Below are 56,975 nucleotides of genomic sequence, written 5' to 3'. Positions count from 1 at the left end.
GGCTCGCGGTCCGCCGCCATCCGAGGGTTCCCGGCCGGGAATCACGGCCGGGGATTCATAGCGTGCCGGGGATTCACAGCGTGCCGGGGAACGGGTCCTCCACGCCGTGCGGCCAGTCGAGCGTGCCGGTCTCCACGCCGTACAGCTGCAGGAGCGCGGCGGCCACGCCGGCGGTGCCGTCGCTGTAGCCGATGCGCGTGCCGATGTTCTCCGGGTGCAGGCGCTCCCACGCCACGGGCCAGTCGGAGGAGCCGTCCTCGTGGCGGTACTCCCAGCCGAGCAGCACGGCCGCGGCGCGTTCGGCCAGCTTCTTCCAGCGTGCGCGGTGCCCGTTCACGTCCGCCGCGTACAGGTCGACGAACAGCTGGAGCAGGCCGGCCGTGCCGCAGCACTGGTTCGGCGTGTTCCACAGGCCCTTGGACATGTGTTCCGGGGCGCCCCAGGATTCGAGCCCGTCGACCATGTCCTCGATGACCTTGAGGTGCCGTTCCTCGCCGGTCTTCTCGTACAGCTTGTAGTAGAACGAGCTCGTACCGGCCGGCCCGTGGCAGTGGCCCAGATAGTAGAACGGCTTGCGCGTGCCCAGCAGGTAGGGCAGCAGCGCGCCCTTCTCCTGCGGGACGAACTGCGTGGCGAGGTAGCGTTCGCATGCCTTCGCCGCCTCGAGGTAGCGTTCGTCGCCGAGCACGTCGTTGAGGAGCAGCAGCAGGTATCCGGCTCCCGCGGTGCCGTAGGAGAAGTTCAATGGCTCGTAGGGCATGATGCCTTTGAAGCCGTCGTATTTGAGCCCCTGCGGCCCCGGCATGCCGTCCGCGAGCGCCGGCCCGGGCACGGGCTCGCCCTGGGCGAGGAACCATGCGGCCCCTTCGGCGATGAGGTCGCGCACCCAGTCCTCGGGGACGCTTTCGTACAGGCGGATGAGGTACAGGAGGATGCCGCCATCGAACGAGAGCGCCGTGTTGCCGGTCCAGTGCGCGCCCGCGCCGTCATGCACGGCGGTGTCGCGGTAGTATTCGCCCACGGCCCGCGCGGCGTCGGCGAATTCCTGTACGCGGTAGTGTTCCGCGAGGTACAGGAGGATGGCGCCCGCGCCGCCGACGCCGGAGCCGTAGCCCTCCTCGTAGGAGGGGAAGTTCGAGGTGTCGTGCGTGAGCGTGAGTGTGCGTTTGTCGATGATGTCGCGCCAGTGCAGCGCCAGATAGTGGCCTGCCTTGATGGCGATGCGGTCGTATTCGCCCTGCGAGGTGATTCGCGCGAGTTGGCTGTAGAGGAAGGCGAGGCCCGCGACGCCGGCGTACAGGGTCAGGCTCGGGTTGTCGCCTGGCGTGTCCGGCGACCAGTGGATGCCGTCGGCGTCCTCCACCTGGCGCGTGGCGATGAACCGTTCGGCGCGCAGCGCGGCCTCGAGATAGTCCTTCGGCGACGTGGCCTCGCGCGTGGGATACGCCTTGCCTCGCGCGAATTCGTAGCGCGGGTCCGCGTATTCGCCCGGCAGGGTGGCCGTGCTTTCGGCGGGGTTCGCCGCGGCCTCCCGCGGGGCGGCGGGCGCGATGGTCGTTGCTGTCATGTGTTCCCCTTCATGAGATGGGTGGCCGGCGGGCGCAGGCTCACCAGAGCTTGTATTCCTCGGCCTGTGCGGCGAGTTCGTCACGGAAATCGGGGTGGGCGATGGCGATGAGGCCGCGCACGCGGTCCGCCACGGACTTGCCCTTGAGCTTGGCGATGCCGTATTCGGTGACGACGTAGTCGATTTCGTTGCGGCCCACCGTCACGATGGAGCCCGGCGTGAGGATCGACTTGATCTTCGAGACGGTGCCGTGCTTCGCCGTGGATTTGATGGCGATGATCGACTTGCCGCCGCGCGAGTGGTTCGCGCCGATGGCGAAGTCGGCGGCGCCGCCGGAGCCCGAATACTGCAGCGTGCCGATGCTCTCCGAGCAGACCTGCCCGGTGAGGTCCACCTCGATGGCGGAGTTCACGGAGATCATGTTGTCGTTCCTGGCGATGATCTGCGGGTCGTTGGTGAAGCTGCCGGGCATGATCCACACGGCCGGGTTCTCGTCCACGAACTCGAACAGCTCCTGCGTGCCCACCACGGAGGTGGCCACGATCTTGCGCGGCAGAAGGGTCTTGCGGCGTCCGTTGATGACCCCGTCCTTGGCGAGCTGGGCGATGGCGGTGGTGACCACCTCGGTGTGCACGCCCAGGTCGTTCTTGTCGCCGAGGAAGTGCGCGGCGGTGTCCGGGATCTTGCCGACGCCCAGCTGGATGGTGTCGCCGTCGTGGATGAGCGAGGCCACGTTGCGTCCGATGGAGATGTCCGCCTCGTCCGGCGTCTGCTCGGGGATCATGTCCACCGGGGTGGTGTCTTCGGTGATGAAGTCGACCTCGGAGATGTGGATCTCCGTGTAGCCGAGCGTGCGCGGCAGTGTGGGGTTGACCTCGACGACCACCTTGTCCGCGTGGGCCATGGCCTCGCGTTCGAAGCCGCCGGCCACCAGATGGAAGTAGCCGTGCTCGTCCATCGCGGAGACGAGTGCCACGTACAGGTCGATGTGTTCGGCCTTCTCGTCGCGCCCGTAGCCGTTGTGCACGTTTGCGGGCACGAAGTCGGTGATCTTCGCGTCGTGGATCTTGATGCTCGGGAAGTCGGTGAACGTGGTGCGCGCCTGGATGTGGCCCTTGTACCGGTCGGTCTCGAGGAACGGGTAGGAGTGGGCGAACTGGCAGTGCAGGAGCGTCACGTCCTTCACGTCGTCGCCGATGGTGTGCAGCTTGCGCAGGAATCCCGGCGGCTCCTTGATGCCGGTGTACAGCACGTCATGGTCCTTGATGGTGCGCAGCACCTCTTCGACGGCGACGTGTTTGCGGGCGTATTCGGCTTCGTACGAGGTCATGGATCGGTGTTCCTTGTTGGGTCGGTGTCCGGTGTCCGGAACGGGTTTCGGTTGGTTTCCTGCCGGTTTCGGCCGGGGATGCGAGGGATGGCCCGCGGGCCGTGGGGCGTCAGTGGATGCCGGGGATGGAGTCGACGAGGCGGCGCGTGTACGCGTGCTTCGGGTCGCCGAGCACCTCGGCCACCGTGCCCTGCTCCACCAGGTTCCCCTTCTCGATGACGGCGACGTGGTCGGCGATCTGCGCCACGACGGCCAGATCGTGGGAGACGACGATGTAGGTCAGTCCCAGCTCCCGCTGCAGCTCGGCGAGCAGGTCGAGGATCTGCGCCTGGACCGTCACGTCGAGCGCGGAGACCGGTTCGTCGAGCACGATGATGCGCGGCCGGATGGCCAGCGCGCGTGCGATGGCGACGCGCTGGCATTGGCCTCCGGACAGTTCGCCGGCCCGCGCCTTGAGCACGGACTGGGGGAGCGCCACGCGTTCGATGAGTTCGGCGGCGCGCGCGTCGCGCGTCGCCCGGTTGCCGATGCGGAACGCCTTGAGCGGCTCCTCGATGGCGTCGCGGATGCTCATGCGCGGGTCGATGGAGTCGAACGGGTTCTGCTGGACGAGCTGGATGTTGCGGCGCGCTTCGCGCAGGCGGCGTCCCCTGAGCGCGGAGACGTCCTGTCCTTCGACGAGGATCGTGCCGCTCGTCGGCTGCTCCAGGGCGAGCAGCATGCGCAGCAGCGTGGTCTTGCCGGAGCCGGATTCGCCCACGATGGCGAGCGTCCTGCCCGCTTCGGCCTTGAGGCTCACGTGGTTGGAGGCGGCGAACTCGCGTTCGGGGGCGTCCACCTTGAACAGTTTCGTCACGTCGCGCCATTCCACGGTGCCCAGGGTTCCGTCGGCTTCGGCCTGCGCCTCGTCGACGATGCGGTCCACGTCCTCGCCGAGGTCTCGTTCCGTCTCCTCGTCCACATGGAACGCGGGGGCGGATTCGAGCAGGCGGACGGTGTACGGGTCCCGCGGGTGTTCGAGCACGCGGGCGGTGGGCCCCTGTTCGACGATGACGCCGTGGTTCATCACGATGACCGTGTCGGTGCGGTCCGCGGCCACGGCCAGGTCGTGCGTGATCATGAGCAGCGTGATGCCGCGCTCCCCGACGAGCCTGTCGAGCAGGTCGAGCACCTTCTTCTGCACGGTGACGTCGAGGGCGCTGGTGGGCTCGTCCGCCACGATGACGTCCGGGTCCGAGGCGAGCGCGGCGGCGATGAGCACGCGCTGCTTGAGCCCGCCGGACAGTTCGTGCGGATACTGGCCGGCGCGCAGCTTCGGATCGTCGAAGCCCACTTCGGACAGCAGCTTCAGCGTGCGCTCGCGCGCCTCCGCCTTCGTCAGGTCCTGGTGCGCGCGGATCACCTCGTCGATCTGCGCGCCGATCTTCATCGTCGGGTCGAGGCTGGTCTGCGGGTCCTGCGGGACGAACGCCACCACCTTGCCGCGCAGGGACCGGCGCTCGTCCTCGTCCGCGGCGAACAGGTCGTGGCCGAGGACCTCTGCCTTGCCGGACGTGCGCGCGCTGGACGGCAGGATGCCGAGCAGCGCGTCGGCGATGGTGGATTTGCCGGAGCCGGATTCGCCGACGATGGCGGCGGTCCGCCCCCGCGCCACGGTGAAGGACGCGTCCTTCACGGCATGCACCTCGCGCCGGTTGGTCACGTAGGTGATGGTGAGGTGCTCGATGGCGATGGCGGGGACGTCGTCGGCGGGGGAGGCCTGCGGGGACGTGGCTTCGAGGACGGCGATGGCGGGGAGGGTATCGGCGGTCACTGGTTCACCGCCTTCTTGGCCGCGTTCGCCAGCACGGTGACGGACAGGACCGTCGCCACGACCACGAGGCCGGGGATGAGCGGCACCCACGGGCTGGTGAGCAGGTAGTTCTTGCCGTCGTTGATGAGCGTGCCCCATTCGGCGGCCGGCGGCTTGGCACCGAAGCCGAGGAAGCTCAGCGTGGCCACGGCCATGATGACGCGGCCGAAGTCCAGCAGGGCCAGCACGACGACCGGGCCCAGTGAGTTGGGCAGGATGTGGGTGAGCACGATGCGCAGCGGGGAGCATCCGCACACGCGGGCCGCGTCCACGTAGGAGCGTTCCTTGACGGTGAGCACCTGGGAGCGGGTGGTGCGGGCGAACGCCGGGATCATGCCGATGCCGATGGCGATGGCCACGGGGATGGTGCCGAAGCCGATGGCGGTGACGATGGTGATGGCGAGCATGAGGCCCGGGATGGCGAGCAGCACGTCCACGAGGCGCATGACCGCCGCGTCCACGGCGCGGCCGGCGTATCCGGCCACGATGCCGATGGCGAGACCGCCCAGCGCGGCGATCGCCAGGGACAGCAGGCTCGCGGAGATGGTGGCGCGGCCGCCGTAGACGACGCGCGCGAACATGTCGCGTCCCAGCTGGTCGGTGCCGAACCAGTGCGCGGCGTCCGGCGCGAGCAGCTTGTCCGCAGGGACGGTCCGGGTCGGGTCCACCGGGGTGACCAGCTGCGGCAGCAGCGCGGAGACGATGACCAACGCGGCGACGACCCCGGCCAGGAAGGTGGCCGGATGGCGCAACGGGTAGGAGAGCGTCGAACGCAGGCGCTCGGACAGGGTGATCCCCGCGGCGGGACGGAGGGCGGAGACGACGGCGCCGTTCACGGCGGCACGCTCCACGGGGGCGACGGACAGTTCACTCATGATGCGATCCTTTGCGACGAGTATCCGATGCGCGGGTCGAGCAGCGGATAGATGAGGTCCACGACGAGGTTGACGACGACGAATGCGGCGGCGGCGAGCACCACGGTGCCGAGCACCACGGGAATGTCCTGCGTGGAGACGGACTGTTGGATGAGGGAGCCCAGACCCTGACGGGAGAACACGGTCTCGGCCACGATGGCGCCCGTGACGGTGTCGCCGACGATGAGGCCCAGGATGGTGAGCACCGGCAGCGACGCGTTCTTGACGGCATGGCGGATGATGATGCGGCTGCGGCCCAGACCGTGGGCCACCGCCACCTTGACGAACGGCTCGTCGAGCACCTCGTCGAACCCGCTCATGAGCAGACGGCTCAGCAGCGCGGTGGTGGGGATGGACATGGTGACGGTCGGCAGGATGAGCGACTGCCAGCCCTGATTGCCCATCGAGGGCAGCCATCCGAGCCAGAAGCAGAACACCTGCATGAGCAGCAGGCCCACCCAGAAATGCGGCACGGAGACGCCGAACGTGGGCAGCGCATCAAGGACGGAGCGGATGACCCTGTTGTTGGTGAACGCGGCGGCGAACGCCAGCAGGAACGAGACGACGAGCGCCAGGGCGATGGCCAGCAGGCTGATAAGCAGCGTGCTTGAGACACGCGAGGCGATGAGCTGCGCCACCGGCTGGTCCAGCTGGTAGGAGATGCCGAAGTCGCCGTGCAGGGCCCCGACGAGCATCGACGCGTACTGCTGGAGGGGGTTGTCGCTCAGCCCGTACGTGCGCTTGAGCACGGCGATCTGGTCGGCGCTGAGCGTGGAGAGGTCGGCGCCCTTCGCCTGTGCGATCATCATCAGCGGGTTGGCGGGCAGCAGTTCGAGGATGACGTAGGCCACGGTGTAGGCGGCCCACAGCACCAGGACGGCCTGACCGAGCCGGCCCAGGATGTAGCGGATCCGATATGCCCTCATGCGCATGTTCCTTTCAGATGGTCCGGCCTCCCACTGTCCCCAGCCCGACCGGAAGCCGGGGAGGCGATGTCCCGAAACGACGTGACGGACGGACCCCGGCGAATACGCTCCGAATGTACGGCAGCGCGGAATCGGCGTGCAACCGCGCCTTTATACCCGTTGGTTATAGGGTGTTCTAAAACGCCGGCGTCGCAATCGTCGGCGCGGCCGGCGCGTACGCGGATTCCTCCCACGCCGCGCCGGGATGTCCAAAACCCTATAGCCGCCCCTTATAGGCTCGCCCCGGAAAAAGCGATACCGCGCCGCCGGTTCGCGCGGCCGCGGTTTGCTATGTTCGGGTCAGTATGCAGAGCCGCCCGTGCCGTCACGGCGGGGAAGGAATGGGACCGATGCCGAAATTCGCCACACAGGCCATCCATGCGGGATACGATCCCGCCGACCACGACCATGCGGCCGTGCCGCCCGTCTACGCCTCGGCGGCGTTCGACCTGGGCGACGCGCTGCGCGGCGACGCGTTGGCCGCAGGCGACCTCGACGGCTTCGAATATTCGCGCGTGGCCAACCCCACCGTCGACGCGCTGGAGCGGCGTCTCGCCGCATTGGAGGGCGGCATCGGCGCGGTGGCGGTCGGATCCGGCATGGCCGCCGTCACCTACGCGCTCATGTGCGCCGGCGAGGGCGGCGGACGCATCGTCGCCCCCTACGACCTGTACGGCGCGAGTGTGGACGCGCTCGGCGACTTCCTGCCCCAGTTCGGCATCCACGCGGACTTCGTCGACGACATCAACGACCTCGACGAGGTCGCCTCCAAGATCGGCCCGGACACGCGCGCCGTGTTCGCGGAGACCGTGGCCAACCCGTCCACGGCGGTGCTCGACATCGAACCGCTGGCCAAGCTCGCCCACGCGCACGGCGTCGCCCTCATCGTCGACAACACGGTGCCCACGCCCTACCTGCTGCGGCCCATCGAACACGGGGCGGACGTGGTCGTCCACTCCACCACGAAGGGCATCACCGGACACGGCAACGCCATCGGCGGCGCCATCATCTCCGGCGGCACGTTCGACTGGGCCAACGGACGTTTCCCCCAGTTCACCGCGCGCCAGCAGGTCATCAGCGACGACCGCGCGGGCGTATGGCACAGCTTCGCGGAGAAATTCGGGACGGCCGCGTTCATCAAGCGCATCCGCATCAAATACCTGCGCACGTTCGGCGCCGTGGCCAGCCCGTTCAACGCGTATCTCTCGCTCGTCGGCCTCGAGACGCTGCCGCAGCGGGTCTCGCGGCAGGTCGAGACCGCCACGCGCATCGCCGCGCACCTCACGCGCACGCCGCACGTGGTGAAGGTCAACTACTCCGGGCTCGGCAACACCCCGCAGTTCGAGCTCGTCCGCCGCTACTTCCCGAACGGCGTGGGACAGATCCTCTCGTTCCTCGTGGACGGCAGCGCCGACAACGTGCGCCGCATCATCGACGGCACGAAGCTGTTCTCCTACGTGCCGAACATCGGAGACGCCCGCTCGCTCATCGTGGACCCGGCGCACATCACCCACCGCGAGGTGCCCGCCGAGGCGCGCATCGCCGCCGGCGTCACCGACAACCTCATCCGCCTGTCCATCGGGCTCGAGGACGCGGGCGACCTCATCGCCGACCTCGACCAGGCCATCGCCGGCGCCTACTGACGCCGGCCGCAGGCGGGACGGCCTCCGCAGCCGCCCGAGACGTGTCACATGAGCAGCGCGGCACCGTCCTTGACGACGATGAGCGCGACGATCGCGAGGACCCACACCACGTCCACCATGAGGTCGTAGTTGAGACGGTAGTACGTGTCGAGCCCGCGCGGGGAGTCCCCGGAGCCACCGGGCAGCCGCTGCACCACCGCGGTGGCATGGCTGAGCGCCATGAACTGGATGGTGGTGGAGAACATGAGCGCCAGGCACCACGGGCACAGCGCGTTGATGACGAACAGGGACTGCGAGGTCAGCCAGTACGAGTACAGGAGCGCCGCCAGACCGCCGAACCACGTGCAGGCGGCGAACCAGCGCGGCACACGCACGCGCGCGAGGCCGATCACCGCGATCGTGACGAACACCGATTCCGCGGCGATGCCGAAGAACGCGTTCGGATAGCTCAACCCGCCGAACCTCACGATCTCCGACTGCCAGGACTGCGCCACCGTCGAGCAGGACAGCACCGCGTTCACGTCGCAGCCGAGCTGCCGGTCCGGATGCCGTGCCAGCTGCAGCGTCTCCGCGCTCAGCACGAACGAGACGAGCAGTGCCACGGCGGAGGCGAGCAGCATGACCAGATACGTCCACGTGGCGCCATGCCGCCACCCCTCGGGGCGCAGGACGGGTGCGTCCGTCGTCTCCTTCTCCGCCTCGCCATCCGCGCCGGTCTTCCCGATGTTCTTCCCCATATGTCGTTCCCTTCCTGAAAAACCCGATTCCCGGACCACGTCCGCGTCGTCAGAGCAGCGTGACGTCGCCGACGAGCGTGGCCGATCCGGTGAGCGTCACGTCCGTGCCGGTCACGTCGACGCGCAGCGTGCCGCCGCGCACGGTGATGAGCCAATGGTCGACGCCCGTCTTGGCGCGCAGCGTGACCGCCGTGGCGCACAGGCCGGTGCCGCAGGAGAGCGTTTCCCCGCAGCCGCGCTCGTTGACGCGCATCGTCGCCTCGCCCACGCCGGTCGCCTCGTCGATCTCGTCGATGCGCACGAACTCGACGTTCTGGTCGCTTTCGATGACCGGGGACACGACCGGCTTGACGGCCAGGTCGAGGTCCTCGACGACCGGCAGCGTGGAGAACGCGTCCTCCACCAGGGCCACCACGTGCGGGTTGCCCATGTCGACGAACGTGCCGCGCGCCGCGCCGGGCGTGCCGGGGATCGTCACCTCGTACCCGTCGACGTCGCCGATCCGCCACGCGCCCATCTCCACGCGGAACACATCGCGTCCCAGACCCTCCACGTCGCCCAGAGCGGTGAGCGTCTTGACGCCGGCGCGCGTGCCCAGACGGAACACGTCGCCGGAGAACAGGCCTCGACGCTGCGCGAACAGCGTGATGGTGCGCGTGCCGTTGCCGCACATCTCCGCGAGCGAGCCGTCCGCGTTGCGGTAATCCATGAACCAGTCGGCGCCGTGCGCGGCGCAATCGGCCACCTGCTCCGGCGTCAGGTCGGACACGTCGGCCGGATGCGCCAGACGGATCAGGCCGTCGCCGCCCACGCCGAAATGACGGTCCGTGAGGAACCGCACCTCCTCGGCGGTCGGTTCGAACGTTCCTTCCGGATCGGCGTAGACGACGAAATCGTTGCCGGTGGCGTGCGCCTTGGTGACTTGCTGCGGGATGCTCATGGCGTTCAGCTTACTCACCGCGGGCGGGTTTGGCACGGCCGTCTCAGGTGAGTAGGCTGTCGGATGAATGACGTTGGACGTGGGATGGCGTCGCGCGGCGTGCGCCCGCGACGCCGGGCGCAAGGAGGATGCGTATGGCTTCGACGGCTCCGATCGGCGTGTTCGATTCGGGTTTGGGCGGCATTTCGGTGGTCCGGCAGCTCAGGCGGGACATGCCCCATGAGCGCGTGCTCTACTACGGCGACTCCGCCAACGCGCCGTACGGCGTGAAGACCCCGGAGCAGGTGCGCGAGCTCAGCTTCGCCATCGTCGAACGCTTCATGCGCCAGGGCGTCAAGGCCGTGGTCATCGCCTGCAACACGGCCACGTCCGCCTCCGTGAACGAGCTGCGCGACACGTACGACATCCCGATCATCGGCATGGAGCCGGCGCTCAAGGTGGCGTGCGACCGCGGCGACGTGCCGTCCGACCCGCACCACATCCCGCAGCGCGTCATCGTGGCCGCCACGCCGCTGACGTTGCGCGAGCGCAAGTTCGCGAAGCTCATGGAGCGCTTCGACTCCGACAACGAGATCTTCAAGGAGCCGTGCCCCGGGCTCGTGGACATCGTCGAATCCGGCCGGCTCGGCGACCATGACCTGGTGATGCGCACGCTGCACGGCTACTTCGACCAGTACGACCTCGACCGCATCGACTCGGTGGTGCTCGGCTGCACCCACTTCGTCTTCTACCGCGACTACTTCCGCGAGCTGCTGCCCGAACGCGCCGCCGTCATCGACGGCAACGAGGGCACCGTGCGCCATCTGGGCGTCGTGCTCGAATCGCTGGGACGGCTCGCGCCGGAGGACGCGGCCGGAAGCGTCGAACTCGACAACTCCGACCCGTCCGAGCGCATCGCAAGCCTGTCGCGCCAGCTGCTCGACGCGTGAACCGTCCCGCGGCCGACGGTCGGACGGCCGGAAGGCCCGGTTATGCGACGGATGCAACGGAAACGTCCGGACGCCGCCGCGTTGTCCCGCCGCGGGGCGTAGGCTCGCCGTATCGTTTCGACGGACCGCGTCGTCCCGGCGTACGGGACGGGCGGACGGATGCAAGGGGGATCGCAATGGGATACAGGACCGCGATGATCGACGTGGGCGGCGGCTTCCGCGCCATCTTCGGCTGCGGCGTGATGGACTACATGCTCGAGGAGGGCATCGACGTCGACATGTGCTACGGCGTCTCCGCGGGCGCCGCGAACATGACCTCGTTCATCGCCCGCCAGCACGGACGCAACCACACGTTCTACACGAAGTTCGCGTTCCGCAAGGAGTACGCGAGCGCGGAGAGCTTCTTCAAAAACCACAACTTCGCGAACCTCGACTACATCTACGGCACGCTGAGCAACCACGACGGCGAGTATCCGGTGGACTTCGAGGCGTTCGAGGCGAACCCCACCGGCTTCACGGTGGTCGCCTGCAACGCGGAGGACGGGTCGACGAAGTACTTCGACAAGTCGCGCATCCGCTACGACGACTTCGACGCGGTGAAGGCGTCGTCCGCCGTGCCGGTGGCGTGCGAGCCGTACGTGGTGGACGGCGTGCCGTACTACGACGGCGGCATCGCCGATCCGGTGCCCGTGCAGAAGGCGCTGGACGACGGCTACGACAAGGTGATCCTGATCCTGTCGCGTCTGCGCGACGAGGTGCGCCAGCAGAGGAAGGACCTTGCGCCGGCGAGGATTCTCGAGCGCACGTATCCGGCGGCCGCCGAACGGCTCCGCATGCGGTACAAGACCTACAACGACGAGATCGAGCTGGCGAAGCGCTATGAGGAGGAGGGGCGCGTGCTCATCCTCGCGCCCGAAGACCTGTACGGACTCAACACGTTGAAGAAGAGCTTCGAGGGTCTGGAGATGATGTACCGCAAGGGGTATGCGGCCGCGGCCGCCATCCCCGCGTTCCTCGAGGGATGAGCGAGGTGTGAACGGTCCGGCGCGTCCGGTCCGGCGGACCGGACGCACGTGCGTATGCGGGCCGTGGGCGGTTCAGCGCCGCACGTTCACGAGCGGTTCGCCGGCCGCGTAGCGTCGCACGTTCTCCAGGGCGATGGCGATGATGCGTCGCTCGGTGGCCTCCAGATGGTTGCCGCCCGCCACATGCGGGGTGATGAGGCAGTGCGGTTCGTCCCACAGCGGGCTGGACGCCGGCAGCGGCTCCGGTTCGGTCACGTCGAGCCCCGCGCCGTGCAGCTGGTCCTCGGCGAGCGCCGCCGCCAGGGCGAGCGGGTCGACGGCGTTGCCACGTCCCGCGTTGAGCAGCACGCACGTGGATTTGAGCAGGTGGAGACGCTTCGCGTCGATGAGATGGTCGGTCTGCGGCGAGGCGGGCACGGCGAGCGCCACCACGTCCGCCTCCGGCAGCAGCGCGTCGAGCTCGTCGAAGCCGTGCATCTCGTCGATGCCGTCCGCCGGCTTCGTGCGGTCGCGGCGCACGCCCACCGTACGCGCGCCGACGGCCTTGCACAACGTGGCGAAATGCGAGCCGATGTCGCCGGTGCCGATGACGAGCACGGTGGCGCCGGCCGGGGTGAGCGCACGGCCCAGGTCGTGCCAGCGGCGTTCGTCCTGCTGACGCGCGTAGGCGGGGATGTTGCGCATGAGCGCCCACATCATCGCGAACAGGTGTTCGCCGACGGTCTGCCCGTAGGCGCCGGTCGCGTTGGTCACGGTGACGCCTTCGGCGAGGACGCCGGGGGCGACGTATCTGTCGACGCCGGCGCTCCACGTCTGCAGCCATTCCAGCCGCGGATATCCGGAGCAGTCCTCCGGCGGGATGTTGCCGACCACCGCCGTGGCCGCGCCCCTGAGGTCCGCGGGCACGCGGGCCTTCCAGACCATGGTGCCGCGCTCCATCGGGTTGCCGGCGAACTCCTGGCGCACGCCGGGGGCGGCCGCGCGGAACGCGGCGCGCTCCTCGTCGGTGAGGGGGAGACAGTTGACGATGAGACGTTCGGATGCCTGTGCTTCGTTCATGACGCCCAGTGTAGGCCCGGACGGCTCCGGGCGGGAGGGGACGCGCACGGATGTCGGCTGAAGTTCACCTCCGGTACTGGGCGGTTCCCGCCGCGCGCTGATAAGCTGGGACCAGCAGCCGGGTCGACGGAGGTCCGGCGTGATCGAAGGGATCTGATCATGGGAGCGGTATTGGGAACGTTGATGGGGCTGGTGCTCCCCATCGTGGTGGTCGTCATCGTGCTGCTGTGCACGTCCGTCTACATCGTGCCGCAGCAGCAGGCGTACATCATCGAACGGTTCGGCAAGTTCCAGTCGGTGCAGTTCGCCGGCATCCACATGCGCATCCCGTTCGTCGACCGCATCGCGATGAAGACGAACATGCGCGTCAACCAGCTCAACGTGCAGCTGGAGACCAAGACGCTCGACAACGTCTTCGTCACCGTCGTGGCGTCCACCCAGTTCCGCGTCAACGCGCAGAACGTGGCCACCGCCTACTACGAGCTGCGCGATCCGGCCGGCCAGCTGCGCTCCTACATGGAGGACGCGCTGCGCAGCGCCATCCCCGCTCTGACGCTCGACGACGCGTTCGCCCGCAAGGACGACGTGGCGTTCGACGTGCAGAAGACCGTCGGCGCCGAGATGAGCCGCTTCGGCTTCACCGTCGTCAAGACGCTCATCACCGCCATCGACCCCTCGCCGCAGGTGAAGAACGCGATGGACTCCATCAACGCCGCCCAGCGCGAGAAGGAGGCCACGCGCCAGCGCGCCGAGGCACAGCGCATCCAGATCGAGACGCAGGCCGCCGCCGAGGCCGAGAAGACCCGCCTCCAGGGCGAGGGCCAGGCGAACTACCGCCGCGAGATCGCCAACGGCATCGTCGACCAGATCAAGAGCCTGCAGGCCGTGGGCATGAACATCAACGACGTGAACAACGTGGTGCTGTTCAACCAGTACCTCGACGTGATGCGCTCGCTGTCCGAATCGAACAACGCGAAGACCGTGGTGCTGCCCGCCTCCACGCCCGGCGGCTACCAGGACCTCTACGAGCAGGTCACCAAGGCCATGCTCACCGCCTCCGAGACGCAGGGCCGCTGAGCCGCGTCGCGGGGCCGCGCCACGGGTTACGATAGGACACATGACGCGATACAAGACGCCGGCCGCACCGCCTGCGGCCGGATGGGACCTGCATTGCCACACCGTGTTCTCCGATGGCACCCGGACACCGGCGCAGATGGTGGACGAGGCGCGGCGTCGCGGCCTGCACGGCGTGGCCATCACCGACCACGACACCGCCGCCGGCTGGCCGGACGCCGAACGGGCCGCGCACGAGGCCGGACTGCCGCTGATCCGCGGCACGGAGATCACCGCCGACGACGACGGCGTGTCCGTGCACATGCTCGGCTTCCAATACGATCCGCGCAACGTGCGCATCTCCCAGCTGTTCGCCTCCACCCGCAAGGCGCGGCTCGAACGCACGAAGCACATGGTGGAGCGCATGGCCGAGGACCTGCCCATCACCTGGGAGTCCGTGCTGGCGCAGGTCAAGGAGGGCGGACGCACCACGGTGGGCCGTCCGCACATCGCGGACGCGCTGGTCGCAGCCGGCGTGTACCGCACCCGCTCGGAGGCGTTCGCCGACGCGGTGAGTGCGGGCTCGAAATACTACATCCCCACGCCCTCGCCCACCACGCACGAGGTGGTGCGCGCCGTGGGGGAGGCGGGCGGCGTGGTCGTCATCGCCCACGCCGGCGATCCGAGCCGCAACCGTCGCCTGCTGACCGACGCCCAGATCGAGGCGCTCATCGAGGAGGGACTCGACGGGCTCGAGATATGGCATCGCGGCAATCCGCCCGAACAGCGCGAACGGCTGCTCGCCATCGCGCGGCGCCACGGGCTGCTCGTCACCGGCGGCTCCGACTGGCACGGCGCCGGCAAGCCCAACGTGCTCGGCGAGAACCTCACCGACGACGCCACCGTGCGCGAGATCGTGCGTCGCGGCGCCATCGCGCTCGTGGAATAGATCGTGGAACAGACGTCATCGGCCGGACACCGCCGGCCGGGTATGGGAAGGCCCCGCGGCGTGCGCCGTGGGGCCTTCGTCGATGGGATGCGACGCGTCGTCCGTCACAGGGCGCCGAAGCCGACGGCGTGCTTGGTCTCCGAGCCGACGATGGCGTAGCCGAGCGCCCCGGCCGGCACGATGATGCGGCGGCCCTTGTCGTCGGTGAGGGCGATGGGCGTGCCCTCGGCCACGGCCTTGGCGATCGTGTCGTTCACCGATTCCGCGGATTCCTCGGTGCTGAAGGTGACGGTGCGCGCCACGTTGCGGATGCCCAGTTCGATGTCCATGTTGCTCCTTCGTAGGTGGTCCTGTCCGCGGTTCGTATGGTCCCGCGGTCCGATTGTTCCATTGTGCCCGTGCCGGCCGTCCGGCCGGTCCGGGCGGCGTCGTTTTACGCGTTGGGCGTGGCCGTGACCTGCGCCTCGCCGGTGTCGTCCGGGTCGACGTCTTCCGTGTCTGTGGCGTCCGGGGCCTGTCCGTCCGGGGTCGCCGCGTCGGAGGCGTCGTCGGCGGGGGAGGAGGCGTCGTCGGAGGCGATGGCATCGTCGGCGACGGAACCGGCCGCCGTGACGTGCGCCTCGCCGGTGTCGTCCGGGTCGACGTCCTCCGTTTCGGCGGCGGACCGGCCGTCGGATTCCGACGTTTCGGACGTTTCGGACGGCTCCGACGTTTCGGAAGCGTCGACGGCGACGACCTCGTCGAACGTCTCGTCGTCGAATTCGAGGCTGGCGCGGGCGTCGCGCAGCGCACGCTCCTCGCGTTCCAGCAGCGGGATCACGATGGTGGCCGACGTGTCCGGATCGGGCTCGCGCACGGCGGCTTTGATGTCGCGCTCGCCGGTGTCGTCCGGGTCGACGTCCGACGGGACGGACGACACGTCCGCGGTCGTGGAACCGCCGCGGAACGCGATGGTCACCGACGAGTTCGGTTCGGGCATGTTCGGGTAGGAGGGCGGCATCGGCTGCGGCGACGTCGACCCGGTGCCCGCGTCGCGGACCTCGCCGGCCGCCCGGATCGGCGTGTTGTTCGTGTCGTCCGTCTCGCCGGACGGCACCGCGATGCGTCCCGCGGCCACGATGTTCGCCGACCCGGTACGGTCGTCCGCGTTCGCGGACACGTTCGCGACGGTCGCGGCGTTGCGGCCGGCCTCGGCGCGACGCCGTTCGCCGTCCTTGAGCAGCGTGCCTACGGTGATTGTCGACGGCGGATCGCCGGCGCCGGGCGCGTTCCCCGCGCCGGCCGCGGCCGGACGCGCGGAGCCGGGACGCTTCGCCGCCGGACGATCGGACGCCGCCTGCACGGTGATGCCCAGCTGGTGCGCCAGACGGTCCACCTGCGCCTTGAACTGGATGATCTTGGCGGAATCTCCGCGGCTCAGCGCCTGGATGAAATCGCCCACCTGCTCCATCTGCACCCACAGGTTGGCCCTGAGCATGATGAGATCGTCGAGACGGTTGCCCATCATCCGGCCGTATGCAGTGAGCACAGCGTTGCGATGCGATTCGTCGAGCTTGGCGAACACCCACGCCAGATCGCGCGCCGGATCGTTGACCTGCATGTTCTGCCAGTTGTTCACGGCGGTGATGGTCGAGCCGTTGAAGCGCACGTCGCCGTCCTCGAACCCACCGTGCACCAGGCACGTGGTGAACGACCACAGGCCCTCGGTGCCCATGATCTTCGTCCAGCTCGCCGTGATCTCCGGCGGCACGTGGCCGGCGTTCTTCAACCGGGCGATCCACGCGGTGAGCTGCGCGCGGATCTGACTGGTCACATGCACCGGATAGCCGGATTTCGCGATGAACATCGGGTTGAGACGATGGATGGCGCCGATCGCGGTGCCCATCGACGCGCAGTCGTCCAGCGTGAGCAGGTCCAGCGGACGCTCGCGGCCGTCCTGATGCTTCGACACCATCACGGCGGTGTCGCCGGTGGGGCCGCGGCGGTTCGTGCCCGGCACGAACGCCACCACACGGTCGAGCGCGAAGCCGAGCCCGCCCGGCTCGCGCGCGTCGGCCAGCGCCCTTGCGGCCTTCACGCGCGCGGCGAGCCGCTTGCGCCCCTCCTCGTCGTCGGAGGCGTACACGTCGTACGTCGTGCCGGTCACGTCCCGGACCTGCGCCTGGTCGACGCCGTTCGTGCGCGTCACGCCGGGGAACACGCCGGCGACGGCGACGGACGGCATGGCGGCGGAGGCCAGGGCGGCCAGCATGAGTTCATTACGTTCAGTCACCCTTCCAACACTAATACAACGACGCCCGCGCGAGCGGCGGGACACGTCGCGGCGGACGCCGGCGGACGGTCGGACGCGCACGGACCCGGACAGGCCGCGACGGTCCCGCGGGCGGACCCGCCATGTGGCCATGCCGGTTGCCACAATGAGAGCCATGGATGTGGCATTGGAGGGATTGGACGAGGCGCAGCTGGCCGCCGCCACGGCGTTGGAGGGGCCGGTGCGCATCATCGCCGGCGCCGGCGCCGGCAAGACGCGCACGGTGACGCGGCGCATCGCCCACGCCTGCGCCAGCGGCGCATGGGATCCGGAACGCGTGCTCGCCGTCACCTTCTCCGTCAAGGCCGCCGCCGAGATGCGCGTGCGGCTGGGCGGCCTCGGCGTGGGCGACCGGGTGCGCGCCGCCACCTTCCACGCGGCGGCGCTCTCCCAGCTGCGCCGCGTGTGGACGCACGTCTGCGAGGCGCCGTTCCCCCGATTGGCGGAGGACCCCCGCGACGTCACCGCCCGCGCCATGCGCCGCGTCGACCCCACGTTGGACGAGGACGACGTGAGCGTGCGCGCCGTGCGCGACGAGATCAACTGGGCGAAGATCTCCCTGGTCGCGCCGGACCAGGTGGAACGCGTGGCGGCCGTGACCGGACGGTGCCGTCCCGCAGGGCTCGAGCCCGAGCGGTTCGCCGACGTATACGACGCGTACGAGCGGGAGAAGACCGTGCGCGGCGAGATGGACTTCGACGACATCCTGCTCATGGCCTGCCACGTGTTCGAGGAGTTCGGTGAGGAGACCGAGCCGATCCGCCGGTCCATCGGCTGGCTCACCGTGGACGAATACCAGGACGTCTCGCCGCTGCAGCACCGGCTCATGCGCCTGTGGCTGGGGGACAACCGCAACGTGTGCGTGGTGGGGGACCCGGCGCAGACCATCTACTCGTTCGCCGGCGCGTCCAGCTACGACCTGCTCGCCTTCGCCGACGAGTTCGCGCCGCTCGCGGCGGACATCTCCCTGAACACCGACTACCGTTCCACGCCGCAGATTGTCTCCTACGCGAACCGCGTGCTCGCCGCCTCGCCGGTCCGTCACGAATACCTTCGGCTCTCCTCCGGCCGGGACGGCGGACGGCGCGTCGAACGCACCGTCTACGAGACCGACCTTGACGAGGCCCGCGGCGTGGCGGCGCGCATCGCGCGGCTCGTCTCCTCTGGCGTGAACCCCTCGGACTGTGCGATCCTCACCCGCATCAACGCACAGCAGGCCGTCTGCTGCGCCGCGCTCTCGCGCGTCGGCATCGGATACCGGGTGCGCAGGGACTCGGGCGGAGCGGGGCCGACCCCCGTGGCCGACCTGGACGCCGCGCAGCGCGTGGCCATGGCGCAGACGCTGCGCGAACGCGACGAGGCGCGGCGCGCGGCCGGCGGTGCCGCCGGCGCCCCGGGTCATGCGGACGGCGACCTCAGGGCCGTCATGGCGAAGCTGGGCCGCGTCACCGTCTCCACCGTGCACGCCTCGAAGGGCCTCGAATTCAAGCACGTGTTCGTCATCGGATGCTCGGAGGGCCTCATGCCCTATGGCTCGCCGGCCCCCGGCGACGCGCTGGAGGAGGAGCGGCGGCTCATGTACGTGGCCGTCACGCGTGCCGAGGACACGCTGCACATGTCCTACGCCAGATCCAAGGACGGCTCGGGGCCGCAGCAGCGCAGGCTCAGCCGTTTTCTGAGCTGAAACAGGACGGCGTCGGACGCATCGCGTCCGACGCCGTGGTCATGCGCACTCCGCGCCTGTCCATCCCGCGCGGGAACCCGGGTCAGTTCCCGGACTTCGCGCCGTCGTCCGGGGCGTCGCCGTCGGTGCCGTCACCGGACGCGTCGTCGGACGCATCGGAGGCGCCGCCGTCCTCACCGAGCAGCTTGGACAATTCCGCATCCCAATCGGTGCCGTCGGACGCGGCGCCGGCCGCGGAACCCGCGGCGGGGGAGCCCCCGGCGGGATGCGCCTGGTTCGCGCCGCCCTGCGCACCGGCCCCGTCCTCGGCGAGCACCGGCAGCAGGTCCGGATGCGACCACTTCGCGTCGCGGGCGTCCACGCCCTCCGCCGTGGTGGTCATCTCCCACAGGTTCGCCGCCTCGCGCATGCGCTTCGGCCGCAGCTCCAGACCCAACAGGCTTTCGAAGGTGCGTTCCGCCGGGCCTCCCACCGCGCGCTCGCGGCGGATCATCTCACGCAGCTGCTCGATGTGCGGGATGTGGGCCATGCCGGCGCGCCACACCACGCAATCCACCCAGCCCTCGACCATGGCGAGCAGCGATTCGAGCGCCGCGAGCGCCTCCTTCTGCTCCGGCGTGTCCGGAATGCCCACCTTGGTGAGGTTCACGGCACCGGAGATCGAATCCGGGTCGAGCGCGCCAGCGTCACGCAGCTGCTCCTCCATTGCATCCAAGTCGATGGAGATGCCGCGCGCATACTTGCCGATCAACGCCTCGAAGCGGGGCATGAGCCACGGCACGGCCGAATAGAGACGCGCGTGCGCCACCTCGCGCAACGCGAGGAACGCCATCACCTCGTCGGCCGGAATCGGATCGGGACGGGCGAAATCCTCGAACAGCGCCTTGACCTGCGCGTCGTCGGCGTTGGACGGAACGTCATCGGACGCGTCCGTCGAACCGGACGGAACGCCGTCGGACGGCGCCTTCGCCGACGTGAAGCCGATCGGATTGCCGGAACCGGACTCCGACGCGTCCGCATCATCCGCGTCCTTGCCGTTCACGCCGAACACGTCGGCGTTCAGCTGCCTCGCGTACTCCTCCACGTTCTGCGCCACCAGCGCGCCCGCCGGACTGGACGACAGCGCGATGCCCTGGTCGAAGCCGCCGTGCACCTCGCGGCTGAGCGAGCCCGCCGCATGCCCCAGCTGCATCGCGAACGACGTGTTGCCGAGCAGCTTGAGCAGCTGCTTCGGATCCTTCATGCCGTCCGGGATCGGAATCGGCACCGGACCGGCGAACATGCCCGCGACCTCGCCGTCGAACGCGCCGCCGAGCCGCTCGGACAGCACCGAGGACAGGGCCTCGCCCATCGAGGCCGCCACCGGCGCGGCGAACTTCGCCCACGCGTCCAACGTGTCCTCCACCCAGCCGGCGCGGGTGAGCGCCTTCGGCTCGCCCGGCGCCGGATCGAACGCGCACGCGGTGTCCAGCCACAGGTTCGCCTCGCTCATCGCGCGGCGCACCTTCGCGCCCTCCTGCGCGGAGACCGAGGGCCACGAGCCGTCCGCGTTCGCCTGCTGCAGCGCCAGCGACTTCGCGAGCTTCACGTTGATGGGGCCATCCTCCACCACCTGGCGCATGTCGCCCATCGTGTTGAGCCCGCCGGCGGTGAACGCGGCCATCATCTGCTGCACCTCCGCCGGATTCGGCAGCGTGCTCGGATCCTGGCTCATGAGCTGCTCGCGAATCGAATCCGGCAGCTGCGAGATCTGCTGCCAGGCGAGCTCGCCCTGTACCGGGCCGAAGCATTTGATCAGCCACTCGTGGATAGCGTTGTCGTCCATGTTCGTGCCTCTCTGTAGCGGAACCCCGCGGGAGTCCCGGCGTGACGGTCGCTCCCCGTCCGGTCGCTCCCATCTTGTTGCTCCCATCTTAGGAGGGGAGGCTCCCGTTTCGCGCAAAGCGTGCGCTGGTATGATGCCCGGTATGTCGATTCTCGAACCGGTCCGCGCGCGCCTCGACGGCCTCGGGGCGGCCGTGACGCGCTACCTGCGCGCCCGTTCGCCGCGGTATCTCGCCGGCGCGTGCGCCGTAGTGTTGTGCGTGGTCACGCTCTGCCTGCCGAGCGCCTACTCCACCGAATGGCCCGGCCCCACGCGCGACGTGCTCGGCACCGTGGATGTGGACGGCGGGACCGAGCACGTCATCGACGTCTCCGGGGCGGCCACGCACAAGGACTCCGGCAGGTTGCTGCTCGTCACCGTCTCCGCCAACGGCGTCCCCGGCTATCCGGTGACCAACGCGGAGGTGGTCTGGGCGCTGCTCGACCCCGCGCGGACCGTCATGCCGCGCGAGGCCGTGGTGGCCCCCGGGCAGACCACCGGCGAATACCGCGAGGAGACGAGCAAGGAGATGTCCTCCTCGCAGGAGAAGGCCGTCAAGGCCGCCAAACGGTTCCTGAAATCCCAGGGGTTCGACGGGTCCGCGCTCGCGAAGCTCGACGTGACGATGCACGTGGACGACATCGGCGGCCCGTCCGCCGGCATGATGTACACGCTCGGCCTCATCGACAAGCTCACGCCCGAGGACGAGACCGGCGGCAAAACCATCGCCGGCACCGGCACCATCAGCGCGTCCGGCAAGGTCGGGGCCATCGGAGGCATCCGGCTCAAGATGCGCGGTGCGAAACGCGACGGCGCCACCTGGTTCCTCGCGCCCGCCTCGAACTGCGACGAGGTCGTGGGCCACGTGCCCGCGGGACTGCGCGACGTGAAGGTCTCGACCATCGACGAGGCGTACGAGGCGCTCGTCGCCATCGGCAAGGGGAAGGGCGCGGACCTGCCGCACTGCACGGCCTGATACGCTCCCGTCCGGCCGGTTTCCCGCGCCGCCCAACGCGACGTCTCACTATTCATCGTGTGTTAACGCGTGTGTTCGTCGTGTGTTGGTATGGTGTTGTCCTGTGAATCAAACCGCATCGCAGAACGCTGAGGAATTTGGCTTTAAGCCCGGAGACATCGTGCAGGAATGGCTGTGGGATGACGACGTGGACGATTCGATCCGAGAGAAGATCGAGGATCTCACCGGCGAGGACCTCGTCGACGAGGATTACGACTCCGCCGTGGACGGCGTGATTCTGTGGTGGCGTGACGGCGACGACGAGGACGAGCTGTCCGACACGATCGTCGACGCGTATGCGGTGGTCGGCGACGACGGCCCGCTGTGGGTGCTCACCCCCAAGCCGGGACGTCCGGGCGCCGCCAGCTCCAGCACCGTGCAGTCCGCGGCGAAGACCGCCGGTATGAACGCAGCCACGCCGATCACCGTGAGCCCCGATTGGAACGGCATCCACCTGCGCGCCTACGGCAAGGGACGCTGACGGCCGAGGCGGAATCGAACGGCCAAGAACGACGAAAGGCTTGGAACCACGTGAGGGTTCCAAGCCTTTTCCATTGCGCGCCGATGGGCGTCCGTGGGCGATGAGGGGCTCGAACCCCCGACATCCACCGTGTAAAGGTGGCGCTCTAGCCGACTGAGCTAATCGCCCGCAAGGGAACACCATAGCGCAGGCACCGCCGTGAAGGCAAACGGAGGATGTCCGGCACTCTCTTATATGTGCATTATGTGAAAATCAGTGGTTCCGGTGTGCCGGGTGGGGAATCAGGCCTGCTTTTCCCGGGTTTTCGCAGTCCCATGTCACCATTGCGTCGCATCGGTCACGTAAGGTGGCTCACAGTACCGTTTGTTCCTCTAGGAGGTTGATAGCCCATGGCGCAGCAATCCGAAGCCGGAATTCCCAAGGCGGGCAAGCGCAAGTGGGGATACGACCCCGCCCAGGTCGACGCGTTTCTCGAACGCGCGCACGCCCTGTACGACAGCGAGGGCGCACAGCTGACCCAGCGGGACATCCAGAACGTCTCCTTCGACCTGACGCGCGGCGGATACGTCATCGCGCAGGTCGACGCGGCGCTCGCCCGGCTCGAACGCGCCGTGGTCGACAAGCAGACCACGTGGGAGATCTCCCAGCACGGCCGCGTGGCGTGGAAGGCGCAGACCGAGGAGCTGTACCGCGAGATCGCGCGTCACGCCGACCGCGGCGCGGGCGAGCGCTTCGGCTCCGGCAAGCCGCGCGTCCCCTCCTACGACCGCAAGCAGGTCGACAAGCTCACCGACCAGATCGTCGACAAGTGCGCCGCCGACCTCGACCTCGACGGCGTCTCCCGCAAGGACGTGAAGGGTCTGGAGAACGTCACGGCCGAGTACGTGGCCAACGCCGTGTTCACGCAGCGCAAGGGCAAGAAGGGGTACGACGAGCGCCAGGTCGACTATTTCCTGAACTCGTGCGTGGAACTGCTCAGCCGTCTCGAATCGTTCGAACGCATCGCCGACTATCTCAACGCGGACGGCACGCTCGACGCGGATGCCGCGCCTGCCTCTGCTGCGAAGGCCGAGGAGCCGGCGCGGAACGCCGACGGCGTCGCCCCGCTGTTCCCCGCGTCGACCCCGCGTCCCGCCGCCCCCGTCCAGGAGCCGTCCCAGGGCTTCGGCCAGGCGGCCTCCTCCGAAAGCTTCGATGCGCTGAGCCAGGCCGAGCAGCACCTGTTCTCCGCGCCCGCCGCGCAGACGCCCTCGCCGGCGGTGTCGGTCCAGCCCGCGGTGTCGGTCCAGCCGGCCGCCTCCGCCACGCCGTCGTTCCTGCCGAAGCCGGGCGACGTGCCGTCCTTCGCGTCGGCGCCCGCATCGCCCGTCCCGGCGTCCACGCCCGCTCCGACGGCGGCGACCCCGTCCGTCCAGCCTTCCGCGACGGCCCCGGCCGCGGTCCCGCCGTCGTTCACGCCCACGGCGTCCGCGACGAGGCCGGTCTCCGTGACGCCCATTCCGGTGACGTCCGCGCCGGCTCCTTCCATGCCTGCACCGTCCGTCATGCCGACCACGTCCATCGACGTGTCGGCGGCGGCCCCGGCCTCCGATTCCTCGCTCGCCGCGCTGTCCCGCGCCGCCGTCCCGACCGTGACGCCAGCGCCGGTGACGCCCGCGCCGGCGTTCCCCGCGTACGAGGCGCCGAAGGCGGCCGACACGCCGTTCTCGCCGGCCCCCGTCGCCTCGCCGTCCGTGACGCCGGCCACGACGCCGTCCGTCTCCCCGTCCTGGAGCCTGCCGACGTCCGACGTCCCGTCCACCCCTACGGCCGCGCCGACGTCCACGGTCACCTCCGCTGCCGCGCCGGCCCCCTCCACGCCGTCCGCGGGGACGCAGACCCGTCACGCGGCCCACGCCGCGCACACGGACGCCCCGTTCTCGCTGCTGTCCACCACCAGCAACGACCTGGAGATTCCGGACCTGTCGTTCCCCACACTCACTCTCGGCAACGCCAACGCCAACGAAAAGAAGCAGCAGTGATCCACAGCAACACCGTCGTCATCCTCGGCTCCACCGGTTCCATCGGCACGCAGGGGCTTGACGTCATCTCCCGTCATCCCGAACGGTTCACCGTCACCGGACTTGCGGCGGGCGGCTCCCACATCGACCTGCTCGCGCAGCAGGCCGCGCGGTTCCGCGTCCCGCAGGTCGCGGTCTACGACGCCTCCAAAGCCAAGGCGCTGCGCGAGGCGCTCGACCAGGCCGGCGCCCCCTACACGCAGATCCAGGCCGGCCCCGACGCGGTCGTCGCCATGGCCGGCTCCGGCGCCTCCGTGGTGCTCAACGGCATCACCGGCTCCATCGGCCTCGAACCCTCGATCGCCGCGCTGAAGGCCGGATCCCAGCTCGCCCTCGCCAACAAGGAATCCGTCGTGGCCGGCGGCCACCTCCTGTTCGGCGCGCGCGTGCGCGAGGACCAGATCAACCCGGTCGACTCCGAGCATTCCGCCATCTGGCAGTCGCTGCGTTCCGGCACCCACGCCGAGGTCGCACGTCTCGTCGTCACCGCCTCCGGCGGACCATTCCGCGGCATGAAGCGCGAACAGATGACCCACATCACGCCCGAACAGGCGCTGAACCACCCCACGTGGAACATGGGCCCGGTCGTCACCATCAACTCGTCCACCCTGATGAACAAGGGTCTCGAGGTCATCGAGGCGTCCCGCCTGTTCGACGTGCCGCCCGAACGCATCGCCGTGACCGTCCACCCGCAGTCCATCGTCCATTCGATGGTCGAATTCGTCGACGGCGCCACCATCGCCCAGGCCTCGCCGCCGGACATGCGCCTGCCCATCGCGTTGGGCCTGTCCGCGCCGGACCGCATGAGCGACGTGGCCGCCGCATGCGACTGGACGAAGGCCTCCGAATGGACGTTCGAGCCGCTCGACGACGAGGCGTTCCCCGCCGTCTCCCTCGCACGCCAATGCCTTGCCGCCTCGGAGAAGCACACGGCCGTCCTCAACGCCGCCAACGAGCAGGCCGTGCACGCGTTCCTCGACCATCGCCTGCCGTACCTCGGCATCGTGGACACGGTCAAGGCCGTGCTCGACGACATGGACGCCGAACTGCGCGGCGACCCGCTGTTCCGTGACGTGGAGGAAATGGAGCGACTCGAGCTCGAGGCCCGCCGCAAGGCCGACGAACTGATAGACAGGCAGTAGCGCATTATGTTCCGGTGCTCCCGCTGACGGCGTCCCCGTCAGCGGGAGCACGCATGTAATCCCACGGATACCCGAGGAATGGTGACATCGTTGAGCATTGAAACCCCGTCCGCAAAGCCCTTCCGCAAGACCGGCGACCCCGTCGAGCTGACCAGCGAATCGCCGCTGCACCCGCGTCGCAAGTCGCGCCGCATCATGGTGGGGCCGGTGCCGGTCGGAGGCGGCGCGCCCATCTCCGTGCAGTCGATGACCAACACGCTCACCGCCGACGTGCCCGCCACGCTCCAGCAGATCGCCGAGCTCACCGCCGCCGGCTGCGACATCGTGCGAGTCGCCGTGCCGAGCCAGGACGACGCCGACGCGCTGCCGGAGATCTGCCGCAAGTCGCCGATCCCGGTCATCGCCGACATCCACTTCCAGTCGAAGTACGTGTTCCAGGCCATCGACGCCGGTTGCGCGGCCGTACGCGTCAACCCGGGCAACATCCGCAAGTTCGACCAGGTCGGCCCCGACATCTGCAAGGCCGCCACCGATGCGGGCATTTCACTGCGCATCGGCGTCAACGCCGGCTCGCTCGACAAGGAGCTGTACGCCAAGTACGGCGGTCCCACCCCGGAGGCCCTCGTCGCCTCCGCGCTCAAGGAGGCCCGCATGTTCGAGGACGTCGGCTTCCACGACTTCAAGATCTCCGTCAAGCACCACGACGTCATCACCATGGTGCAGACCTACCGTCTGCTCGCCTCCAAGGGCGACTGGCCGCTCCACCTCGGCGTCACCGAGGCCGGCCCGCAATGGCAGGGCACCATCAAGTCGTGCCTCGCGTTCGGCGCGCTCCTCGCCGAAGGCATCGGCGACACGATCCGCGTGTCCCTGTCCGCGCCGCCCGTCGAAGAGGTGAAGGTCGGCTGCAAGCTGCTCGAATACATGGGCCTGCGCCCGCGCAAGTTCGACATCATCTCCTGCCCGAGCTGCGGCCGCGCGCAGGTGGACGTCATCCAGCTCGCCTCCGCCGTCACCGAAGGCCTCAAGGACATCACCGCGCCGATCCGCGTGGCCGTCATGGGCTGCATCGTCAACGGCCCGGGCGAGGCGCGCGAAGCCGACCTCGGCGTCGCCTCCGGCAACGGCAAGGGCCAGATCTTCATCAAGGGCAAGGTCATCAAGACCGTGCCCGAGGACCAGATCGTCGAGACGCTGCTGACCATCGCCAACGACATCGCCGCGCAGATGGAATCGGAGGGCAAGGTGCCCGAAGGCTCCACCGGACCGGTGGTCGTGCCCATCCAGCATCCCGGACGCTGAACGGCGGCCTGCGGCATGGCGGACGTACGGGGGCGGAAGGAAGCGACCGGAAGGCGGACGGACCGCGGCGGGAACGCCCGGACGGCCCCATGGTCGAACGGGCGCAGACTCTCGGTGAGCCTGCCCATCTTCATCATCCTCATCGGACTGCTCGTCTCCGTCTCCAACCTCACCACCGTGCCGTGGGACAACGAACCCACCGGACAGACCATCGCGACCCTCAGCAGGAACACCGCCGTCACCTTCCGGGCCGAAGGTGACGGCGGCGGCGAGACGGACGCGTCCGGCGGTGAATCCGGCCTCTACCAGGTGGAGGAGGAATCGTACGCGCTGACCATCGCACGCGACGGCACACAGGTCGGCAAGGCCGTGGAACAGCCCGTCGACCCCGAATCGGACTCCACATGGCAGGTGCAGGGCGAAGGCGAGGACGCCACGCAGACCATCACCATGCTCGTCCGCCGGCCGGCCGGCGCGTCCGGCACCCGGCCCGCCATCCTGTTCATGCACGGCGCCGGCTTCGGCACCGCCTACAACTCGTTCGGCGACATGGCCGAAACGCTCGCCTCCGCGGGCTTCGTCACCGCCGTCATCGACAAGCCCGTCTGGGACACCACCGACGTGAACCGCGACTATCCCGCCTCCGCGCGGGCCTACGACGCGGCCATCCGCATGCTCAGGAAACGCGCGGACGTCGACGCCGCCAAGATCGGCATCTACGCCACCAGCGAATCCACATGGATCAGCCAATACCTGCTCGCCGAAGACCACGACGTGGCGTTCCAGGTGCTCCTCAGCCCCATGGTGTTCACCCCGCGGCGCTCGCTCGGCTTCTTCATCTCGCAGGACTTCGCGCTCGTCGGCGCCAACGACGGCTATCAGTCCATCGTGCGCCGCGTGTTCAACGCCGACACCGCGTTCTTCGGCCTCGACAACTTCGACCTGGACCTGCCCGAATCGTCCGCCTACGCGATTCCCACGCTCGTGGCGTACGGATCCAAGGACGTGATGACCGCGCAGGTCGAAGGCGTCGAACGCATCCTGCGCGAAGCCCACAAGGCCGGCAATTGGGACGTGACCGTCCGCAGCTATCCGGTGGCCAACCATGTGCTCAGACTCGGCGACGAGGCGGAAAGCGGCACCCGGTTCGCGGACGCGTACGTGGACGACGTGGTCTCCTGGACCTCGGGCGTGGCCGCGGGGAGACGACAGACCAGCGAACGCGTGGCCGGCGACACCATCTACCAGTCCATCGTCGTGCCCAATGACCTCCAGCCCCGGCGCTCGCTCACCGTGTACGGCGCCATCCTGCACGCGGGCACCATCCTCCTGCTCGTCGCCACCGCCGTGGCATGGTTGGCCGCGCTGGGACGCCGCATCCGGTTCCGTCTATGCCGCGCCAACCGTGGCGTGCCCTATCCGGGGCTGGGTTTCCGCAACGGGTTCGGCAACGCGCTCATCACGCTGGCCGTCACCACCATGGCCACGCTGCTCCTGTTCGCCGCGGGACTCGGACAGGTGGTCATGGGCGTGGTCAGGCTCGCCTGGGGCGCCGCGCCCGCCGAACAGCCCGGCGTGATGTGGTGGAGCTGGCCCGTCATCCAGGTGGTGAGCACGCTCGTGGTCTGGGCGTGGTCGCGCGTGTTCGCCCGGCTCATCGAAGTGGCCGTGGAACGCGGCATGCTGGCCTGGCCGCCGCGCCCCGGCTCCATCCGCGGCGTGGTGACCGGCGCGGAGCCCGTGCTCGCCGCCACGCGCTTCGGACGCGTGCTGTTCTGGCTCACCGCCGTGTCCATGCTCCACGTCCTGTTCTTCTTCGCGTTCTGGGGGCTGTTCATCTACTGAGCCCGTGCGCGCGACGTCCGATTCTATAGGAACGGATGTTTGGCAGGCCGTGTGAGATGGAGAAGCGTCCGATTCTATAGGAACGAATGCGTATGGGTCTGCTTTGGTTCCGGGAACGTCCGATTCTATAGGAACGAATGCGTATGGGTCTGCTTTGGTTCCGGGAACGTCCGATTCTATAGGAACGGATGTTTGGCAGGCCGTGCGGTGGGCCGCGGCACGGCCGTAGTATGGTCCCATGCCCCTCTACAGAGACGAAGGCGTGGTGCTGCGTACCGCCAAGCTCGGCGAGGCCGACCGCATCATCACCCTGTTGACCAAGGCCCACGGCAAGGTGCGTGCCGTCGCCAAAGGCGTGCGACGCACCAAATCGCGGTTCGGCGCGCGCCTCGAACCGTTCATGCGCGCCGACCTGCTCATCGCCACCGGGCATTCGCTCGACGTCGTCTCCCAGGCGGACTCGATCGCCGCGTACGCCGGGCCCATCACCGCCGACTACGACGCGTACACCGCGGCGAACGTCATTGTCGAGACCTCGGACAAACTCGTCACGGCCGAGAACGAACGTACTGTCGCGCAGTACCGGCTGCTCATCGGCGCGCTCAACGCGCTCGCCAGGCACGCCCACGCGCCCGCGCACATCTCCGGCTCGTACGTGATGCGCGCGCTCGCCATCGCCGGCTGGGAGCCGCGGCTCACCAGCTGCGTGGTGTGCGGCGGTCGATGGGATGCGGGCGACGTGTTCTTTTCCATCCCCGCCGGCGGCCTCATGTGCGCCAGGGACCACACGCCCGAATCACGTCGCGTGCCGGCCGTCGCGGTCACGCAGCTCAGGGCGCTCGTCGAGGGCGACTGGCCCGTGCTCGACGGCCATGATCTCATGCCGGAGACCGTGCGTCTCGTGGAGGATTGGGCCGAGTACTACCTGGAGCGTCCGCTACGTTCCATGAGGCTGCTAGATTGACAACCATGGCTTTCGAAAACGTCGACTATACTTCGCTGGACATCCCCGCCGCACCGTTCTCCGACCCCTCGCGCATCCCCGATTTCCCCAAGGACAAGGTGCCGCGCCATGTCGGCGTCATCATGGACGGCAACGGACGTTGGGCCAAGCAGCGCGGCATGATCCGCACCAACGGCCATCAGGCGGCCGAACCGGTCGTCTTCGACACAATCGCCGGCGCCATCGAGGCCGGCGTGCGCTACCTGAGCCTGTACACGTTCTCCACGGAGAACTGGAAGCGCAGCCCGCAGGAGGTGCGCTTCCTCATGGGCTTCTCGCGTGAGATCATCCACCGCCGCGTGGCGCAGATGGACGAGTGGGGCGTGCGCGTGCGCTGGTCCGGCCGTCGCCCGAAGCTGTGGAAGTCGGTCATCGACGAGCTCGAGGTGGCGCAGGAGCGCACGAAGCATAACAAGGTCATCGACGTGGTGTTCTGCATCAACTACGGCGGGCGCGCCGAGATCGCCGACGCCTGCGCCGCCATCGCGCGCGAGGTGCGCGACGGCAGAATCAGCGGCGACCGCGTCACCGAGAAGATGATCGCCGACCACCTCTACCTGCCCGACGTGCCCGACTGCGATCTGGTGATCCGCACGTCCGGCGAGCAGCGCACCTCCAACTTCCTGCCGTGGCAGGCCGCCTACGCGGAGCTCGATTTCGTGCCCGAGCTGTTCCCCGACTGCGGCCGCGACGTGTTGTGGCGCTCCATCGACCACTACATCCACCGCGACCGTCGCTTCGGCGGCGTGAAGAAGTAGCGTCAGACGCCGCACAGCGCGGCGAGCCGGTCGGTGAACCCGTCCACGAAGCGGGGTGCGTCGACGCCGAGCGCGACGTGCGTGCGCGGCGCGTCCGGTGTGACGAGGCCCATCGGGTCGCCCGTGGTGCGGCCGCGTACGCCGGTGAAGTCGCCGGTCGCGGTTTCGGCGCGCATCGCGACGTCGACGCACGTCACGAGCGTGGGGTCGAGGGCGACGGCCGCCGCGAGCGGGTCGTGCAGCGGCATGCCGCCGGCGAAGATCGCCGGATCCGCCTTGAGATTCGCGGCGATGGAGAATTCGGCGAGTCCGGCGAGGAACCGTCCGCGCTCCGTGCCGGCGGCGCGCCACCGTTCGGCGGCCGATTGCGGCAGCAGGCACCGGTGCGTCACGTCGAGGCCGATCATCGTCACGTCCGCGCCCGCGTGGAACACGCGGTCCGCGGCCTCCGGATCCTGGATGACGTTCGTTTCGGCGACCGCGTCCCAGCAGTTGCCCGGTTGGGTGAGTGTGCCGCCCATCATCACGAGCCTGAGTTTCGGCGCGATGTCCGGCGCGCGGGTGATGGCCGCGTCCACGTCGGTGAGCGGTCCGGTGGCGAGGATGGTGACGTCTCGGCCGTGGCACTGCACCTCGTCGATGAGGAAGCCGACGCCGTCGTCATGCTGCCCCTCGTGTGCGTCCGGCGTGCCGGCGACGATGGGGGAGTGACCGTGCGTGACCGGTACGGCCGGGTTCGCGTGCGGATCGTCCGTGCGGTAGCCGCCGACCGACACGACGGGGGAGTGGAGGTGCGATGCGTCGTCGCCGCGCGCGGCGACGACCGTCGTCGTATCGGGCGATGCTACGGTCCGGCCGCTCAGTCCGCCCAGACCGTCGACGCCGTGGAACTGCGCGCATCCGGCGTCCGGAATGAAGGCGTCCGCCCACGAGGGATGCGTGGCCCCGTGGAGCACGGGGATGTCGGGGCGGCCGAACAGGTCGAGCGCCAGACGCGTGTTGGCGAAGGCGGTCGGCTCGTCCACGTTGCCATAGCCGGCGACCACGCCGATCAGGTCGCATTCGTCGGGCGAGACCAGCAGGTACGCCAGAGCCAGCGCGTCGTCGACGCCGGTGTCCACGCAGGCGACGACGCGGACGGGGGAGTGGGCGGTCATATGGTCTCCTTGATGTGACAGGGCGGTGTCTCATCGGACACTCGCGGCGATGGGCGGAACCGACGGGGGTGGAACCGACGGGACGGTGGTGGGCGGAACCGGTGGGGTGGAACCGACGGGACGGATGCGGAACCGCCCGCCGGCGGATGGCCGGCGGGCGGTGTTTGGAAAACGGTCGCGACGCGACGGGCGATGCCGTCGGACGACGGCATCGAACGGTACAACGTACGATGACGCGCGACACGGCGTGCACGACGACGCGGAAGCCACGTCACGTGCGCCATGTCGACGCCGGATCACTTGCCGAGGAACTCGTTGGTGGCGAGGTCCTTCGTCTGCGGGGCCGTGTGGATCACCTTGTCGTGGGAATCCGTGTAGGCGTCCTCCTCGGCAAGGAAGTCGAAGTACTTCTGCGGTTCGGTGAAGTCGTTGGTGCCGAGCACGAACGAGCCGTCCTTGATCTTCGCCGGATCGCCCCAGTACTGGCCGTCGACGATGGTGTGCATGCTCTTCTTGACGAAGTCGAGCTTGAGGTTCGCGTCCTTCGCCTCGTCCACGAGGATCTTCGCCGCGTCGTCCGGGTGCGAGTACGCGTACTCGTAGCCCTTCTGCGTGGCCTGCGTGAACTTCCTCACCAGCTCCGGGTTCTCCTTGATGGTCTTGTCGCTGGTGATCACGCCGATCGAATCCGCGTTGCCGGGCACGCCGTAGTCCGGTTCGGTGAAGCAGTTGAGCTTCGGACCGTACATCTCGGCCTGCACGCCCTCCCAGGTGGCGTAGAAGCCGCCGAAATCGGCCTTGCCGGATTCCATCGTCTGGAAGGTGGAGGTGCCGACGGTGACCTTGTCGAACTCGCCCTTGCCGCCGTCGGTCTGGATCATGCGGCGGATCACCGCGTCGGACTCGTTGGAGCCGAACGTGGCGAACGTCTTGCCGTCGAAGTCCTTCGGGGACTTGATGGACGTGTTCGAGGCGAGCGAGCACCAGATGGCGCTCGGCTTCTGCTGGACCTGCAGCACCTGCTTGATCTTCGCGCCCTTGAGCGCGTACATGCCCACGTTGGTGAGGTTGGACAGGGCGAAGTCGGCCACGCCGTTGTTCACGGCCTGCTCGGCGCCGGCCTGGGCCACGGCCACGATGTCCACGTCGTAGCCCTGGTCCTTGAACCAGCCCTTGTTCTTCGCCACGTAGACGCCGATGTGGTTGGTGTCCGGCGCCCAGGACAGCATGAACGTGACCTTCTTGAGGCCGTTCGAGGAATCGGAGGAGTCGTTGGCCTGGCCGCACGCGGATACGCCGAAGGCCATGGCGACGGCGCCCACGAGGGCGATCGCCTTGTTCACAAGGCTGTGCTTCATGATGAATCCCTAGTTCGTTGTCTCTCTATCGTTCTCTGGGTGTCTTGCTCCCAGGCGGAACCGGCAGAGAACGATAGGGAGGGCCGTGGGTTCCGCCCGGCCGACGCCCCCGACGGCCCCGGACGTCATGAGGAAAAGGGGGTCCGCCGGTTTGCCACACGTCGGCTCATGGCGGTTGCCATTATAGGGGCATGCGGCTACCGGGCGTCCACGGAGATAGGTCACTGGTCCGCGTCCGGATCCTCGTCGTCGCCGGCCGGGCCGAGCAGCAAACGTTCACTCGCGTTCACGGCGAGCATGAGCAGGCAGGTCATGATGATGATCGTGAACGTGGCGGAGAAGATGAGCGGCGTGCGGAACGAGTTGTACGCGGCCTGCAGCCAGATGCCCAGGCCCTTGCGCGCGCCCAGGTACTCGGCCGTCGAGGCGGTGGCGAAGATGTATGCGGCGGACACGCGCACGCCGCCGTAGATCTGACGCGCCGCCACGCGCAGCTTCACATGCCACAGCGTCCACGCGCGCGTCGCGCCGCAGGTGAGCGCCACGTCGGAGTAGAACGACGGCACCGCCTCCAAGCCGCGCACCGTCTGCACGGCGATCGGAAACAGGCCGAACACCGCCACGATGACGATCTTGCCGGACGTCTCGAACCCGAACCAGATGAGGAACAGCGGGGCGATGGAGATGAGCGGCATCGTCTGCGCCGCCGCGAGCAGCGGGTAGAACGCCGCGTTGAACGTGCGCGAGCAGTACAGGGCGATGCCGATGAGCACGCCGAACAGCACTGCGTACAGGAAGCCCACCACGCCTTCGTACGTGGTGACCGCGGCGGCCGGCCCCAGCGTGTCCCACACCTCGAGGGTGGCCTGGAATATCTCGCTTGGCGCCGGGATCATCGTGGATGGGACGTGGGCGAGCCGTACCCACGCCTCCCATGCGACGAACAGCAGGACGACGGCGATGACGGTGGGGATGCGACGCTTGAGACGGTTCGCGAGGGACATGGGAATTTCACCTTGCCTTCCGCGCCTGCCTGCGGGCGGGCGCTCGCGGCCGGGACGTGGAGCAGTAAGGTGAGGAGCCTGCGCGTCTTCGGCCATGGATGTTCTAGCCGCGTCACAGTATAGGGGCACCGGGGGCCACCGATACGGGAACGCCCCGTGGAACATACGTTCCACGGGGCGTTCGTCATGCCGTTACGCCGTCATGCCGACGTCGGAATCGGATTCTGCACCGACGGCGACGGGCCGATCAGGCGAGGCCGGAGAGCCTGTTGATGAGCTCCGGATCGCGGGTGGCGCCCTTGTCGGCGGAGCGGGCGAACGCGGCGTAGGCCTTGAGGGCCTGGCTGACCTTGCGGTCGCGGTGCGCCACGTAGCCGTCGCCGGCCTCGAGTTCGGCGCGGCGTTCGGCGAGCTGCTCGTCGGTCAGCTCGACGTTCACCTGACGCGCCTCGATGTCGATGTTGATGATGTCGCCGTTCTTGATGAGGGCGATCGGTCCCTTGTTCGCGGCCTCGGGGGCGATGTGGCCGATCGCGAGACCCGAGGAGCCGCCGGAGTAGCGGCCGTCGGTGAGCATGGCGACCTGCTTGCCGATGCCCTTGCCCTTGACGAAGGAGGTCGGGTAGAGCATCTCCTGCATGCCCGGGCCGCCCTTCGGTCCCTCGTAGCGGATGACCAGCGCCATGCCCGGCTTCAGGGTGTCGTCGAGGATGACCTTGATGGCCTCCTCCTGGGACTCGACGACCAGCGCGGGTCCGCGGAACTTCCAGATCTCCTGCGGCACGCCGGCGGTCTTGACGACGCAGCCGTCGGGCGCGAGGTTGCCGCGCAGCACGGCGAGGCCGCCCTCGTGGATCTCCGGGTGGTTGATGTCGTGGATGGCGCCGTGCTCGCGGTCGGTGTCGAGCGTGTCGAACAGCGTGGTGTGCGTCCACGGCTCCGGGGAGATGATGTGGCCCGGGGCCGCCTTGTACATCTGCTTGGCCTCGTCGGTGCAGGTGGGGCGCATGATGTCCCAGTCGTCGAGCTTGGCCTCAAGCGACGGGTAGTCGATGGAGTGGACGTCCTTGTGTAGCTTGCCGGCGCGGTCGAGCTCGCCGAGGATGCCGGTGATGCCGCCGGCGCGGTGCACGTCGGAGATCTCCCACTTGCCGGACGGGCTGGCCTTGCAGATGCACGGCACGGTGTGCGAGATGCGCTCGATGTCGTCGAGCGTGAAGTCCACGTCAGCGGACTGGGCCATCGCGAGGATGTGCAGCACGGTGTTGGTGGAGCCGCCCATGGCCACGTCCATGGTCATCGCGTTCTCGAACGCGTGCTTGGTGGCGATGGAGCGCGGCAGCACGGAGTCGTCGGAGTCGTGGTAGTACTGGTTCGCGATCTTGACGACCTGCTGCGCGGCGCGCTTGAACAGGTCTTTGCGGTAGGAGTGGGAGGCGAGGATCGTGCCGTTGCCGGGCAGAGCCAGGCCGATGGCCTCGGTCAGGCAGTTCATCGAGTTGGCGGTGAACATGCCGGCGCAGGAGCCGCAGGTCGGGCAGACGGTCTTCTCGTAGTTGAGCAGGTCCTCCTCGGAGACGTTGTCGTCGGCGGAGGCGTACATCACGGAGATGAGGTCGGTGTTCTTCTTCACGGTGCCGTCGGCGAGGACCGTGGTGCCGGCCTCCATCGGGCCGCCGGAGACGAACACGGTCGGGATGTTGAGGCGCAGCGCGGCCATGAGCATGCCGGGGACGACCTTGTCGCAGTTCGGGATGCAGATCAGGGCGTCGGCGCAGTGCGCGTTGCACTGGTATTCGACGGTGTCCGCGATGATGTCGCGGGAGGGCAGGGAGTACAGCATGCCGGTGTGTCCCATGGCGATGCCGTCGTCGACGGCCATGGTGTTGAACTCGCGGGGGATGCCACCGGCTTCCTTGATGGCTTCGGAGACGATGCGGCCGACCTTGTTGAGGTGGACGTGGCCGGGGAGGAACTCGTCGAAGGAGTTGGCGATGGCGATGATGGGCTTGCGGCCCATATCCTCCCCGCTGACGCCGGCGGCGCGGTAGAGGGCACGGGCGCCTGCGAAGACGCGGCCCGACATGAGTTTTGCAGATCGCATTTCAGTCATGGCATCTATTCAAGTCCCTAATCGGGACACGCGTTTTGTCAAGAGTCAGTATGTGGAATTCACGAGGATGTTACGTTGGTAACGTTCACGCCGGGCGCGGCTCGGGCGGGTCAACAGCCGGATGTCTTCTGCACGCCGCGGCCCCGGCCGGTCAGGCAGGTCCCCGGGCATGGCTATACTCGTTGCGGTTGAGATAGTTTTTCCATGATTGGGAGCATGAATATGGCAGAAGAAACCGAGACCGAGACCACCGAGGTCAAGGGCAACGAGGAGTTCGGCACCAGCCCCACCCCCGACGGTCTGGCCAGCCCGACGATCGACGATCTCATGGAGCATGCGGACTCCAAGTACGCGCTGGCGATCTTCGCCGCCAAGCGCGCCCGTCAGATCAACTCCTACTTCACCCAGCTCAACGAAGGCCTGCTGCAGAACGTCGGCCCGCTCGTCGACTACCAGAACAACGAGAAGCCGCTGTCCATCGCCTTCCGCGAGATCGACGAGGGCCTGCTCGAGGAGACCCTCGGCGAGGACGACCTGAGCGAAGGCAACTGATCTTCCGACGCACACGCCGTCCCGAATCCCCGGACCCTTCGGACCCACCGGAATCGCCGGAGGATTCCCGACACACGCTTGCCCCACGGCGGCGTGTCGTGTAGAACTGGACGGCAGGAGCGAACGACCTGAGGCTCGCGCCGGCCGTGCACGCTATGATTCGCGCGCACGGCTTGGCACGGGCCTTTTTCGTAGCCGCGAGGCTGCGTCCAAGGCGCGCGGCAACGCGCGTCCGAAGCCCGTACGGTCCCCAACAACAGAACAATCCGTATCATTGTGCCTCGCCGGCGGGTATGCGCGAGCGGGGCGATAAGTCCGAAAGAGGGATGATATGACCAACCACGAGCGCAAGCTCATCTCCGCCGAATCCGTCACCGAAGGCCATCCGGACAAGGTGTGCGACCAGATCTCCGACGAGATTCTCGACGACCTGCTCCGTCAGGACCCGCAATCCCACGTCGCCGTCGAGACCTCCGCCGCCACCGGCGTGTTCCTCGTCTTCGGCGAGGTGACCTCCGAAGGCTACGTGGACGTGCAGGCGAAGGTGCGCGAGACGCTGCGCCGCATCGGCTACACCTCGTCCGAGGTCGGCCTCGACGCCGACTCCTGCGGCGTGATCGTCGCCATCACCGGACAGAGCGCCGAAATCAACCAGGGCGTCTCCCGTCTGAGCGAGGCCGAGGAATCCGCCGCCAGCCGTGAACAGCGCTACGAGGCGCAGGGCGCCGGCGACCAGGGCGTCATGTTCGGCTACGCCACCGACGAGACCGACGTGCTCATGCCGCTGCCGGTGCATCTGGCGCACCGTCTGGCCTACCGTCTGGCCGAGGTGCGCAAGAGCGGCGAGGTGCCGCACCTGCGCCCGGACGGCAAGACGCAGGTCACCATCGAATACGACGAGGACAACAAGCCGCTGCGCGTCGACACAGTCCTCATCTCCACGCAGCATGATCCCGAGGCCACGCACGAATGGCTCGAGAAGGAGCTCAAGGAGCACGTCATCGACCCGGTGCTCGACGAGGTCCTCGGCGACACGCTCAAGCACGACGACTACCGTCAGCTCGTCAACCCGACCGGCTCGTTCATCCTCGGCGGCCCGGCCGCCGACGCCGGACTCACCGGCCGCAAGATCATCGTCGACACGTACGGCGGCGCCGCCCACCACGGCGGCGGCGCGTTCAGCGGCAAGGATCCGTCCAAGGTGGACCGTTCCGCCGCGTACGCGACCCGCTGGGTGGCGAAGAACATCGTCGCCGCGGGACTCGCGCACCGCGTGGAGGTGCAGGTCGCGTACGCGATCGGCGTGGCCGACCCGGTGTCCATCAACGTCGAGACGTTCGGCACCGAGATCGGCGGCGTGACCCGCGACCGGATCCAGCAGGCCGTGCGCAAGGTCTTCGACCTGCGTCCCGCCGCGATCATCGACGAACTCGACCTCAAGCGCCCGATCTACGCGAAGACCGCCGCCTACGGCCACTTCGGCCGCACCGACGTCGACTTCCCGTGGGAGGCCACGGACAAGGTCGACGAGCTCAAGGCCGCCATCGCCGAGCTCGCCTGATTCGGTGACACGTCTGATTGCAAAGGACCGGTAGATATCTACCGGTCCTTGTCGTTGCCGCTACCATGGGTTCCATGACAGGAACGGACGCGGAACAGCTGGCGTTGGACGGGCTCGCCCCCCGCAGGCGGCGCCGTCGCGCGCCCGCCGAGCATACGCCGGCGGGGAAGGACCCCATCGCGCGCGTCGTACTCGACGTGCAGGCCACGCACTTGGGCCGCACGTTCGACTATCTCGTCGACGAGAAGGACGCGGACGCGGCCGTGCCCGGCACGCTCGTGCGCGTGCGGTTCGGCGGCCGCCGTGTCGACGGCGTCGTCTGGGAACGCGCCGACCACAGCGATACCGCACCCTCCGCCCTGCGATACCTCGAGCGCGTGCTCGGCGGCGACGTGCTCGTCCCCGCCTCCATGCGCCGCGACATCACGCTCATCGCCGACGCGTACGGCGGCACGCGCGCCAACATCCTGCGTCTAGCCGTCCCTCCGCGCGTCGCCAAAGTGGAGAAGGAGCAGCGTCTCGTCGCCGGCTTCAGCCGCGACGGGGGAGCGGAGACCGGTGGATTCGCCGGACGACGGCCCGCCGCCGGTCCGACGGGACAGGGCGGCGACGGGCCGTCCGCCGAGGCGTCGACGCGCGTCGACGCACGATACGACCGCATCGCCGCCATGTACGGCGACGGCATGCGCGACCTGCGCGACGCGTTGCACGGCCGCGCCTTCCGATCCTTCGTCGTCGACCCGCTGCCCGGCGTGGGACAGGCGGCGACTGCGCTCGCCTGGATGGCCGCCGAATCGCTCGCCGCCGGACACGCCGCCGTCATCGTCCTGCCCGGCATGAAGGAGACGCACGACGTGCTCGCCTCACTCGGGGAACTCGGCTTCGCGCCGTTCGGTCCGGGCCGTTCCGGCACCGGCGGATGGACCGGTGACGTCGCTGTCCTCGCCGCCGACATGCCGCCCATGGACCGCTACCGCGCCTACCTCGCCCTCGCCACCGGACAGGTCCGATGCGCCATCGGCCCGCGCGCCGCCATGTACGCGCCCGTCGAAGGGCCAGCCCTGTTCGCCATCATGGACGACATCGCCTACCAGCAGGCCGACGGCATGATGCCCTACGCGCGCGCGCGCGGCGTGCTGCGTCTGCGCGCCCGGTCGCACGACGGCGTGTTCGTCGCGCTCGCCAACGCGCGCAGCCCCATCAGCCAACTCGAGGCCACGGAACGCATCGGCATGGCGGACGCGGTGAGCGGACCGAGCACCGCCATTCGTCCGCTGCCCACCGTATTGAAGGACGCGACGCCATGGGTGCGTTGGCTCAACCGCGAGGAGCTCGCCCGGCTCGCCGACCCCTCCATCGGCGCGCGCGTACCCCACGTGGCCGTGGCCAACATCCGCGAGGCGCTGCGCGGCGGTCCCGTCCTCTTCTCCATCCCCTCCGACGGCATCTCGGAGACATTGAGCTGCGCCAACCCGAAGTGCCTGCGCCAGGCGCGCTGCCGCAAATGCACCGGCCCCCTGCAACGCGTACGCAATAACCCCGTGCCGCGCTGCCGCTGGTGCGGCGCCGCCGCCTCCAACTGGACATGCCCGCACTGCCACGGCGACCGTCTGCGCGTCGTACGCGTCGGCGCCGCCGGCACCGCCGACGAACTGCGCGGCCTGTTCCGCGGCGTCCCCGTCCTGCTGTCCAGCCCCAGCCAGCCCGGCGGGCCCATCGAACTCATCGATTACCGGCCGCTCATCGTCATCGCCACACCCGGCGCCGAACCACGCGTCCGCATGCCGCAAGACACAGCGGGAGGCACGCCCCGGTACGGCTCCTACGCGGCCGTGGCGATCCTCGACGCATGGACCAGCCTGTACGCGCCGGGGCTCGATGCCCGTGTGGACACGCTCGCCGCGTGGATGCGCGCCGCAAGCCTCTGCGCGCCGCGCACCGTCGGCGGCCAGGTGCTGCTGCTCGGTGAGACCGACCCGGCCATCGCCCAATCGCTCATGCTCTGGGATTCCACGCTCCTCGCCTCGCGCGAACTCGCCGAACGCCGCGAGACCGGCATGCCGCCGGTCGTCAGCGTCGCCTGTGTCTGGGGCAGACGGGACACCGTCATGCGCGCGCTCAAAGCCGTCGGCGCGCTCGACGGCGACATGGCCCTCTGCCCCATACGGGCATCCCGGACGACCGAGACGAAGGAGGGAAGTCCCACGGACGACATGGACGCCGCCATGCGGGCCGACCCCTCGCAGACCATGCCCGGCGTGCTCGGACCGGTACCCATCCCGCAGCCGCGCACCGTGGACGCGCGCGAACTCGAAGTGACCGCGGACCGCGTCCGCGCCGTCATCCGCGTACCCCACGCGCGGCGCGAGGAACTCGCCGAACGGCTCAGAAACGAGGCGGCACGCCACGCGGCCACCCGCGAACCGGGCGAACTGCGCTTCCAACTCGACCGCAAGGACCTCATCTGACCCGTCCCGCACGCATGGGAACATGGGATACGGGGCGCGTCGTGCGGCATCGTCCGAAACGCGCGGGCACGACGGACGCGACGAACAGACAACGGATCACGGCAACGGAAGGAGCCACGATGAAAGGCTGGCCGGGCGAACCGGATATGGAATACGACGTGCTCGTGGCGGACGGCGAAGCGGCCGTCAACGCGGGCAAACCCATCACCGACGTCATCTTCGACTTCGGCAACGTGCTCATCTACTGGGATCCCGCCGCCGTGCTCATCCCACGCTACGACCAGGCCACCATCGACCGGTTCCTCGACAACGACATCTCCCGCTTCTACGACGCCAACGACCAGATGGACGGCGGCGCCACCCCCGAGGAGGGCGTCGCTTGGATGCGTGAGCACAGCGGCGACCAATGGGCCGACATGCTCAAGTACTACCTCGACAACTTCGAGGACTCCCTCACCGGCGTCGTGCCCGGCGCGCGCGTCCTCGTCAACGACTTGAAGGCGGCCGGCATCGGCGTATGGGGCCTGTCCAACTGGGAGAAGGAGCTGTTCCCCATCGCCGAACGGGCCACGCCCATCCTCCAGCAGCTCGACGGCAAGGTCGTCTCCGGCTACGTGAAGCTGCGCAAACCCCACAAGGACATCTACGAGCGTGCGCTTCAGGAATTCGGCATCACCGCGGACGGCGCCGTGTTCATCGACGACAAGGCCATGAACATCGTCGGCGCCAATGCGGCCGGCATCCGCGGCGTGCGCTTCCGGGACCCGGTCCGACTGCGCGAACTGCTCATCGAGGCCGGCGTCGGCATCCCCGACGTGCAGAGCGTGGAGTGAGGCAGGACGGGGCGGCACGGCCCATGCCATGACCCGCCGTCCGCATGGTCGGTGAGGATCCTCGCGGCCGGCGCCCCATCCGTTCACCACGAAACCACGAAACCGTGAACCTCGCCCCGCATCCTTGGGTGCGGGGCTCTCATATGCCCACGAAACACCGCAGGGAAAGGAAACCGCATACATGACCAGACTGTTGTTCGCCGGCACGCCCGACGTGGCCGTGCCGTCCCTCAAGGCGTTCGCCGCGGACCCGCGCTTCGAGGTCGCGGCCGTGCTCACCCGCCCCGACGCGCCCACCGGCCGCGGCCGCAAACTGAAGCCCAGCCCCGTCAAGGCCGCGGCGCTCGAGCTCGGCATCCCCGTCATCGACGCGAAACCCCGCGACCCCGGCTTCCTCGACACGCTGCGCGGCCTCGACGTGGACATCGCCGCCGTCATCGCCTACGGCAACATCCTGCCCAAGGACGTGCTCGACGCCGTACCGCTCGGCTGGTACAACCTCCACTTCTCCAACCTGCCCCTGTGGCGCGGCGCCGCCCCCGTGCAGCGTTCCATCTGGGCCGGCGACACGACCACCGGCGCCGACGTGTTCAAAGTGGGCGAAGGTTTGGACGACGGTCCCGTCATCGCCACGATGAGCGTCGAACTCACCGGACGCGAGACCTCCGGCGAACTGCTCGACCGCCTCGCCCACGAGGGCGCGCCCATGTACGTGGACGCGCTCGCGCGCGTGGGGGAGGGGACCGCCGTGTACACGCCCCAGCCCGAAGGCGACTTCGCGTACGCGCACAAGATCACCGTCGAGGACGCGCGCATCGACTTCACCGAATCCGTGGAGGCCATCGACCGCCAGATCCGCGCCTGCACACCGCATCCCGGCGCCTGGTGCGAGCTCCACGCCGGCGTCGGGGACGATACGCAGCCGACCACCCTGCACGTGCTGCGCGCACAGCCGGTCGAGCCGGGCGCGAACCCGAACGCGCCTGAATCCCTCGCCCCCGGCGAACTCAAGACCGGCAAGCGGAACGTGTGGGTCGGCACCGGCACCACGCCGCTCGAACTCACCGAGGTCAAGGCGCAGGGCAAAAAGGCCATGCGCGCCGCCGACTGGGCCCGCGGCGCCCGCCTCGCGGAAGGTGCCCGCCTCGCCTGACCACCACCTGCCTCGCCTGACGCCCGTCCCACCACCGCAACCGCGTCGTGGGACGGGCGGGACGAGGTGCGGATGGGCGCGGACTAGCGGCGCAGGAAGTCGAGGACCTTCGTCAGGTCGCGCTCGTTGATGGACGCGTGCGCGGCCAACTGGGTCTTCGGCTTCGCGCAGAACGCGACGCCGAGCCCGGCCGCCTGGATCATCGGGATGTCGTTCGCGCCGTCGCCCACCGCCACGGTCTGCGCCATGTCGACGCCGTCGCGCTTCGCCCACTCGCGCAGCGCGTGCAGCTTCACCGTCTTGCACACGATCTCGCCGAGCACGCGGCCGGTGAGCCTGCCGTCCCTCACCTCGAGACGGTTCGCGAGCCTGTGGTCGAGATGCGCCTCCTCGGCGAGCCGGTCCACCACCTCGTGGAATCCGCCGGAGACGACGCCCACTTTCCAGCCGTGCGCGTGCAGCACGTCGATGAGCTCGAGCGCGCCGTTCGTGAAATGCAGCCGGTCATGCACCGTGTCGAACACGGAGACCGGCAGGCCCTCCAACAGCGCCACGCGGGCACGCAGCGCGTCGCAGAACTCCAGTTCGCCGCGCATCGCACGCTCCGTCACGGCCGCGATCTCCTCGCCGCAGCCGGCCGCCTCGCCGAGCTCGTCGATGACCTCCTCGTCGATGAGCGTGGAGTCCATGTCCATCACCAGCAGGCCCGGCTTCGCCAGCGTAGGCGGCTCCGGGAAGCCCCAGGCGCCCGTCACGCCGGCAGCCGTGGTCTCGTCAAGGGATTGCGCAGTTTCGTCAGTCATGCCTCCGATTGTCGAAAAACCTTGGGACAATGCCCCGTATGATTTCCGACGCCATCCTCGACGCCACCACGACCATGACATCCCTGACGACCGCCCCGATATCCGCCGCATCCGCCACATTCGCGGCGTCTGCCCAGCCGGTCTGCCCCACCGGCAGCGGCGGCCTCATCCAGACCATCACCGACTGGCTCGTCGCCCTCATGGACGCCGTCGGCGGCTTCGGGGTGGCGCTCGCCATCGCCCTCGAATCCATCTTCCCGCCGATCCCCTCCGAGGTGATTCTGCCATTGGCCGGCTTCACCGCCTCGCGCGGCACGTTCACCCTCGTCGGGGCGATCGTCTGGGCCACCCTCGGCTCCCTCATCGGCGCGTGGGCGCTGTACGGCATCTCCCGTTGGGTGGGACTGCACCGCATCCACAAGGCCGCCGACGTCATCCCCGGCGTGAGCCGCAAGGACGTGAACAAGGCCAACGACTGGTTCACCCGCTACGGCACGTGGAGCGTGCTCGTCGGCCGCATCATCCCCGTGGTCCGTTCGCTCATCTCCATCCCCGCCGGATTCAACCGCATGAACTTCCTCCAGTTCACCGGCTGGACGCTGCTCGGCTCCGCCGTCTGGAACACGGTCCTCGTCTCCGCCGGCTACTTCCTCGGCGCCGGCTGGTGCTCGATCCTCGGCATCCTCGACGTGTTCGAGAACGTGGTCATCGTCGCCTTCATCGTGGTCATCGCCGTGTGGGCCGTACGCAAGGTACGTACAGTGATGGGGAACAGGCGACGGAACGACTGAACGACGGGACGCCCCGGAAGGGGACGTCCGGGAGAGGAGACGCGATGGACGATCGTGACGCGCGGACCGCACGCGAACAGACCGCACGCGAGCTCGCGGAGGCGAACGACCGCCTCATGGCGAGGAACCACGCGCTCGCCGAGGCGCTGAACCGCGCCGGCAAGGAGCTCACCAAGGCGAAGTCGCAGCTCGCGCAGCTCGCCCAGCCGCCGCTCACCTTCGCCACCATGGTGAAGGTCGATTCGTCCCGCATCGACGACATGGGCGTGCAGCACGCCAGCGCCGAGGTGATCGCCGGCGCGCGGCGCATGGTCGTGCCCGTCGCCGCGAACCTCAACGCCGCGCGCCTCGCCGCCGGACACACCGTCGTGCTCAACGAGAAGATGGTCCTCGTCGAACAACGCGACGTCGACGGCGTCGGCCCCGTCCGCACCGTCGCCGAAACGCTCGACGACGGCCGTCTCGTCGTCACCGACGGCGGCGGCAACCCCACGGTGACGCGCCGCGCCACGCCGCTCGCGCACGCCATGCTCGCCAAAGGCGACCGCGTCGTCGTCGACCCGTCCGGCAGGCTCGCCATCGGCGCGCTCCCGCACGAGGACGACGCGGACCTCGTGCTCGAGGAGACGCCGGACGTCACCTTCCGCGACATCGGCGGCCTCGACCGGCAGATCGACCGGATCCGCGACGCCGTCCAACTGCCGTTCCGTCACCGCACCCTGTTCGAACGCTACGACCTCAAGCCGCCGAAGGGCGTGCTGCTGTACGGTCCGCCCGGCAACGGCAAGACGCTCATCGCCAAGGCCGTCGCGCACGCGCTCGCCGAAGGCTCCGGCGCCGGCCCGGACGGCGCCGGCGTGTTCCTGTCCGTCAAGGGACCGGAGCTGCTCAACAAGTTCGTCGGCGAATCGGAGCGCCTCGTCCGACTCATCTTCCGCCGCGCGCGCGAACGCGCCGCGGACGGCCGCCCGGTCATCGTGTTCATCGACGAGATGGACTCGCTGCTGCGCACGCGCGGCTCCGGCGTCTCCAGCGACGTGGAGACCACCATCGTGCCGCAGTTCCTCGCCGAACTCGACGGCGTGGAGTCGCTCGGCAACGTCATGGTGATCGGCGCCTCCAACCGCGTGGACATGATCGACCCGGCCGTGCTGCGTCCGGGACGCCTCGACGTGAAGATCCGCATCGACCGCCCGGACGCCAAGGCCGCCGCGGCCATCGTCCGCCACTATCTGACCGACGACCTGCCGCTCGAGCCCGGCGTGGACGCGGAGGCGCTCACCGCCGTGCTCGTACGCGACATCTACACGCGTTCCGCACGCCGTCATCTGGCCGACGTGCGCGACGAGAACGGCGTGTGGCGCGCCCTGTTCCTCGCCGACGTGGTCTCCGGTGCGAGCCTGAGGAACGTCGTCGACCGTGCGAAGACGTACGCGGTCAAGGCGTCCGTCACGTCCGGACGCGACGTGGCGTTGGGCGTGGACATGCTCGCCCGCGCCGTCGAGGACGAGTACGCGGAGACCCGCGATTCGCTCCTCGACTCCGATCCGGTCCAATGGTCGCGCGTCAACGGGTTCGACGCGGGCGCCGTGACCGCCATCCGTCCCGTCGCCGCCTGACGCCTCCGGGACGCCGTCAGTCGGCGACCTGCGGGATCGGCACGCCGGCCGTGATGAGCGTTTGCCTGAGGCCGCGCTCGTCGCGGAAGCGGATGCAGCGCAGGCCCGCCCGATTCGCGCCGATGACGTTCGACGCCCTGTCGTCCACGAACACGGCGGTGGCCTCGTCGATGCCGAACGTCTCCAACGCCTTGCGGTAGATGGCCTTATCCGGCTTGCGTAGACGCACCTCGCCGGAGATGACGCGGCCGTCCAGCGCGCGCAGGACGGCGTACGCGTCCTCGGCCATGCCGATGGTCTGGCTCTGCCAGTTGGACAGGCCCCACACGCCGAGTCCCGCGGCCTTGACGTCGTCGACGAGCACGCGCATGCCGGGAATCGTGCCGGTGAGCGAGTCGAGGAAGTTGTCGAAATAGTACGTGAGCATCTCCGCCCAGCGTTCGCCGTGCGTCTCGCGCATCCACGCGATGCCGTCCTCCGGGCTCATGCCGCAGTCCATGCGGTCGCATGCGTCGTAGAAGCCGGAGACGTCGTTGTCGAGGAACGCCTCGACGCGCTCATGCGAATACCGTGGCATGAACAGCGCCTCCGGATCCCAATCGACCAGCACGTTGCCGAAATCGAAGATCACGTCGCGGATCGGCGCCCCCTCGTGCGCGGCGGACGCGTCGAGCGCGAGCACCTCGTCGAACGGCACCGTCAGTTCCCTCTCACCGGGCCAACCCTTCATCGCGTTTCCTTCCCGTAGCAATGTCCTTATGGACGTCCTTATGAATGTCCTCAACGGATGTCCGTTGCCCAAGGGACACACCCCGTCCCTCGTCTCCCATCGTAGGGCGGGCGGAGGCCGTGGAGGGCGGCGTGGCGCACCGTTCCGGGCTTTTGGCAACGGACACGGGACCATGTCGCAGCCAACGGACACGCGATTGTCCGTTGCCAATGGACAAGTTGCAATGTCCCTAGCCAACGGACAAAGATGTGTCGCTGCAACGGACTTTTCGGCTGCAAGGCTGTCATACATTGATGTATGTCAACGAAGCAAGGCAATGGAGACCACCGAAGGAGGCGAATGGCGATGACGGCCGGATACAACAAATCACTGATCAACTACCTGCTGAACCGTCGTGATTTCGTCCCCGGAACGGAGCTGTCCGCGGTCCTCGGCGTGTCCACCAAGACCATCTCCCGCATCGTCAAGCACGTCAACGAGCAGTCCGCGAACGGTCCGATTGTCGAGTCGCAGCGCGGCCGCGGCTACCGCCTCAACTCCTCCAACTACTTCGCCCAGCGCGACCTCGTCGGCGAAGGCGAGAAGAGCGGTGCGCTGAGCTCCGTGGAGCGCCGCGACGAGATCATCAAGCGTCTGCTCATCACCGCTCCCCAGCAGTACCGCATGGACGACCTGTGGGGCAAGTTCTACATCAGCGAGTCCGCCATCGCCGTGGACCTGCGCACCCTGCGCCGCATGCTCGCCAAGTTCAAGCTCGAGCTCGCCCGCAGCGGCGACATCATCTGGGTGTCCGGCACCGAGACCGACATCCGCCGCGCCATGGCCAGCCTGCTCGTCACCGACGACGCGATCGCCAACGGCCAGTTCATGCGCGCCGACCATGACGTGCAGCAGCGCGACGTGGCGTTCGTCTCCCACCAGCTCGACCTCATCGAGGACCTCACCCACGCCGAGGTGCCCTACCCGTACAGCGTCAACCTGTTCACCCACCTGTACATCCTCATCGAACGCTTCCGCGGCGTCGGCTCGCTCATCGACGACGGCGAACCCAGCGAATTCGACGAGGCCATGCTCGAGCACCACAAGGGCGTCACCCAGGTGTGCGAGAAGGTCATCGGCAACTTCGACGCCTACCTCGGCACCACGCTGCCGCGCATCGAGGTCTACTACCTGTACCAGTACCTCACCTCCTCGCGCATCGACTTCGCGCAGCTCGACCCGCACGAGATCCCCGAGGACGTGCGCGAGGTCACCGACGAGCTCATCGACCTCGTCACCGAGGACCCGGCGTTCCGCACCATCGACAAGCAGGGCCTGTTCGCCCACCTGTCGCTGCACATGAAGCCGCTGATGAACCGCCTGCGGAACAACATCCGCGTGGCCAACAACCTGCTCGAGCAGATCAAGCTCGAATACCCGTACCTGTTCAACGTGGTGAGCGCCGCCTGCCTCGAGATCGAGCAGCGCCGCGGCCTGCCGCACATCGACGACGAGGAGCTCGGCTTCATCACCGTGCACTTCGCGCAGGCCGTGGAGCGCGCGCCCATGCCGCTCAACCTGCTGCTCGTGTGCACCACAGGGCTCGGCACCGCGCAGCTGCTCCAGGCGAAGATCGCCAAGCGCTTCTCCGGATTCCGCATCGTCGAGACCGTCTCCTCGCGCACGCTCGCGCAGGAGCTCGCCAAGCACCCGGACATCGACCTGGTCGTCTCCACCGTCCGCCTGCCCGAGGAGATCACGGTCCCCACGCTCGTGGTGTCCGCGATGCTCACCCTCGAGGACCAGGACCGGCTCGAGCAGGAGGCCAACCGCATCCGCAGGGAGGCGATGGCCCGATGAGACGATTCATGATCTGGGAGCCCACGCTAGCCGCGCCGGACAAGCGCACGCTCATCGACACCGTGGCCGTCTACCTCGCCCAGCACGGGCTCATCCCGCTCGAACGGTGCCGCGGCCTCGCCGAGGCGCTCATGGAGCGCGAGGACCTGGGCGACACGCTCGCCGCGGAGAACATGGCCATCCCGCACGCCGCATGCCCGGACGCGGGGGAAGGGGTCTTCCTCTTCGTCAAGCTCGCCCGGCCGCTCGCCGACTGGAGCTCGGGGGCGCAGGTGGACCGGTTCGTGTTCACCGTGCTGCCGCCGGAGCCATCCGAGGAGGACGGCGAGGCCGTCAAACGGTTCTTCACCGCGCTGGCCGACGACGACGTGATCGGCGTCTACAGCCGGGGAGACCGCGACGAGGTCGCATCGAACTTCCTCTGACGGACACGGCGGACGCGGCCGCACGGACGCGGCGCCCCGACCACACAAGACCAATAACCGACAACCATACGGGACCAATCACAGGAGAAAGGAAACCATCATGGCAGACAACGCCCTCACCCTCAACGACGTGCTCGATCGCAACACGATCCTCACGGACGTCAAGGCCGAAACCAAGGAGGACGTGTTCCGCACCCTCGCCGAGCGCCTGTTCGAGCAGGGCTACGTCGAGTCCGTCGACGCCTTCATCGACGCCCTGCACGACCGCGAGAAGGAAGGCGCCACCGGCATCGGCAACCACATCGCCATCCCGCACGGCCGCAGCGAGACCGTCAAGCGCAACGGCGTCGCCATCGCCATCCTCGACCACGAGATCGAATGGGAGTCCCTCGACGACACCGGTGCCAAGCTCGTCGTCATGTTCACCGTCGGCGCGTCCGGCGAAGGCTCCAACGACCACCTGCGCCTCCTCTCCCTGTTCGCCCGCAAGATGGCCCAGCAGGCCGTCGTCGACGCGCTGCTCCAGGCCAAGGACGCCGACGAGGTCATCGCCGCCTTCCAGGACTGAGCGGTCCCGCGGCCCCGCGCCGCACATCACACACTTCCAACGCGAAACCAACATAACCAACCAATCAATCAACAAACCAAAGGAGAATCCATCATGAAGATCGTCGGAGTCAGCGCCTGCACCGTCGGCATCGCCCACACCTACATGGCCCAGCAGAAGCTCGAGGACGCCGCCAAGGCCGCGGGCGACGAGGTCAAGATCGAGACCCAGGGCACCATCGGCATCGAGAACGAGCTGACCGCCCAGGACATCGCCGACGCGGACATCGTCATCCTCGCCGTCGACATCAAGATCGCCAACGAGGACCGTTTCGCCGGCAAGAAGGTCGTCAAGGTCTCCACCGAGACCGCCATCAAGGCCCCGAACAAGCTCGTCGCCAAGCTGCACGAGATCGCCGGCAAGTGACACAGCCGTGAGGCCCCGCCCACAAGGCGCGGCCTCCACCCCATAACCGAATAGAACACAGAACAGAAGAGAACAAGAAACAACCACAAGGAAGGAAGTTGCAATGAAGAACTTCTGGAAGGCGGCCAACTTCAAGGGCCATCTGCTCACCGCAATCTCGTACATGATCCCGATCGTGTGCGGCGCCGGCTTCGTCATCGCCATCGGCATGGCGTTCGGCGGCAAGAGCCAGGACGCGCTCGTGTCCGGCCAGTTCGACTTCTTCCAGGCGCTCGCCACCCTCGGCGGCAAGGCCCTGGGCATGCTGCCGGTCATCATCGCCACCGGCATCGCCTTCTCGATCGCCGGCAAGCCCGGCATCGCCCCCGGCTTCGTGGTCGGCCTCGCGGCCAACTCCATCTCCGCCGGCTTCATCGGCGGCATCATCGGCGGCTACATCGCCGGCTGGCTCGCCGTCGCCGTCATCAAGTTCGTCAAGGTCCCGGCCTGGGCCAAGGGCCTCATGCCGACCCTGATCGTGCCGTTCCTCGCCTCCCTCGCCGCCGGCCTGATCATGGTCTACATCATCGGCACCCCGGTGGCCTGGTTCACCGAGTGGCTGACCAACCTGCTGCAGTCCATGTCCGGCGCGTCCAACCTGATCTTCGGCGCCGTGCTCGGCACCCTGTCCATCGTCGACTTCGGCGGCCCGATCAACAAGACCGCGTTCGCGTTCGCCCTGACCCTCCAGGCCGAAGGCCTCAACGGCGCCGTCACCGCCCTGCAGCTGACCAACACCGCCACCCCGATCGGCTTCGGCTTCGCATTCCTCGTCGCCAAGCTGCTGCGCAAGAACATCTACACCCGTGAAGAGGTCGAGACCCTCAAGTCCTCCGTCCCGATGGGCGTCGTCAACATCGTCGAGGGCACCATCCCGATCGTCATGAACGACCTCGTCCGCGGCATCGTGGCGGCCGGCCTCGGCGGCTGCGTGGAAGGCGCCATCCTCATGTCCCTCGCCCACGGCGAAGGCGCGACCGTCCCGTTCGGCGGCTTCCTCATGCTGCCGACCATGGGCGCCAACTGGTGGGTCGGCCTCCTGGCCATCGCCGCCAACGTGTTCGTCACCGGCGTGGTCTACGCGCTCATCAAGAAGGACATCCCGGCCGACCAGCTCGACGCGGTGAACACCTCCTCCGCCGAGGAAGAGGAACTCGACCTCGACGACATCAAGGTCATGTGACCCGTCCGTCCGCGACGACACGACAGGCCACGCAACAACAACCAACAAGGAACATTGCAACATTAAGGAGCATCAGCTACCAATGACCCGCAAGATTCAGCTCTCCCCGTCCCTGATGACGATGGACCTCGACCAGTTCAAGGAGCAGATCACGTTCCTGAACGACAAGGTCAACTCCTTCCACATCGACGTGATGGACGGCCACTTCGTGCCGAACATCACCCTGTCCCCGTGGTTCGTGGAGCAGGTGCGCAAGATCTCCGACGTGCCGATGAGCGCGCACATGATGGTGATGGACGCCCCGTTCTGGGTCGACCGCCTCATCGAGGTCAAGTGCGACTACATCTGCTTCCCGTCCGAGGTGGCCAACGGCGTGGCCTTCTCCATGATCGACAAGATCCACGCCGCGGGCCTCAAGGCCGGCGCCGTGCTCAACCCGGAGACCTCCATCGAGATCATCAAGCCGTACATCGACCTGCTGGACAAGATCACCATCATGACCATCGACCCCGGCTTCGCCGGCCAGCGCTTCCTCGAGTCGACGCTCGACAAGATCGTCGAACTGCGCAAGCTGCGCGAGGAGAAGGGCTACGGCTACGAGATCGAGATGGACGGCTCCACCAACAAGGCCCACTGGAAGATGATCTCCGACGCCGACCCGGACGTCTACGTCATCGGCCGCTCCGGCCTGTTCGGCCTGACCGACGACATCGAAGCCTCCTGGAACCAGATGGTCTCCGAGTACGAGGAGTGCACCGGCTTCGCGTTCGACAACGGCCTGTACACCACCGCCAAGTGAGTCCCGCCGGCCCTTCGGGGCCGCGTGACCCACGCCCCCAGGCCATCGGCCTGATCCATTCCTGACGGACATGCGCCCGGCACCGCCCACAAGGCGGGCCGGGCGCACGTCTATCATGGGACCACATGAGCGTCAGACGAGTGATGGGAACGGAAACCGAATACGCGGTCTCGCAGCCGGGCGTGGCCTACGGCCAGCCGGTCAGGCTGAGCTTCGACGTGGTGGGCGCCGCCGCCACGGACGACACGCGTCACATCCGCTGGGACTACCGGCAGGAGGACCCGGTCAACGACGCGCGCGGCACGCGCCTCGACCGCGCCGCCGCCCGGCCCGACATGCTCACCGACGCGCCGCAGCTCAACATCACCAACGTGATCGCGCCCAACGGCGGACGCATCTACGTGGACCACGCGCACCCCGAATACTCCGCGCCGGAGACCACCGACCCGTTCGAGGCCGTCGCCTACGACCACGCCGGCGACCGGCTCATGCTCGCCGCCGCCCGCGCCGCGGGCGCCACGCCCGAGATCGCCGCGACCGGACATCCGATCGCGCTGCACCGCAACAACGTGGACGGCAAGGGCGCCAGCTGGGGCACACACGAGAACTACCTGATGGACCGGGCCGTCCCGTTCGCGGACGTCGCCGCCCTCATGACCCTCCACTTCGTCTCCCGCCAGATCTGGGCCGGCTCCGGCAGGGTCGGCATCGGCGAGAAGAGCGAGACGCCCGGATACCAGCTGAGCCAGCGCGCCGACTACATCCACGCGAAGATCGGCCTGCAGACCACGTTCGACCGGCCCATCATCAACACGCGCGACGAACCGCACGCCACCGGCGACAAACGCCGCCTGCACGTCATCGTCGGCGACGCCAACCGCATGGACGTGCCGCAGGCGCTCAAGCTCGGCGTCACCTCCATGCTGCTGTGGGCGCTCGAACACGCGGATGCCGCCGGCTACGACCTCCCCACGCTGCTCGACCGGCTCCGTCTCGCCGACCCGGTGGAGGCCGTCCACACCGTCTCCCACGACCTGACCCTGTCCGCGCCGCTCAAGCTCGACAACGGCGGCGAGACCACCGCCTGGCTCATGCAGGTCGAACTGCGCCGCGCCGTCTACGAGGTCGCGGCAGCCACGCTCGGCACCGACACCACGGGCGAGCCCGCGTGGGAGGACCGTCAGACACGCAACATCATGGCCATGTGGGGACAGGCGCTCGCCGACGTCGCCGCCATCCGCCACGCCGACGACGACGCGCGCCTCACGATGCGCGCCGAGGCGGGACGCGTCGAATGGCTCCTCAAATGGCAGCTCCTCGAGAAGCTGTGCCGCAAGACCGGCGCCGCATGGGACGACCCGCGCCTCGCCGCGGTCGACCTGAGCTGGGCGGCGCTCGAGCCGACGAAGTCGGTCTTCGCCAAACTCAAGGCCGCCGGACGGGCCGAACGCCTCGTCGACGACGCGACGCTCGCCCGCGCCGCCGGCGAGGCCCCCGCGACGACGCGCGCCTGGCTGCGCGCCGCCCTCGTGCGCACGTACCCGGCCGACGTCGTCGCCGCCAGCTGGTCGCACATCACCGTCCGTACGCCGCGCGCGGCGGGGGAGGACGCGTTCGCCGACACGTACGGCAACACGTCCGCCGCCGAGGCGACGAGCGTGCGTCCCGGCGACCTCGTCAGCCTCGACATGTCCGATCCGCTCGCCTTCCGCAAGACGGACGTCGAGGGCGCGTTCGCGCATGCGACGTGCGCGGCCGACGTCGTCGGCGCGATTGCGCGCGCACGCTGACCGTCCGCACCGTCCGTCGGACGCCGGCGGACGGCCGGCCAAGTGCGCCGCGGCGGCAGTCGCAGCCGCCGCTCATTGCGCGGATGCACCCGCAGCGGATAAAATCGGCAGTTATGGCACAACAAGAGAATCTGCGCGACCTCGCGATGAAGGTCGCCGACATCGTCCAGGCCGCCGGCAGGCACGCGCTGCAGGACCAGATGGCCCCGCACAACATGATCATCTCCCGCGAGAATCCCACTGAACAGTTCAACGTGGAGGTGGACGGCCGTCTCCTGCGCTACATCTCCGGACGTCTCGCCGATATGGAGCACTTCGACGGCTTCTGGCAGACCCGTCCCGCGCAGTCCCGCCCCGGGCAGCGCTACTGGTGCGTCGGCAAGATCGACGGCGCCATCAACTACGTGCGCAACATGAGCGAATGGACGGTCACCGTCTCCCTGTTCGAATTCAACGAGGAGGGCTCCGCGCAGCCGATCCTCGGCGTCGTGCACGCCCCGGTGCTCGGCGAGACCTATCTGGCCGCCCGCGGGGCCGGAGCGCTGCGCATCCGCAGCACCCCGGTCGGCGAGAAGCGCGAGAAGGTCGTCCCGTCGATGACCTCCACGCTCGACGGCGCCGTCGTGAGCTTCGGCATGTCGTACGTGCCAAGCGAGGCGGAACGCGCGCTCAAGACCGTCGCCGCGTTCGCCGAGGCCCGTCCGGCCGACATCAAGCGCGTCGGCCCTGCGTCGCTCGACCTGTGCAAGGTGGCCGACGGCACGTACGACGCGTACTTCGAGCCGACGCTGCACGAGTGGGACGTCCCCGCGATCTCCGCCGGCGCGGTGGTCGTCTGGGAGGCACAGGGCACCCTGCGCCGCTGGAACGGCAACGCCATCCACTGGCGTCAGAACAACGACGTCCTGTGCACCAACGGCATGATCGACCGCGAACTCAAGCCCTACCTCGTGCAGGAGTGAGCCTCCGGAGTGAGACCCGCGCGGCCGCAGGCCCGCAGGACCGCAAGGCCGCATGACGGGCCCCGGGATGAGGATCCCGGGGCCCTCGCGTATCGTAGGAAGGCAAACGCAGACCAAGGAGGACCCATCATGCCGCAGCAGTTCGAACAGCCGCAACAGCAGCCGCAGGCCGAAACGCAGGCCGAAACGCAGGACGCGTCGCTCGGGGCCGCACAGACCGGCGCCGACGTCGCATCGGACGTCGAATTCGACGCGCTCGACGCGGTGCTCGACGACATCGAATCCACGTTGGAGACCAACGCGGAGGAGTACGTGAACAGCTTCGTGCAGAAGGGCGGCGAGTGATGCCGCAGCTGCGCGACAGCGGCACACGGGCCATCCACGAGAAGGCCGGAGTGCCGGCCGCGGAGCTCGACGGCTTCCAGCGCATCTTCGGCGTCGAGACCGAATACGGCGTGGCCGTCACCGGCGCGGACCATCCCATCGACGCCGGACAGGTGGCGATGACGATGTTCCAGCCGGTCGTCTCCCGCTCACGGTCCACGAACACGTACCTCGACAACGGCTCCCGCCTCTACCTGGACGTCGGCTCCCACCCGGAATACGCCACGGCCGAGGCGCGCGACCCGATGGACGCGCTCGCCGCCGACGCCGCGGGGGAGCGGATCATGGCGTCCCTCGCCGCGCAGGCGCAGGAACGGCTGCGCGGCGTTCACGGCTTGGGCGCCACGATCCACGTGTTCAAGAACAACGTGGATTCGGCAGGACACGCGTTCGGATGCCATGAGAACTACCTCGTGCGCCGGTTCGTGCCGTTGGAGACCATCGAACGCCAGCTGCTGCCGTTCCTCATCACCCGCCAGCTGTACACGGGCGCGGGCCGGTTCGCCGCGGACGGCTTCCAGATCACCCAGCGCGCCGACTTCCTCGACGAGGCCGTCTCCTCGGCCACCACGCGCTCGCGGCCGATGGTGAACACGCGCGACGAGCCGCACGCCGATCCGGACGCGTTCCGCCGCCTGCACGTCATCATCGGCGATTCCAACCGGTCGCAGTGGGCCACGTGGATGAAGCTCGCCGTGACGCATCTTGTGCTGTGCGTCATCGAGGACGCGGTGCGCCGCGGCGTGCCGAGCGGGTTCGAAGGGCTCGGATTCGCCGATCCGGCCGCCGCGAACCGTGCGGTGAGTCGTTGGCTGGACGGGGGAGCGGCGTCCGGAAGTGCGGTGTCCGGAGACGTGGGCGACGTCGACCCGCTGGCCATGCAGGAACGCTACTACGCGGTGGTCGCGTCGTTCGTGCGCGACCGTCACGACGCGCTCGACGCGTCGCTGCCGGTGACGTCGGTCGACGACGTGCTCGCCCAATGGCGGTGGGCGTTGGACGCGTTGCGCGACCGCGACTTCGCCGCGTTGTCGCACCGCGTCGATTGGGCGGCCAAGTACCGTCTGGCCCAGGCGATGCGCCGCCGCCGTCCGGACGTGCCGCCCGTGCAGCTGGAACGGCTGGAGCTCGACTACCATGACGTGGCCAACGGGCGCCTGTACGGTTCGCTCGTCGCCCACGGCGGGCTCGACGAGCGTCTCGCCGCCGACGCCGTGGCCGCCGCGCGCCACACGCCGCCGCACGACACGCGCGCGGCCCTGCGCGGCGCGTTCGTGCGGCGCGCTTTGGACGCCGGCGTGCGGTTCTCCTGCGATTGGACCACGATGACGGTCACCTCGCCGGTGCGCCATGAGGTCACGCTGCTCGACCCGTTCCGCGCCGCGCCGACGGAGGACTACGAGGCGTTGATGGCCGCGATGTGAGGGATGGTCCTCCCGCCTCCGATACGAAACAGCCCCGACCGGGTTCCGGTCGGGGCTGTTCCATGCCGTGACGGGGAAGGATCACTTGTTGGTGACGGCCTTCTTCAGCAGGGAGCCGGCGGAGATGCGCACGCCGTAGGTGGCGGGGATCTCGATGGTCTCGCCGGTGCGCGGGTTGCGGCCGGTGCGGGCGGCGCGCTTGACGCGCTCGGCGGAGAACAGGCCGGTGAGCTTCAGGCCTTCGCCGGACTGCAGGGCCTCGACGAACACATCCTGGAAGGCGTTGACGGCGGCCTCAGCCTGAGCCTTGGTCAGGTTGGACTTCTGAGCGATCTTCGAGACGAGATCAGACTTGTTGTATGCCATGAAAGCATCCTTCTTTGTCCGGGGACCGGCGGCTAGGCTTGCCGGTCCGTTATTGGTCATCACCGATAATAGCGCATCGTCTTGGCAAAACCGGCGTTTTATAAGGGTTTTCGCGCTTTTCCCCGGCGTCTGGCTGGATTCTTGGCCAAAGTGTGGGGGTATTGCGATGGTTTTGTGAAGATTGGCGTCCGATATGGCCGGAAACCGTTGCGCCGCAACGG

Annotated in this window: 48 protein-coding genes, 1 tRNA gene, 1 pseudogene and 1 riboswitch; of the genes and pseudogenes, 31 read left to right on the top strand and 19 right to left on the bottom strand. The window is 68.5% G+C overall.

The features are described 5' to 3' along the window. Positions 1–73: 73 nt before the first annotated feature. The 5 genes from JS531_RS01140 to JS531_RS01120 form a co-directional block, all read right to left on the bottom strand. On the bottom strand, positions 74–1,567 hold the full coding sequence (locus tag JS531_RS01140; RefSeq protein ID WP_214311424.1) for a lanthionine synthetase LanC family protein: 1,494 nt from the start codon (positions 1,565–1,567) through the stop codon (positions 74–76). Between the two features lie 40 nt (positions 1,568–1,607). Next, entirely contained in the window at positions 1,608–2,897 is a 1,290-nt protein-coding gene (locus JS531_RS01135; protein ID WP_214311422.1) for an acetyl-CoA hydrolase/transferase C-terminal domain-containing protein, read from the bottom strand. Between the two features lie 109 nt (positions 2,898–3,006). After that, positions 3,007–4,710, bottom strand: a complete 1,704-nt coding sequence (locus JS531_RS11280) for an ABC transporter ATP-binding protein (protein WP_214311420.1) — start codon at positions 4,708–4,710, stop codon at positions 3,007–3,009. Further along, positions 4,707–5,624, bottom strand: coding sequence for an ABC transporter permease (locus JS531_RS01125; RefSeq protein ID WP_214311418.1), 918 nt, complete (start codon positions 5,622–5,624; stop codon positions 4,707–4,709). The genes JS531_RS11280 and JS531_RS01125 overlap by 4 nt, the downstream gene beginning before the upstream one ends. After that, positions 5,621–6,589: an ABC transporter permease gene (locus tag JS531_RS01120; protein ID WP_214311416.1), complete on the bottom strand. Its 969-nt coding sequence runs from the start codon at positions 6,587–6,589 to the stop codon at positions 5,621–5,623. Before JS531_RS01120 ends, JS531_RS01125 begins: the two co-directional genes overlap by 4 nt. A 389-nt stretch (positions 6,590–6,978) precedes the next feature. On the opposite strand from JS531_RS01120, the gene JS531_RS01115 reads away from it, so the two are divergent. Further along, positions 6,979–8,271: a PLP-dependent transferase gene (locus JS531_RS01115; RefSeq protein ID WP_214311414.1), complete on the top strand. Its 1,293-nt coding sequence runs from the start codon at positions 6,979–6,981 to the stop codon at positions 8,269–8,271. A gap of 44 nt (positions 8,272–8,315) precedes the next feature. On the opposite strand, the gene JS531_RS01110 is transcribed toward JS531_RS01115, so the two are convergent. Both JS531_RS01110 and dapF read right to left on the bottom strand, forming a co-directional pair. Further along, positions 8,316–9,008, bottom strand: a complete 693-nt coding sequence (locus tag JS531_RS01110) for a vitamin K epoxide reductase family protein (protein WP_214311412.1) — start codon at positions 9,006–9,008, stop codon at positions 8,316–8,318. 49 nt (positions 9,009–9,057) lie between these two features. Then, on the bottom strand, positions 9,058–9,948 hold the full coding sequence (gene dapF, locus JS531_RS01105) for a diaminopimelate epimerase (protein WP_214311410.1): 891 nt from the start codon (positions 9,946–9,948) through the stop codon (positions 9,058–9,060). Between the two features lie 134 nt (positions 9,949–10,082). On the opposite strand from dapF, the gene murI reads away from it, so the two are divergent. Together murI and JS531_RS01095 are read left to right on the top strand one after the other, a co-directional pair. Further along, the gene (gene murI / locus JS531_RS01100) at positions 10,083–10,877 is read left to right on the top strand and encodes a glutamate racemase (protein WP_214311408.1); all 795 of its coding nucleotides are present in this window, start codon (positions 10,083–10,085) and stop codon (positions 10,875–10,877) included. A 176-nt stretch (positions 10,878–11,053) separates the two neighbouring features. Next, positions 11,054–11,902, top strand: coding sequence for a patatin family protein (locus tag JS531_RS01095; protein WP_214311406.1), 849 nt, complete (start codon positions 11,054–11,056; stop codon positions 11,900–11,902). Between the two features lie 72 nt (positions 11,903–11,974). On the opposite strand, the gene JS531_RS01090 is transcribed toward JS531_RS01095, so the two are convergent. Further along, positions 11,975–12,961 (bottom strand): D-2-hydroxyacid dehydrogenase, encoded by a 987-nt coding sequence (locus tag JS531_RS01090; RefSeq protein WP_214311404.1) that lies wholly within the window; start codon positions 12,959–12,961, stop codon positions 11,975–11,977. Between the two features lie 159 nt (positions 12,962–13,120). Between JS531_RS01090 and JS531_RS01085 the strand changes: the two genes are divergently transcribed. Next, positions 13,121–14,038: an SPFH domain-containing protein gene (locus JS531_RS01085; protein ID WP_214311403.1), complete on the top strand. Its 918-nt coding sequence runs from the start codon at positions 13,121–13,123 to the stop codon at positions 14,036–14,038. A 40-nt stretch (positions 14,039–14,078) separates the two neighbouring features. Continuing rightward, complete coding sequence (locus JS531_RS01080; protein WP_214311401.1) at positions 14,079–14,963, top strand: PHP domain-containing protein; 885 nt, start codon at positions 14,079–14,081, stop codon at positions 14,961–14,963. Positions 14,964–15,067: 104 nt separating this feature from the next. Here JS531_RS01080 and JS531_RS01075 read toward each other — a convergent pair whose 3' ends face one another. Then, a complete protein-coding gene (locus tag JS531_RS01075; protein ID WP_214311400.1) occupies positions 15,068–15,292 on the bottom strand; it encodes a DUF3107 domain-containing protein in 225 nt (74 codons plus the stop codon). Between the two features lie 347 nt (positions 15,293–15,639). After that, positions 15,640–17,214: pseudogene (locus tag JS531_RS01070) on the bottom strand (phosphotransferase); the annotation flags it as partial. A 166-nt stretch (positions 17,215–17,380) separates the two neighbouring features. Here JS531_RS01070 and JS531_RS01065 point away from each other — a divergent pair. Beyond that, the gene (locus tag JS531_RS01065) at positions 17,381–18,958 is read left to right on the top strand and encodes an ATP-dependent helicase (protein WP_214311393.1); all 1,578 of its coding nucleotides are present in this window, start codon (positions 17,381–17,383) and stop codon (positions 18,956–18,958) included. 82 nt (positions 18,959–19,040) lie between these two features. Here the strand turns inward: JS531_RS01065 and JS531_RS01060 are convergent, their stop codons facing one another. Continuing rightward, positions 19,041–20,783 (bottom strand): zinc-dependent metalloprotease, encoded by a 1,743-nt coding sequence (locus JS531_RS01060; protein ID WP_214311391.1) that lies wholly within the window; start codon positions 20,781–20,783, stop codon positions 19,041–19,043. Between the two features lie 142 nt (positions 20,784–20,925). Here JS531_RS01060 and JS531_RS01055 point away from each other — a divergent pair, with 142 nt between their 5' ends. Together JS531_RS01055 and JS531_RS01050 are read left to right on the top strand one after the other, a co-directional pair. Further along, complete coding sequence (locus JS531_RS01055) at positions 20,926–21,798, top strand: S16 family serine protease (RefSeq protein WP_240541970.1); 873 nt, start codon at positions 20,926–20,928, stop codon at positions 21,796–21,798. Between the two features lie 103 nt (positions 21,799–21,901). Next, positions 21,902–22,318: a DUF3052 domain-containing protein gene (locus tag JS531_RS01050; protein ID WP_214311389.1), complete on the top strand. Its 417-nt coding sequence runs from the start codon at positions 21,902–21,904 to the stop codon at positions 22,316–22,318. 94 nt (positions 22,319–22,412) lie between these two features. Here JS531_RS01050 and JS531_RS01045 read toward each other — a convergent pair. Further along, positions 22,413–22,486 (bottom strand) — tRNA-Val (locus tag JS531_RS01045). Positions 22,487–22,707: 221 nt separating this feature from the next. Here JS531_RS01045 and JS531_RS01040 point away from each other — a divergent pair. The 6 genes from JS531_RS01040 (at position 22,708) to JS531_RS01015 (ending at position 30,428) form a co-directional block, all read left to right on the top strand. Further along, complete coding sequence (locus tag JS531_RS01040; RefSeq protein ID WP_214311387.1) at positions 22,708–24,339, top strand: DivIVA domain-containing protein; 1,632 nt, start codon at positions 22,708–22,710, stop codon at positions 24,337–24,339. After that, on the top strand, positions 24,339–25,520 hold the full coding sequence (dxr, locus tag JS531_RS01035; protein ID WP_214311652.1) for a 1-deoxy-D-xylulose-5-phosphate reductoisomerase: 1,182 nt from the start codon (positions 24,339–24,341) through the stop codon (positions 25,518–25,520). The genes JS531_RS01040 and dxr overlap by 1 nt, the downstream gene beginning before the upstream one ends. Positions 25,521–25,598: 78 nt before the next feature. Continuing rightward, on the top strand, positions 25,599–26,822 hold the full coding sequence (ispG, locus tag JS531_RS01030; RefSeq protein WP_214311385.1) for a flavodoxin-dependent (E)-4-hydroxy-3-methylbut-2-enyl-diphosphate synthase: 1,224 nt from the start codon (positions 25,599–25,601) through the stop codon (positions 26,820–26,822). Positions 26,823–26,837: 15 nt separating this feature from the next. Next, complete coding sequence (locus JS531_RS01025) at positions 26,838–28,667, top strand: alpha/beta hydrolase (protein WP_240541969.1); 1,830 nt, start codon at positions 26,838–26,840, stop codon at positions 28,665–28,667. Positions 28,668–28,905: 238 nt separating this feature from the next. Continuing rightward, positions 28,906–29,631: a DNA repair protein RecO gene (recO, locus tag JS531_RS01020; RefSeq protein WP_214311381.1), complete on the top strand. Its 726-nt coding sequence runs from the start codon at positions 28,906–28,908 to the stop codon at positions 29,629–29,631. Between the two features lie 5 nt (positions 29,632–29,636). Further along, positions 29,637–30,428 (top strand): isoprenyl transferase, encoded by a 792-nt coding sequence (locus JS531_RS01015; RefSeq protein WP_214311374.1) that lies wholly within the window; start codon positions 29,637–29,639, stop codon positions 30,426–30,428. 2 nt (positions 30,429–30,430) lie between these two features. Here the strand turns inward: JS531_RS01015 and JS531_RS01010 are convergent, their stop codons facing one another. The 4 genes from JS531_RS01010 to ilvD all read right to left on the bottom strand — a co-directional run bounded on the left by JS531_RS01010 (position 30,431) and on the right by ilvD (position 36,060). Further along, positions 30,431–31,585 carry a nucleoside hydrolase gene (locus JS531_RS01010; RefSeq protein ID WP_214311372.1) on the bottom strand — a complete coding sequence of 385 codons (1,155 nt, stop codon included), beginning with the start codon at positions 31,583–31,585 and terminating at the stop codon, positions 30,431–30,433. Positions 31,586–31,881: 296 nt separating this feature from the next. Further along, entirely contained in the window at positions 31,882–32,943 is a 1,062-nt protein-coding gene (locus JS531_RS01005; RefSeq protein ID WP_214311370.1) for an ABC transporter substrate-binding protein, read from the bottom strand. 221 nt (positions 32,944–33,164) lie between these two features. Next, positions 33,165–33,947, bottom strand: a complete 783-nt coding sequence (locus JS531_RS01000) for an ABC transporter permease (RefSeq protein ID WP_214311368.1) — start codon at positions 33,945–33,947, stop codon at positions 33,165–33,167. 247 nt (positions 33,948–34,194) lie between these two features. After that, on the bottom strand, positions 34,195–36,060 hold the full coding sequence (ilvD, locus tag JS531_RS00995) for a dihydroxy-acid dehydratase (RefSeq protein ID WP_214311366.1): 1,866 nt from the start codon (positions 36,058–36,060) through the stop codon (positions 34,195–34,197). Positions 36,061–36,282: 222 nt separating this feature from the next. Between ilvD and rpoZ the strand changes: the two genes are divergently transcribed. The 5 genes from rpoZ (at position 36,283) to fmt (ending at position 42,627) form a co-directional block, all read left to right on the top strand. Beyond that, positions 36,283–36,612, top strand: a complete 330-nt coding sequence (gene rpoZ / locus JS531_RS00990) for a DNA-directed RNA polymerase subunit omega (RefSeq protein WP_214311364.1) — start codon at positions 36,283–36,285, stop codon at positions 36,610–36,612. A 267-nt stretch (positions 36,613–36,879) separates the two neighbouring features. Beyond that, positions 36,880–36,948: riboswitch (SAM riboswitch) on the top strand. Next, positions 36,944–38,173: a methionine adenosyltransferase gene (metK, locus tag JS531_RS00985; protein WP_214311362.1), complete on the top strand. Its 1,230-nt coding sequence runs from the start codon at positions 36,944–36,946 to the stop codon at positions 38,171–38,173. (Overlaps the previous riboswitch by 5 nt.) Positions 38,174–38,247: 74 nt before the next feature. Continuing rightward, complete coding sequence (locus tag JS531_RS00980) at positions 38,248–40,641, top strand: primosomal protein N' (RefSeq protein ID WP_214311360.1); 2,394 nt, start codon at positions 38,248–38,250, stop codon at positions 40,639–40,641. 119 nt (positions 40,642–40,760) lie between these two features. After that, positions 40,761–41,474 (top strand): HAD family phosphatase, encoded by a 714-nt coding sequence (locus JS531_RS00975; RefSeq protein ID WP_214311358.1) that lies wholly within the window; start codon positions 40,761–40,763, stop codon positions 41,472–41,474. A 181-nt stretch (positions 41,475–41,655) separates the two neighbouring features. Continuing rightward, positions 41,656–42,627 carry a methionyl-tRNA formyltransferase gene (gene fmt, locus JS531_RS00970; RefSeq protein WP_214311356.1) on the top strand — a complete coding sequence of 324 codons (972 nt, stop codon included), beginning with the start codon at positions 41,656–41,658 and terminating at the stop codon, positions 42,625–42,627. Positions 42,628–42,710: 83 nt separating this feature from the next. Here fmt and serB read toward each other — a convergent pair whose 3' ends face one another. Continuing rightward, complete coding sequence (gene serB, locus JS531_RS00965; protein ID WP_214311354.1) at positions 42,711–43,430, bottom strand: phosphoserine phosphatase SerB; 720 nt, start codon at positions 43,428–43,430, stop codon at positions 42,711–42,713. Between the two features lie 74 nt (positions 43,431–43,504). Here serB and JS531_RS00960 point away from each other — a divergent pair, with 74 nt between their 5' ends. Further along, positions 43,505–44,221 carry a DedA family protein gene (locus JS531_RS00960; protein WP_214311650.1) on the top strand — a complete coding sequence of 239 codons (717 nt, stop codon included), beginning with the start codon at positions 43,505–43,507 and terminating at the stop codon, positions 44,219–44,221. 44 nt (positions 44,222–44,265) lie between these two features. After that, entirely contained in the window at positions 44,266–45,840 is a 1,575-nt protein-coding gene (gene arc, locus JS531_RS00955; protein ID WP_214311352.1) for a proteasome ATPase, read from the top strand. Positions 45,841–45,856: 16 nt separating this feature from the next. On the opposite strand, the gene JS531_RS00950 is transcribed toward arc, so the two are convergent. Next, positions 45,857–46,570: an HAD family phosphatase gene (locus JS531_RS00950; RefSeq protein WP_214311344.1), complete on the bottom strand. Its 714-nt coding sequence runs from the start codon at positions 46,568–46,570 to the stop codon at positions 45,857–45,859. Between the two features lie 339 nt (positions 46,571–46,909). Here JS531_RS00950 and JS531_RS00945 point away from each other — a divergent pair, with 339 nt between their 5' ends. The 10 genes from JS531_RS00945 to pafA all read left to right on the top strand — a co-directional run bounded on the left by JS531_RS00945 (position 46,910) and on the right by pafA (position 56,388). After that, entirely contained in the window at positions 46,910–48,409 is a 1,500-nt protein-coding gene (locus JS531_RS00945; RefSeq protein WP_240541968.1) for a transcription antiterminator, read from the top strand. Beyond that, a complete protein-coding gene (locus JS531_RS00940; RefSeq protein ID WP_214311342.1) occupies positions 48,406–48,834 on the top strand; it encodes a PTS sugar transporter subunit IIA in 429 nt (142 codons plus the stop codon). The genes JS531_RS00945 and JS531_RS00940 overlap by 4 nt, the downstream gene beginning before the upstream one ends. Positions 48,835–48,934: 100 nt before the next feature. After that, positions 48,935–49,402, top strand: coding sequence for a fructose PTS transporter subunit IIA (locus JS531_RS00935; protein WP_214311340.1), 468 nt, complete (start codon positions 48,935–48,937; stop codon positions 49,400–49,402). Between the two features lie 93 nt (positions 49,403–49,495). After that, on the top strand, positions 49,496–49,807 hold the full coding sequence (locus tag JS531_RS00930) for a fructose PTS transporter subunit IIB (RefSeq protein ID WP_214311339.1): 312 nt from the start codon (positions 49,496–49,498) through the stop codon (positions 49,805–49,807). Between the two features lie 103 nt (positions 49,808–49,910). Beyond that, positions 49,911–51,029 (top strand): PTS fructose transporter subunit IIC, encoded by a 1,119-nt coding sequence (locus tag JS531_RS00925; RefSeq protein WP_214311337.1) that lies wholly within the window; start codon positions 49,911–49,913, stop codon positions 51,027–51,029. A gap of 82 nt (positions 51,030–51,111) precedes the next feature. Further along, entirely contained in the window at positions 51,112–51,828 is a 717-nt protein-coding gene (alsE, locus tag JS531_RS00920) for a D-allulose 6-phosphate 3-epimerase (RefSeq protein WP_214311336.1), read from the top strand. A 125-nt stretch (positions 51,829–51,953) separates the two neighbouring features. Then, complete coding sequence (gene dop / locus JS531_RS00915; RefSeq protein ID WP_214311334.1) at positions 51,954–53,618, top strand: depupylase/deamidase Dop; 1,665 nt, start codon at positions 51,954–51,956, stop codon at positions 53,616–53,618. Between the two features lie 113 nt (positions 53,619–53,731). Continuing rightward, positions 53,732–54,580, top strand: a complete 849-nt coding sequence (locus JS531_RS00910; RefSeq protein ID WP_214311332.1) for an inositol monophosphatase family protein — start codon at positions 53,732–53,734, stop codon at positions 54,578–54,580. Positions 54,581–54,709: 129 nt separating this feature from the next. Then, complete coding sequence (locus tag JS531_RS00905) at positions 54,710–54,925, top strand: ubiquitin-like protein Pup (RefSeq protein WP_214311325.1); 216 nt, start codon at positions 54,710–54,712, stop codon at positions 54,923–54,925. Then, positions 54,925–56,388, top strand: a complete 1,464-nt coding sequence (gene pafA / locus JS531_RS00900; protein ID WP_214311323.1) for a Pup--protein ligase — start codon at positions 54,925–54,927, stop codon at positions 56,386–56,388. The genes JS531_RS00905 and pafA overlap by 1 nt, the downstream gene beginning before the upstream one ends. An 81-nt stretch (positions 56,389–56,469) precedes the next feature. On the opposite strand, the gene JS531_RS00895 is transcribed toward pafA, so the two are convergent. Further along, positions 56,470–56,754: an HU family DNA-binding protein gene (locus JS531_RS00895; RefSeq protein ID WP_214311296.1), complete on the bottom strand. Its 285-nt coding sequence runs from the start codon at positions 56,752–56,754 to the stop codon at positions 56,470–56,472. Positions 56,755–56,975: the final 221 nt, after the last annotated feature.

This window comes from Bifidobacterium sp. CP2 (assembly GCF_018555635.1).
GTDB lineage: Bacteria > Actinomycetota > Actinomycetes > Actinomycetales > Bifidobacteriaceae > Bifidobacterium > Bifidobacterium saguinibicoloris.
This window is presented reverse-complemented; position numbering and strand designations above follow the sequence as displayed.

What these genes read in the sequence shown, in the direction of transcription:
- JS531_RS01140 (WP_214311424.1), bottom strand. Translation starts at nt 1,567, where the DNA reads ATGACAGCAACGACCATCGCGCCCGCCGCCCCGCGGGAGGCCGCGGCG.
- JS531_RS01135 (WP_214311422.1), bottom strand. Translation starts at nt 2,897, where the DNA reads ATGACCTCGTACGAAGCCGAATACGCCCGCAAACACGTCGCCGTCGAA.
- JS531_RS01125 (WP_214311418.1), bottom strand. Translation starts at nt 5,624, where the DNA reads ATGAGTGAACTGTCCGTCGCCCCCGTGGAGCGTGCCGCCGTGAACGGC.
- JS531_RS01120 (WP_214311416.1), bottom strand. Translation starts at nt 6,589, where the DNA reads ATGAGGGCATATCGGATCCGCTACATCCTGGGCCGGCTCGGTCAGGCC.
- JS531_RS01115 (WP_214311414.1), top strand. Translation starts at nt 6,979, where the DNA reads ATGCCGAAATTCGCCACACAGGCCATCCATGCGGGATACGATCCCGCC.
- JS531_RS01110 (WP_214311412.1), bottom strand. Translation starts at nt 9,008, where the DNA reads ATGGGGAAGAACATCGGGAAGACCGGCGCGGATGGCGAGGCGGAGAAG.
- dapF (WP_214311410.1), bottom strand. Translation starts at nt 9,948, where the DNA reads ATGAGCATCCCGCAGCAAGTCACCAAGGCGCACGCCACCGGCAACGAT.
- murI (WP_214311408.1), top strand. Translation starts at nt 10,083, where the DNA reads ATGGCTTCGACGGCTCCGATCGGCGTGTTCGATTCGGGTTTGGGCGGC.
- JS531_RS01095 (WP_214311406.1), top strand. Translation starts at nt 11,054, where the DNA reads ATGGGATACAGGACCGCGATGATCGACGTGGGCGGCGGCTTCCGCGCC.
- JS531_RS01090 (WP_214311404.1), bottom strand. Translation starts at nt 12,961, where the DNA reads ATGAACGAAGCACAGGCATCCGAACGTCTCATCGTCAACTGTCTCCCC.
- JS531_RS01085 (WP_214311403.1), top strand. Translation starts at nt 13,121, where the DNA reads ATGGGAGCGGTATTGGGAACGTTGATGGGGCTGGTGCTCCCCATCGTG.
- JS531_RS01080 (WP_214311401.1), top strand. Translation starts at nt 14,079, where the DNA reads ATGACGCGATACAAGACGCCGGCCGCACCGCCTGCGGCCGGATGGGAC.
- JS531_RS01075 (WP_214311400.1), bottom strand. Translation starts at nt 15,292, where the DNA reads ATGGACATCGAACTGGGCATCCGCAACGTGGCGCGCACCGTCACCTTC.
- JS531_RS01065 (WP_214311393.1), top strand. Translation starts at nt 17,381, where the DNA reads ATGAGAGCCATGGATGTGGCATTGGAGGGATTGGACGAGGCGCAGCTG.
- JS531_RS01060 (WP_214311391.1), bottom strand. Translation starts at nt 20,783, where the DNA reads ATGGACGACAACGCTATCCACGAGTGGCTGATCAAATGCTTCGGCCCG.
- JS531_RS01055 (WP_240541970.1), top strand. Translation starts at nt 20,926, where the DNA reads ATGTCGATTCTCGAACCGGTCCGCGCGCGCCTCGACGGCCTCGGGGCG.
- JS531_RS01040 (WP_214311387.1), top strand. Translation starts at nt 22,708, where the DNA reads ATGGCGCAGCAATCCGAAGCCGGAATTCCCAAGGCGGGCAAGCGCAAG.
- ispG (WP_214311385.1), top strand. Translation starts at nt 25,599, where the DNA reads ATGGTGACATCGTTGAGCATTGAAACCCCGTCCGCAAAGCCCTTCCGC.
- JS531_RS01025 (WP_240541969.1), top strand. Translation starts at nt 26,838, where the DNA reads ATGGCGGACGTACGGGGGCGGAAGGAAGCGACCGGAAGGCGGACGGAC.
- recO (WP_214311381.1), top strand. Translation starts at nt 28,906, where the DNA reads ATGCCCCTCTACAGAGACGAAGGCGTGGTGCTGCGTACCGCCAAGCTC.
- JS531_RS01015 (WP_214311374.1), top strand. Translation starts at nt 29,637, where the DNA reads ATGGCTTTCGAAAACGTCGACTATACTTCGCTGGACATCCCCGCCGCA.
- JS531_RS01010 (WP_214311372.1), bottom strand. Translation starts at nt 31,585, where the DNA reads ATGACCGCCCACTCCCCCGTCCGCGTCGTCGCCTGCGTGGACACCGGC.
- JS531_RS01005 (WP_214311370.1), bottom strand. Translation starts at nt 32,943, where the DNA reads ATGAAGCACAGCCTTGTGAACAAGGCGATCGCCCTCGTGGGCGCCGTC.
- JS531_RS01000 (WP_214311368.1), bottom strand. Translation starts at nt 33,947, where the DNA reads ATGTCCCTCGCGAACCGTCTCAAGCGTCGCATCCCCACCGTCATCGCC.
- ilvD (WP_214311366.1), bottom strand. Translation starts at nt 36,060, where the DNA reads ATGACTGAAATGCGATCTGCAAAACTCATGTCGGGCCGCGTCTTCGCA.
- rpoZ (WP_214311364.1), top strand. Translation starts at nt 36,283, where the DNA reads ATGGCAGAAGAAACCGAGACCGAGACCACCGAGGTCAAGGGCAACGAG.
- metK (WP_214311362.1), top strand. Translation starts at nt 36,944, where the DNA reads ATGACCAACCACGAGCGCAAGCTCATCTCCGCCGAATCCGTCACCGAA.
- JS531_RS00980 (WP_214311360.1), top strand. Translation starts at nt 38,248, where the DNA reads ATGACAGGAACGGACGCGGAACAGCTGGCGTTGGACGGGCTCGCCCCC.
- JS531_RS00975 (WP_214311358.1), top strand. Translation starts at nt 40,761, where the DNA reads ATGAAAGGCTGGCCGGGCGAACCGGATATGGAATACGACGTGCTCGTG.
- fmt (WP_214311356.1), top strand. Translation starts at nt 41,656, where the DNA reads ATGACCAGACTGTTGTTCGCCGGCACGCCCGACGTGGCCGTGCCGTCC.
- serB (WP_214311354.1), bottom strand. Translation starts at nt 43,430, where the DNA reads ATGACTGACGAAACTGCGCAATCCCTTGACGAGACCACGGCTGCCGGC.
- JS531_RS00960 (WP_214311650.1), top strand. Translation starts at nt 43,505, where the DNA reads ATGACATCCCTGACGACCGCCCCGATATCCGCCGCATCCGCCACATTC.
- arc (WP_214311352.1), top strand. Translation starts at nt 44,266, where the DNA reads ATGGACGATCGTGACGCGCGGACCGCACGCGAACAGACCGCACGCGAG.
- JS531_RS00950 (WP_214311344.1), bottom strand. Translation starts at nt 46,570, where the DNA reads ATGAAGGGTTGGCCCGGTGAGAGGGAACTGACGGTGCCGTTCGACGAG.
- JS531_RS00945 (WP_240541968.1), top strand. Translation starts at nt 46,910, where the DNA reads ATGGCGATGACGGCCGGATACAACAAATCACTGATCAACTACCTGCTG.
- JS531_RS00940 (WP_214311342.1), top strand. Translation starts at nt 48,406, where the DNA reads ATGAGACGATTCATGATCTGGGAGCCCACGCTAGCCGCGCCGGACAAG.
- JS531_RS00935 (WP_214311340.1), top strand. Translation starts at nt 48,935, where the DNA reads ATGGCAGACAACGCCCTCACCCTCAACGACGTGCTCGATCGCAACACG.
- JS531_RS00930 (WP_214311339.1), top strand. Translation starts at nt 49,496, where the DNA reads ATGAAGATCGTCGGAGTCAGCGCCTGCACCGTCGGCATCGCCCACACC.
- JS531_RS00925 (WP_214311337.1), top strand. Translation starts at nt 49,911, where the DNA reads ATGAAGAACTTCTGGAAGGCGGCCAACTTCAAGGGCCATCTGCTCACC.
- alsE (WP_214311336.1), top strand. Translation starts at nt 51,112, where the DNA reads ATGACCCGCAAGATTCAGCTCTCCCCGTCCCTGATGACGATGGACCTC.
- dop (WP_214311334.1), top strand. Translation starts at nt 51,954, where the DNA reads ATGAGCGTCAGACGAGTGATGGGAACGGAAACCGAATACGCGGTCTCG.
- JS531_RS00910 (WP_214311332.1), top strand. Translation starts at nt 53,732, where the DNA reads ATGGCACAACAAGAGAATCTGCGCGACCTCGCGATGAAGGTCGCCGAC.
- JS531_RS00905 (WP_214311325.1), top strand. Translation starts at nt 54,710, where the DNA reads ATGCCGCAGCAGTTCGAACAGCCGCAACAGCAGCCGCAGGCCGAAACG.
- pafA (WP_214311323.1), top strand. Translation starts at nt 54,925, where the DNA reads ATGCCGCAGCTGCGCGACAGCGGCACACGGGCCATCCACGAGAAGGCC.
- JS531_RS00895 (WP_214311296.1), bottom strand. Translation starts at nt 56,754, where the DNA reads ATGGCATACAACAAGTCTGATCTCGTCTCGAAGATCGCTCAGAAGTCC.